Raw genomic sequence first — 57,671 nt, forward strand, 5'->3', positions numbered from 1 at the left:
CTCCCCGACACCGCCGGCTCCGGCCGGCGTCGGGGTCGTCCCCCACTCCCCCGGTGCGGGTACGCCCGGCGGCCGGATCGGCCGCCGCCCACCACCGGCCTCCGACTCGCCCGGTTCCTTCGCCCCCGGCCAGGGCTTGGCCACCCGCGAGGCGAGCACGAACTCCTTGCGCAGCGGATGCCCCTCGAACTCCGGCGGCAGCAGCAACGGTCGCAGGCCGTCATGCCCGGCGAACTCGATGCCGAACATCTCGTGGGTCTCCCGCTCGTGCCAGGCGGCACCCGGGTAGACCGTCACCACGGAATCGACCGTCGGCGTCTCGCGCGGCACCCGGGCACGCAGCAGCACACCGTGCCGCAGCGTGGTGGACCAGAGATGGGCCACCACGTCGAAGCCCTCGGCCAACTCGTCGACCGCGGAGAGCCAGTCGAAGTAGTCGCAGGTCAGCTCGGCGTCGTCCCGGGCGGCCAGCAACGCCGCCTGCCAGGCGTGCGCGGGTACGTCGACGGTGGCGCGGGAGTGCGCCTGACCGCCGGAGACCGTGGCGGTGGCCCCGACGGGTGCGAGCAGCGTGACGAGCCGCTGGCCGACCTCTTCCGGTGTCATGCCGCTGATCCTATGGGCGTCGGCGGCCGAGCGCGCCGGCCCGGTACACGCAGCAGGGTGACGATCAGGACTTCGCCTGCGGTGACCCGCCGATGGTCACCAGGATGGGCTCGTGCGCGCTGTGACTGTCATTCCCGGAGTGCCAGGCTCGTTACGGCTGCTCGACGACTACCCGGACCCGGCCAACGAGGAGGGCCCGATCCTGGTGGAAGCCATCTCGGTGGGTGTCTGCGGGACCGACATCGAGATCATCGAGGGACAGTACGGCGAGGCGCCGCCCGGGTCCGACCACCTGGTGCTCGGGCACGAGTCGCTGGGCCGGGTGCTGGAAGACCCTACCGGCACGCTGCAACCCGGTGACCTGGTCGCCGGGATCGTCCGGCACCCGGATCCGCTGCCCTGCCCGAACTGCGCGGTCGACGAGTGGGACATGTGCCGCAACGGCATGTTCACCGAGCACGGCATCAAGGCCCTGCCGGGCTTCGCCCGCGAGCGGTGGCGGCTGCAGCCCGGCTTCGCGGTCGGGCTCGATCCGGCACTGACCGAGGTGGGCATGCTGCTCGAACCGACCAGCGTGGTGGCCAAGGCGTGGGACCACATCGACCGGATCGGCCGGCGGACGGAGTGGCAGCCGCGCAACGCGCTGATCACCGGCGCCGGGCCGATCGGCCTACTCGCCGCGCTCCTGGCCAGCCAGCGAGGTCTCTCCGTGCACGTGCTCGACCTGGCCACCGAGGGCCCGAAGCCGGCGTTGGCCGGTGCGCTCGGCGCGGCGTACCACAGCGGACCGCTCGACCAGCTCGACTTCGAGCCGGACGTCATCATCGAGTGCACCGGCGCGCCGGTGGTCGTCCTGGAAGCGATGTGCAAGGTCGGTCCCACCGGGATCGTCTGCCTGGCCGGGGTGTCCAGCGGCGGCCGGATCATCGACTTCGACGCGGGAGCGCTCAACCGGACCCTCGTGCTGGAGAACAACGTCGTCTTCGGTTCGGTGAACGCCAACCGGCGGCACTGGAACGGCGCCGCCGAGGCGTTGTCGAAGGCCGACCCCGCCTGGCTCGGCGCGCTGGTCACCCGCCGGGTGCCGCTGTCGGAGTACGCCGCCGCCTACTCCCCCGGACCGCAGGACATCAAGGTCGTCCTCGACTTCACCGCCTGACCTGGCCGGCCGCCACCGGCCGGAACGGGGACCTCAGATGCCGGGCAGCCGGCCGTTGCGGAACAGGTCCACGAAGAGCTGGTGGTCCTGCCGGGCGCGTACCCCGTACGCGTGGGCGAAATCGACCAGATGTGCCACGAACCCTTCGGTGTCGGCGTCGACGGCGGCGACGATGGCGTCCTCGGTGGAGTAGTCGACCAGATCGTGGCTGGACTCGTCGTCGGCCACCGAGTGCATCCGGGCGACCGCGTGGCCCAGGTCCGCCAGCACCCCGGCCAGTTCCTCGGGCTCGTTGACATCCGCCCAGTCCAGGTCGGCCGCGTAGGGCGAGACCTCGGCGACGAGCTGGCCGACCCCGTCCAGCTCGGTGAAGCCCACCCACGGGTCGGCGTGCGCCTGCAGGGCCCGCTGCGACTCGGCGGTGCGGTGCCCCTGGTGCCGGAAGTAGCCACGGACCCGCTCGTCGTCCACGTACCGGGCCACCGCCGGCAGCTGCGCCTGCTTCATGTAGACGACGACGTCGTTCTCCAGCGCCTGGGTGTGCCCCTCCAACAAGAGGGTGTACGACGGCAGCCCGGCCGAGCCGATCCCCACGCCCTTGCGCTGCACCACATCCTTGATCTGTGCCGAAATCTGTGCCGAAACCGGACGAGCCTGGCCCGTTCTCGACGCCGGCAACGTGTCCAGGTACGCCTCGAACGCCGCGCAGACCCGCGCCCGGGTGTCGCCGTCGACCTCGTACACCCCGTCGCCGAGGGAGAAGCGCCGCTCGTAGTTGTCGATCGTGGTCTGGCCACGGAGCAGGTCGATCCGGGTGTTGAGCCGCGCCTGCTGAAGCACCCGGCGCAGCACACCGTCGGCATTGTCCAGGGTGATCGAACCGATCGCGTCGTCGCCACCCGCGACGATGGCCCGCAACTCGGTCAGGTAGGAGTCGGCGAAACCGGTCACCAGGTCGCTGATCACCCGGTCGGAGAGCGCCTTGGTGTAGCCGATCAGCGCCACGCTGGCGACGAACCGGCGCAGGTCCCAGGTGAACGGCCCGACGTACGCCTCGTCGAAGTCGTTGACGTTGAAGACGAGCTGGCCGGTGCCGTTCATGTAGGTGCCGAAGTTCTCGGCGTGCAGGTCGCCGTGGATCCACACCCGGCTGGTCTGCCCGTCGAGGAACCGGTCGTCGGCGAAGTCGCCGCGCTGGTCGGCGTAGAAGAGACTGGCACTGCCCCGGTAGAAGGCGAACGGCGAGGCGGCCATCTTGCGGAACTTGCGCCGGAAGGCGGCCGGGTCGAGCGCCATCAGGGTGCCGAACTCCTCGGTCAGCACCTTGACGATGAAGGCGGAACGCTGCTCCGCGACGTCGGTCATGGACCGTACGCTAGCGAAGCCTCACCACCGCGGCGGCCAACCGAGCGATCGGTTCCGTCCGCCGACCGGACCACCACCGGCAGCTTCCGTCAGGGGTTCGACGGCCGTACCGGCGGTGCGGTGAGGGAGGCGGTGGAGCGCGCCGGTGCGCCGTCGGCCGGCGGGGCGTCCACCGGCGGGGCGAGCAGGTCGGGGCGGGGCACCCCGCCGATGCCGGACTGCTCGGCGGCGATCTTCTCCTGCAGGCGGAGGATGCCGTGCAGCAGCGCCTCCGGTCGGGGCGGGCAGCCGGGCACGTAGACGTCGACCGGAATGAGCTGGTCGACGCCCTTGGTCACCGAGTACGAGTCCCAGTACGGGCCGCCGCAGTTGGAGCACGCACCGAACGAGATGACGTACTTCGGCTCGGGCATCTGGTCGTAGAGCCGCTTGATCGCCGGTGCCATCTTGTCGGTGACCGTGCCGGAGACCACCATCAGGTCGGCCTGCCGGGGCCCGTGGGCGAACGGGATCACACCGAGCCGCATGAAGTCGTGACGGGACATGCTGGTCGCGATGAACTCGATGGCGCAGCAGGCCAGGCCGAAGTTGAAGACCCAGAGCGAGTACCGCCGGCCCCAGTTGAGCACGAACCGGATCGGCTCGCCGAGCACCGCAGGCAGCTGCACCACCGCTCCCCCTCCCGTCTCCGACAGTCAACCACAGCCGCCTGCGGGCGGCGGCACCGGTGAAAGGAGGGGCGCCCTGTTAACGCCTCGGGTAGTAGCGGGGCCCCCTGTTAACACCGCGCCCAACACCGCGCGCCGTCGTGCGCGTCGTCGTGCGCGTCGTCGTGCGCGCTGTCGTGAACCGGCGGCGGGCGGCGGGCGGTTCAGTAGGCCGGGCGTTGCAGCAGGCTGACGAATTCGACCAGCAGCCGCTCCCGCACCGCCGGGGGCGCCGCGTCCAGCAGGGTGTTCACCGGGGCCATCCGATCGGGCAGCCCCCCGCCGGTGCCCAGGCCCAGGCCGGCGGCGACTGCGGCGACGAGGTCGGTGGTGAGCGTCTCCGGGGCGAGCGAACCGGCCAGGGCGAGCAGTTCCGGCGGCAACGCGACCGGACCGGCCGCGCGGGCGGCGGCGACCGCGTCGGTCAGGTCGGGGCCGAACTCGGCCACCCGGGGCGCCACCGCCGCGGTGACCGTCAGGTGCACGCTGCGCGGCAGCCCGGCGTACGTGAGCTGGGGCTGGGTGTGCCAGCCGCGCGCGGCCAGCTCGTCGACCAGCACGAACAGGTCCGGACCGGAGTCCGTGGCGGTGTAGCAGACCACGGTGGACTCCGGTTCGGCGACCAGTCGCAACCCGTCGACCTCGCGTACCGCCTCGGCCAGTTCCCGTACCGCTTCCCGGGTCCGCCGGGTCAGCTCCAGGTACCCGTCGTCGCCGAGGTGCCGCAGCGTCGCGTACGCGGCGGCGGTCGGCCCACCGGAGCGGGTGGAGGAGATCACCGGGTTGATCATCGTGTACCCGGGCCAGTCGGCGTACGCGAAGTACTGCGGGGCGCGCAACGCCGGATCCCGGTGCAGCAGCACCGACACGCCCTTCGGGGCGTATGCGTACTTGTGCAGGTCGACGGAGATCGAGGTGACCCCGGGCACGGCGAGGTCGAACGCCGGCACCGGCACGCCGAGGCGGCGCAGGTACGGCAGGGTCCAGCCGCCGAAGCAGGCGTCCACGTGGCAGCGCACCCCGGCTGCGGCGGCCACCTCGGCGATCTGCTCGACCGGGTCGACGACGCCGTGCGCGTACGAGGGTGCGGAGCAGACCACCAGCACCGTGTCGGGCCCGACGGCGGCGGCCACGTCGGCGACCGCCGGCCGCAGGGTGGCCGGGTCGAGTGGCACCGTGTCGAGCTTCACCCGAAGGTAGTGGGCCGCCTTGGCGAACGCGGCGTGGGCGCTGGCGGGCACCACGATCCGGGGTGTCGCGATGTCCGGGCGGGCGTCCCGGGCGGCCTTCACGGCCAGGATGAGCGACTCGGTGCCGCCGCTGGTGACGCTGCCGACCACGTCCGGCGCGCTCGTGCCGGGCCCGCCGCCGAGCAGCCGCGCGGCCGCGCCGACCAGCGCGTTCTCCATGGCGAGCAGGGACGGAAAGGCGGTCGGGTCGAGCCCGTTGACGTGGGCACTCTCCGCGTACGCGGCGGCGGCGAGTTCGTCCAGGCCCGGCACGGCGGGGTCGTAGACGTAGGCGAACAGTCGCCCGCCGTGGGTGGGCCGGTCCATCGCCCGCAACTGCCTGATCTCCGCCAGCACCTGTTCCGCCGGCACGCCGTGCTGGGACAGCGCCGACCCACTCTCGTCGATCATGGAGTTATGGTGCCCTTTCCGTGATTACCGGCGGCTTTTGTTCCTGCCACAACTCCATGATCGGCGGGAGGTGGAGCGGGGGCGGCCAGCCGGGTGGGGGTTAGGTCGTAGGGGCGCAGGAGGAGGGTGGCCAGGGCGATCAGCAGCGCGGGGAGCACGGTGAAGCCGAGCAGGACGCCGAGGCGGGCCGAGTCGGACTGGGGCGCGGCGGTTCCGGTCGAGGAGGAGACGTAGCCGGAGACGGCGAGCACCAGGCCGTAGATTCCGGGGCCCAGGGCCAGGCCGAAGGTCTCGCCGGCCGTCCAGAGGCCGGTGAAGACGCCGGCCTGCCGACGGCCGGTGCGGGCGGTGTCGTACGCGATGCAGTCCGGAAGCATGGCCAGCGCGAACACCTGCTGCCCGGCGTAGCCGACGCCGATCAATCCGACCAGCAGGTAGATCACGGCGGCGGGCAGGACCGGCGCGGCGACCAGAGTCAGGCCGGCGAGCGACAGGATCAGCGACGCCGCCACCAGCGCGGCGAGCTTGCCCAACCGGGCACCCACCCGGGACCAGAGCGGCATCACCACCAGCGCCGGACCGACGAAGCAGACGAACAGGACGGTCGGGCCGGTGAGTGAGTCACGCAGCACGTGGTCGGCGAAGTACTGCACGCCGGCGAGGATCGTCGCCACCCCGGCGGACTGCACCACGAAGCACAGCAGCAGCGCCCGGAAGGGCCGGTTGCGGCCGGCGACGGCGAGTTGGGCACGCAGGGTGGGCTCGCTCTCCCCCACCGCACCCTGCGGCGCCGACCGGGTGCCGAGGAAGGCGCCCACCGCGCCCAACGCGATCAGCGCGGCCACGAAGACACCCATCCAGCGGTGCCCCGGGACACCCCCACCGGCCGCGTCGCGCACCAGTGGGGCCACCGCGCCGGCCACCAGGATGGCCAGCGCCAGCACCGCGATCCGCCAGGTCATCATCCGGGTACGTTCGGCGTAGTCGCTGGTCAACTCGGCCGGCATCGCCACGTACGGCACCTGGAAGAAGGCGAACGCGGTCGCGGTGGCCAGGAAGGCGACGGCGACGTACGTCCCGGCGGCTGGACCGGCGCCGAACGGCGCGGCGAAGATCGAGCCGAAGAGCACGGCCAGCGCCAGCCCACCGAAGAGCAGGTACGGCCGGCGGGCTCCCCAGCGCGAACGGGTGCGGTCGGAGATGCGCCCGGCCACCGGGTTGACCAGCACGTCCCACGCTTTCGGCAGCAGCACCAGCAGGGCCGCCACCCCGGCGGTCACGCCGAGCGTGTCGGTGAGGTACGGCAGTAGCAACAGGCCCGGCACGGTGCCGAACGCGCCGGTGGCCAGCGAGCCGAGCGCGTAACCGGCATGCACCCCGCGCGGCAGGCCGGCAGGGGGTGGTGGTGGGCCGGAGCCACCAGGCGGCGCGTTCATGGCGCCGAATATTACTCACGTTATGGCACTGGTCACATCCCCTCTCCGGGCCACCAACTGGCCGCCCGCATGTCCACCCGGTCGTGGCGCACCGGGGTGCTCTCGGCGAGCCACCGCGCCCGGGCCTGCGCCGCGATCCGGGGCGGCATGCCGCCGGCGGCGTTGACCACCCGGTGCCAGGGGACGCCACCACCGTGCCGGGCCATGATCGAGCCCACCAGCCGGGCCGACGCCCGGCCGGACCGCTCGGCGAGCGCGTCGGCCACCGCCCCGTACGACATCACCCGGCCGGGCGGTATCCGGTCGACGAGCTCCAGCACCGCCTCGACGTACTCGTCAGGTGTCACAAGCGGCCAGACTATGGGAACGGCGGCCGGCCCCGCGGCGACGACAGCGCAGAATGGGCGGGTGCGCGACGCAGTCACGACGGCCCGGCGGGTCGTTGTCAAGATCGGATCTTCCTCGTTGACCACCGCCACCGGCGGGCTGGACGACGGGCAGGTCGACGCGCTGGTCGACGCCCTCGGCACCCGGACGGCCGACGGACGCGAAGTGGTGCTGGTCTCCTCCGGCGCGATCGCCGCCGGCCTCGCCCCGCTCGGGCTGCCCCGCCGACCGCGTGACCTGGCCACCCAGCAGGCCGCCGCCAGCGTCGGCCAGGGCCTGCTGATCGGGCGGTACGCGGCCGCGTTCGCCCGGCACGGCCGCACCGTCGGCCAGGTGCTGCTCACCGTCGACGACGTCACCCGCCGGGCGCACTACCGCAACGCGTACCGCACCCTGCGCAAGCTGCTCGACCTGCGGGCGGTGCCGATCGTCAACGAGAACGACACGGTCGCCACCGAGGAGATCCGGTTCGGCGACAACGACCGGCTCGCCGCGCTGGTGGCCGCCCTGGTCGACGCCGACCTGCTGGTCCTCCTCTCCGACGTCGACGCGCTCTGGACCGGCCACCCGTCGCGCCCCGGCTCCCGCCGCATCGCCGAGGTACGCGACGAGGCGGACCTGGCCGGCGTCGAGATCGGCGGCACCGGCCGCGCGGGGGTCGGCACCGGCGGCATGGTGACCAAGGTCGAGGCGGCGCGAATCGCCACCGGATTCGGCATCCCGGTGGTGCTCACCTCCGCCGGCCAGGCCGTCGCGGCGCTGGCCGGCCAGCCGGTCGGCACCTTCTTCCACCCCAGCCTCCGGCGACCCGCGGCCCGGCTGTTCTGGCTCGCCCACGCCACCGCGCCCCGAGGACGGCTGCACCTCGACCCCGGGGCGGTCGCCGCGGTGGTGGGCCGGCGCAAGTCACTGCTGCCGGCGGGGATCACGGCCGTGGACGGCGCGTTCACCGCCGGCGACCCGGTCGACCTGGTCGACACCTCCGGCGCGCCGGTGGCCCGAGGTCTGGTCAACTACGACGCGATCGAACTGCCCGGCCTGCTCGGCCGCTCCACCGCCGACCTCGCCGCGGCGCTCGGCCCGGCGTACGAACGAGAGGTCGTCCACCGCGACGACCTGGTGCTGCTGTAAGCAGGGGCCCCTGTTAACGCCTGGTGTATTGAAGGGGCCCCCTCCTAACCCGAACTGAGGAGCATGGGATGAGCGTGAGCGAGCAGGCCCGCCGGGCGCGTACCGCGGCGGAGGCGCTGGCGGTGGCGACGCGTACCACCAAGGACGCCGCGCTGCACGCGATGGCCGACGCGCTGGTGGCGCGTACCCCGGAGATCCTGACCGCGAACGGCGCGGACCTGACGGCCGGGCGCGAGGCCGGGCTGAGCGCGGCCGTGCTGGACCGGCTCGCCCTCGACGAAGGCCGGGTCGCCGCCATCGCCGACGCACTGCGCCAGATGGCCGCGCTGCCCGACCCGGTCGGTGAGGTGGTACGCGGCTCGACTCTGCCCAACGGGCTGGAGTTGCGGCAGATCCGGGTGCCGTTCGGCGTGGTCGGCATCATCTACGAGGGCCGACCCAACGTGACCGTGGACGCCGCCGGGATCTGTCTGAAGGCCGGCAACGCGGCGCTGCTGCGGGGATCCTCCTCGGCCGCGCACTCCAACGCGGCGCTGGTGGCCGTGCTGCGCGACGCGGTCGACGGCGCCGGTCTGCCGGCGGACGCGGTGCAGCTGGTCGACGCCAGCTCCCGCGATTCGGTCAAGGAGTTGATGCGGGCCCGCGGTCTGGTGGACGTACTGATCCCGCGCGGCGGAGCATCGCTGATCCGCACAGTGGTCGAGGAGTCGACCGTGCCGGTGATCGAGACCGGGGTGGGCAACTGCCACGTCTACGTGGACGCCGCCGCCGACCTGTCGATGGCCGTGGCGGTCACGCTGAACGCCAAGACCCAGCGGCTCTCCACCTGCAACACGGCCGAGTCGCTACTGGTGCACGCGTCGGTCGCCGACGACTTCCTGCCGGCGATGCTGACCGCCTTCGCCGAGGCCGGGGTCACCGTGCACGGCGACGCCCGGACGGCCGCGTACTCCGATGCGGTGGTCCCGGCCACCGACGAGGACTTCGCCACCGAGTACCTGTCCGCGGACATCTCGGTCGCCGTCGTCGACTCGCTCGACGCGGCGGTCGGCCACATCCGGCGGTACGGCAGCGGCCACACCGAGGCGATCGTCACCGACTCGCAGTCGGCCGCCCGGGAGTTCGTGGCCCGGGTCGACTCGGCGGCCGTGATGGTCAACGCCTCGACCCGGTTCACCGACGGCGGCGAGTTCGGCTTCGGCGCCGAGATCGGCATCTCCACCCAGAAACTGCACGCCCGCGGCCCGATGGGCCTGCCCGAGCTGACCAGCACCAAGTACGTCGTCACCGGCACCGGCCACCTCCGCTGAGCGCCCACGCGCTCCCGTGGATCCGCAGCGGCGGGCTCAGCGGAAGGCGCTGATCACGGCGAGGGTGGCGTGGACGTCGAACTGGTGGCCGTCGTCGCTGGTCCACCCGCCGTCGCTGCGTTGCGTCTCGGACAGCCGACGGCGGGCCGCCACCAGCGTCCACTCGTGCTCGTCCACGCCGACCCGGCGCAGCGTCGCGGCGAGCCAGGCGGCGTCGGCCGGTGACGCCTGCGGGATCCGCTCGGCGAGCACCGCCTTGATCTGCGCCGACTCGTAGAACATCTGCTGCCGGTGCAGGACCGCCGCGCTCAACCATCCGGCGGCCAGAAACGAGGGCCAACTGCCGTCGCGGCGCAGCTGGGCGGCCAGCGCCTGGCCGGCGGCGTGCACCACGCCGGCGTACGCCCCGCCGACCCGGTGGTCGAGCGGCCCGGCGGCCCGGGCGTCCAGGCCGGCCACCGTGAGCCAGAAGGCGGCGTTGGCGGTCAGGTAGAACCGCGCCTCCGGATCACCCGGGCGGGCCCACTCGGGAGCGGTGTCCGCGAGCGCCGCGTCCTCCTCCCAGCAGCCGTCGCGCTGCTGGGCGGCGGCGAGCCAGTCCAGCGCCCGGCGGGCGGACTGGCGGCCCAGCGCCCCGAGGTCGGCCAGCTCGGACAGGCGAAAGCAGGTCGCGTCGACCGACGCGACCTCGTCACCCCAGGACGCCGGCCAGCCGCCACCAAGCGTCTGGCCGACCTCGGCGCTGTCGAGCACTTCCGGCGGAGGCGACGTGCCGGTACGCAACCAGGACAGGCGGGCACGCTCCACCACATCTCCGTGAGCCACCACGAACCCGATCGCGGCGTCGATATCGACCACGGCGGCCACGGTACCGGCGGAAAGGTGATCCCGCCTCAGTAGTACGGGCAGGTGGGACCGGCCGACGGCCGGGTGTTGACCCGGGTGTTAACAGGGGGCCCCTTCTCTACCGGAGGCGTTAAGAAGGGGCCCTTCCTTGCATCTCAGTACGCGGGGAGGGAGGGGTCGATCTGCTTGATCCAGGAGAGCACCCCGCCCTGCACGTGCACTGCGTCGCGGAAGCCGGCGGCCTTCAGCGAGGCGAGCGCCTCGGCGGACCGGACACCGGACTTGCAGTGCAGCACGATCTGCTTGTCCTGCGGGAGCTTCGACAGCGCCTCGCCGGAGAGGATCTCGCCCTTGGGGATCAGGGTGGCGCCGGGGATGCGCACGATCTCGTACTCGGCCGGCTCCCGCACGTCGACGAGGAAGATGTCCTTGCCGGCGTCCTGCCACTCCTTCAACTCCGCGGCGGTGATGGTCGCGTCGACCACCGCCTCCTGGGCCTCCACCGACACCGCGCCGCAGAAGTCCTCGTAGTCCTCCAGCAGATCGGTGAGGGTGGCGTTCTCACCGCAGAGCACGCAGTTCGGGTCCTTGCGCACCTTGATCTTGCGGTAGCTCATCTCCAGGGCGTCGTAGACCATCAGCCGGCCGACCAGCGGCTCACCGATACCGGCGAGCAGCTTGATCGCCTCGTTGACCTGGATCGAGCCGATCGAGGCGCAGAGCACGCCGAGCACGCCGCCCTCCGCGCAGGAGGGAACCATGCCGGGCGGCGGGGGCTCCGGGTAGAGGCAGCGGTAGCAGGGACCGTGCTCGGCCCAGAACACCGACGCCTGGCCGTCGAACCGGTAGATCGAACCCCAGACGTACGGCTTGCCGAGCAGCACCGCCGCGTCGTTGACCATGTACCGGGTGGCGAAGTTGTCCGTGCCGTCGACGATCAGGTCATACCCGGCGAAGATCTCGCGGACGTTCTCCCGGTCCAGTGCGGTGTTGTGGATCTCCACGTTGACCAGCGGGTTGATCTCACGGATCGTCGCTGCGGCCGACTCGGCCTTGGACCGGCCCACGTCCGAGACGCCGTGGATGATCTGGCGCTGGAGGTTGGACTCGTCGACGGTGTCGAAGTCGATGATGCCGAGCGTGCCGACCCCGGCAGCCGCCAGGTACATCAGCGCGGGGGAACCGAGCCCACCGGCGCCGACACAGAGCACCCGGGCGTTCTTCAGCCGCTTCTGCCCGGTCACCCCGACATCGGGGATGATCAGGTGCCGCGAGTAGCGGCGGATCTCGTCAACGGTGAGCTCGGCGGCGGGTTCGACGAGCGGGGGCAACGACACGGAGGACTCCCCGGGATCGATGTGGCGGACGACCCGGCCATTGTCGCTCGCCGGAGCGTCCATCGACCATGAGCAGGGACACGTCGCCCGCCATGCGGGAGCGGGAATAGCCGGCCGTCGGGTCAGTCGATGAGGTCGCCGGCGTAGCGGTGACCGTCGAGGACGGGCCAGGCGTTCGGTACGCAGCCGTCCAGCCCGTACGTCTGCTGCTGCATGACCGGTGCCGGGCGGCCCGGCGCCGGGCACGCCTCGTGACCCTCGCCGAACTCGTGACCGACCTCATGGTTGATCACGTATGCCCGGTAGACCTCGATCGGCGCTCCGTAGTCCGGCACCGCCTCCAGCCAGCGCGCCAGGTTGATGATCACTTTGCCGGGCAGCCGGCACGAGGTGTAGCCCTCCGTGCTCAGCCCACCGTCGGCGCACATCGTCTCCGAGGTGAGCGGGGTGGCCAGGTAGATGGTGAAGTCCGCGTCCACCGCCTCGGCGACCCGCTGCACGCGCAGCCCGCCGGAGCCGATCCAACTGCGTGGATCGCCCAGCACCGCGTCGACGTCGGCGGCGAAGGCCGCCGGATCCTGACCGATGTCCTGCTCGACGGCCACCCGGTAGCGGGCCACCGGCCCGTCCTCGCCCCGCACTCCAGTGCCGCCGACCGCCACCGCGAAGCTGCCGGCGCCCGCCCTCGGGTACCGGCTCGGCCCGGTCTGCTCGTCGGCACCGGCGCCGTACGCGATCCGGTGGCGACCGCCCGGCTCCGGACCGGCCGCCCGGTCGCCGGCGCGAACCAGCAGCACCGAGGCGGTGATCGCGAGCGCCAGCACCATCCCGAGGGTCGTGCCGAGCCGACGCTGCCGCCGCCGGGCGACGGGCCGGGGATCCGGCGGACCTCCGGGCGGGTGACCCGAACGTCCAGGGCCGCGATCGAGGGGTGGAAACGGCATACAGGTATCGTCGCACCCAATTCCGGCGTATCACCGCATTACGCGCAAGCGTGACCCGTGCCCGATCATGCCCCCGTCGTACCGGTCCGCCGCGGAGGCGGGCACCCGCCCTGTGCCTCGCTCAGAGCGGCGGACCGGCGTAACGCCGGCCGTCCAGATACGGCCAGGGATTCGCGACGCAGCCCTTCAGGAACAGCGTCTGCTGCATCATCACCGGCGCTGGTTCACCCCGACGCGGGCAGCGCTCGTGCCGGTTGCCCAACTGGTGCCCGACCTCGTGATTGATCACGTACGTGCGGTAGACCGAGAGTGGCACCTCGGCCTCGACGAAGTGCGGCACCGACAGTCGCCACCGGTCCAGGTTGATGATCACCTTTCCCGGCGCCCGGCAGGAGGTGTAGGGCTGGCCACCGATCCGGATGTCGACGTTCCCGGCGGCGCACATCCGGGCCGCCGTCCCGGCGGTGACCAGGTAGACGGTGAAGTCGAACCGGGAGTCGGCGGTCACCTGCCGCAACCGCAGCCGACCGCTGTCCACCCAGCTTCCCGGGCCGGCCAACGCAGCCCGTACCGCCAGGCCGAACTCGCCCACCTTCACCCCGGAGCCGGACTCCACCGCGACCCGGTAGCGCTGGACGGCACCAGCCGTGCCCAACACCGGTCCAACCTGATCGTCATAGCGGAAGCGGCCCGGCCCGGTCGACGGGAGCGGCCCCGGCTCCTGCAGCACCGGCGGCTCGGGTGACGGGGGCACCTCCGACGGCGACGGCGACGCCGGGATCGTTGGCGGTGCCACCGCCAACGGGGACGTCACCGGAATCACCTTGCCGGCGGGCCCATCGGTGCTTCCGGCCACCATGGCCACGGCAGCACCGACCGCGGCCAGCAGCACGACCACCCGGGCGAGAGCGCCCGGTCGGCGCGGCCAGGACCGCTTCCCACCCTCGGCGGTCGCCGTCGAGGCCACCGGTCGGGTGCGACGATTCGGCCTCCGCCCGGCGGCATGCCGGCCATCGGATCGAGTCGACCGATGACGGCTACCCGGGCTGTGCACCCCGGTTATCCTGCCAGGTCTGCCCGGCGGGCGGAGTCCCCCATCTCGGTGAGCAGCCCCAGCACGGCCCGAGCCACCAGCCGTGGCACCTCCAGTTGCGCCACATGACCGACGTCGTCGAGCATCAACAACCTGCTGTCCGGAATCACCCGGGCGGTCTGCGGCGCCACCCGCACGTCGATCAGCCGATCCTGCCGGCCCCCGATGACCAGTGTCGGTGCACTCACCGTGCGGGCCAGCCGCCACAGGGATCCGGACCCGGGCAGGTAGGACCGCAGGAAGGTGGAGACCAGTCCGCGGAAGGTCCGGACATATGCCGCGGCGTAGTGCTCTGCCTGGTACCGGATCCGGATCTCCTCCAGTGCCTCCTGGCGGCGCTGGTCACAGATCCGGCTGAGGTCGGCCACGCACGCCTCCATCACCTGCTGGGCCATCACCTCCGGTGCCACCTGGGCGAGCCGCCAGGCGGCCAGCCGCTCGCCTCGGGGAATCGCCAGCAACGGCAGCATCCGGCCCTGCAACGACCGACGGAAGTCGAGGAACGGCAGGGCCGGCGACACCAGTGTCAGGGTCCGGACCAGGTCCGGACGGACGGCGGCCACCCGCACCGAGATCGCCCCACCCAACGAGTTGCCGAACAGGTGCACCGGGCCACGGTCCGAGTACTCGATCCAGCGGATCACCCGCTCGGCGAAGACCGGCACGGTGTAGCGCCGACCCGGCTCACTGCGGCCGAACCCGGGCAGGTCGATCGCCTGGCCGTCCAACCGGTCGGTGAGCAGACCGGCCAGGTCGGTCCAGTTCTGCGACGAGCCGCCCAGGCCGTGCACGTACAGTGCCGGCTCGGCGTCCGGTCCGGTGGCCGGCGTGTCCCGGACGTAGGTGGTCGCGCCGTCGAGGCGTACCGTCCGGCCCGGCCAGGGCGGCGGGACCGAGTGGGCGGGCAACAGGTGGTCTGGCCGCAGGATGGCAGGCTTCACCGTTCCAGTTTGCCTTGGACCGGCTCACGCCAGCAGTGCCTCCAGCCGGCGATTGACCGCGGCCAGGGTGGCCCGCACCACTGCCTGCCGGGGGTCGCCGGCCACCAGGGCGGAACCGGCCAACTGTTCGACCCACCCCTCGCAGACCAGCAGCACCACGACGGTCGCCACCTCACAGTTGCCGAAGGGCACCACGGCGGCGTGCTCCACGAAACACCGTCCGCGATCCGGCGTGGTGCCGCCGGCACGCAGCAGTTCGTCGATCGCCGCCGCGGCCGCCACCCCGCAGAGCCGCAGCACGTAGCCATCGACGGCGGGCCCGGTGGCGTACCCGGCCGCGCTCTGGTCGCCGGCCATAAGTCGAACCTCGACGGTGGCGTCGAGCCCGAACGTGCTCACCTGGACGTGGTCGAGCACCACTCGGGGACCCGGCACACCACCGGTGTCCAGTGGTCGGGACGGCGCGGACTCGGTCGTGGTGAGCTGTCCGCCGGAGTAGGAGGCACCGAGCGTCGCCGGGCTGCCCGGCGTTCCCGCTTCCTCCACGATGGCCCGGCCACGGTGCGGGGCGGGTGTCTGCCGTCGCCGTCGTGAGGTCTCCGGTGCGCCCTCCGTCCGGTGCGGCGGAGCCTCGGTCCGAGCGCCGGCGGGCCGGGCGGACGGTCGGCGCGGTTCGGCGGCCGGGCGGGACTCACCGCCCTCGGCAGCGCGGGTCTCGGCGGCCCGACGGCGCACCGGTGCGGCGGGCAGGCCGTGCGGCGCGGTGGGCAGGCCGTGCGGCGCGGCGGCCAACCCCATCCGGTCCTGCAGCAGGCGGGCGACCTGCCGGCTCACCTCCGCCGGGTCGGCGCCGTCGGCGAGGTCGAGGCGCAGGCTGTGAGCACCGGCGGGGGTACGGCGCAGGGCAGCATCGCGTACGCCGTCGACCCCCCGGACGGCAGCGAGGATCGCGTTCACGTCGAAGCCCTCGGGCCGTTCCCGCAACGGCGCTGGCTCGTCCTCGCGACGCAGATGGGTGGCGATTCGGGCGAGTTCCGGGGTTTCGGCGGGTGGCTCCACGGCTGGCGGCTCCGGCACGACGGGCACGTCCGGTTCGGCGGGGACGCGCTGCGGCAACACTGCCGAGGTGCTGTCCGGCGACCGGTCGCCGGCCGGCTCCGTCAGCGGGACCGGATCGGGCGCTGACCGGCGTGCCGCGTAGGGGGCTGCGCTCGTCGGGGCGGGCGCGGAGGGGGTGCGTTCACGACGGTCGGACCCGCTGGGAAGCGGACCGGCCAGCGGATCGGTCGCCGCCGGCACTGAGCTCGGACCGGGCATGGCAGACGCCGGGGAGGGTGCGTCGGGTGCCGGCTCGTCGGGGACCGGCCGGAGCCGGAACGGCCGGTATCCGGGTACGGAGGCGGGTTCGGCCCCGGTGCCCGGCGACGCCACGCCGGGCTCCGATGGGCTCCACGAACCTGCCGGTGCGCTCGTCAGCGAATCGCCGGCCGACCGGGCGCCCGCTGCCGGAGCACTCACCGGCGGCAGAGCACCCAGCGGCGGCGGGGCACCCACCGGCGGCGGGGCACTCACCGGCGGAGCGCTGACCGGCGGCGGAGCACTGACCCGAGGCGGGGCACTCACCGGTGGGGCACTGACCGGCGGCGGAGCGCTCACCGGTCGGAGCGCCCAGGGCAGGCGTTCATCGGTGGGCTGCCCGCCGGAGCGGGTACCCCAGGGCAGGCTCTCGTTGGCTGGTGCGCCACTGACCGGCGGCGCGACCCACGAGGGACGCTCCTCGGCCGGCGGACCGACGGCCGAACGCGCCCACGACGGGCGTTCCCCGGCCGGCGGCGCGCTGGTCGGCGTGGACGCCGGCCACGCCGGCCGGTCGGCCGGGTCGGACTCGGCCGGCGGCTGCGACGGGCCGGGCTCCGGCGCCGACCGGGACGGCTCGTACGGGCGAGGCCGCTCGACGCGTACCGCCTCGTACGGACGGGTCGGCTCGACGGGCACCGGCTCGTACGGCCGGCTGGGCTCGCTGGCCCAGTTCTGGGCCGGCACCTCCCGCGACCGTCGGGCAGGCTCACCCTCATCGCGGGCCCACGACGGGGCCCAGTCGCTGGCCGGGCCGGGCTGGGCCCAGCTCGGCCGGTCCGCCTCGGCCGACGGTCGCTCGACGGCCGACGGTCGGTCGGCGGTCCGGTAGGCGCCGGACCCCACCGACCAGCCAGCCGGTGGCTCCGCACCGGACGCCGGTGGCCAGTCAGCCTGCTCCGTGACCGGGGGGTCGGGGTGGAGCCCGAAGTTCGACGCTGGTGGGGACACGTCATCCCACCCACGCGGCTGGCCGCTGATCGGCGGCTCCTGCCCGGCCCGCTCGGCGGTGGGCGCGTGCAGACCGGGCGGCATCTCGAAGCCGGAGGCGGTGGTGCCGACGGGCGGCACCTGTACCGCGGGCGGCGCGGAGGTCGGCAGCCCGGTGGGCGGTGCGCCCGCCCGCTCACCGGCGGGGACGGGGCGGGGCGCCGGCACGACGAGCCGATCGCCACCCGGATCGCGCCCGGGCCCGCGCAGGCCGGGTGGAGCGCTCACCGGGGCGTACCGGCCACCTGACGAGTCCTCCGGGTGCGCCCCGTTTACCTGGCTGCCGTTGACCTGGCTGCCGTTGACCTGGGCCGGCGGCCCGGGCGACATTTGGTCACCGTCCGGAGCGGGCAGGTCGGCGTATCGTGAGGAGGCGGTGGCCCAACCGACTGGCTGCTCGGGCCGGGTCCAGGTCACGCCGCTGCCCCGGGTGCCTTCCGCGTCCCAGGACCAGTCGGCCGGTGGCGGGGCCCACCCGTTGCCGGAACGGGCCAGGTCATCGTGCTGACCCGTCCCGTCGCCGTGCTCTCCCGGGGTGGCGGCACCGGGTTGCCCTGTTTCACTCACCGCGCGCTCCTTGGTCGCCCCCGCTGAGGCTACCGTGTGGCGACAGTGGCGATAAGTTACAGCGGCGGGCCAATTCCGCAAGGGGCCGAGAGGCCTCGACCGGTTCGGGTGAAATGCCGGCCCGTACGACAACCTCGGAGGTACCCATGACGGCTGTGGGGAACGGCGCCCAAACCGCCGGCAGACCCACGCGCCTACCCCGTTCGGCGCGCCGCAAGCAGCTACTCGCCGCTGCTCAGGAGGTGTTCGTCGCGCAGGGTTACCACGCTGCGGCCATGGACGACATCGCCGAGCGGGCCGGGGTCTCCAAGCCGGTGCTGTACCAGCACTTCCCCGGCAAGATGGAGCTGTATCTCGCCCTGCTCGACACGCACTGTGACGCGATCGTCGCCAAGGTGCGCGACGCGATGGCGAGCACCACCGACAACAAGGAGCGGGTGAGCGCGTCGGTCCGCGCGTACTTCGACTTCGTCGACCACGAGAGCGAGGCGTTCCGGCTGGTCTTCGAGTCCGATCTGCGCAACGAGCCGGCCGTGCGGCAGCGCGTGGAGCGGGTCGCACAGGGCTGCATCGCCGCCATCACCGACACGATCATCTCCGACACCGGGGTCAGCCGCCCGCATGCCGAGCTGCTCGCCTCCGGCCTGGTGGGTGCGGCCGAGACCGCCGCGCAGTTCTGGCTGGCCGGTGGCCGCCAGGTGCCCATGGCGGAGGCGGAGGCACTGGTCGCAGCGCTGTCCTGGCGGGGCATCGCCAGCTTTCCGCTGCAAGGTGAGTCAGCCTGAACTTCGACGTTGTGATCGGATAGCCTTCGCACGGCGGCTATTTCGCCCGACGGAGGAGGCACAGTGGAGGTCAAGATCGGCGTGCAGTACGCGCCGCGCGAGCTGGTCCTGGAGAGCGCGCAGTCGCCGGCCGAGATCGAGCGGATCGTGACCGACGCCCTCGCCAGGAGCGAGGGCACCCTCTCGCTGACCGACGAAAAGGGCCGGCGGATCATCGTGCCGGTCGGCAAGGTCGCCTACGTCGAGATCGCCGAGGCGTCTCCCCGGGCGGTCGGTTTCACCGTCCGCTGACGTTTCAGTTGTTGAGTCCGGCGGCGGTCATCCGCGCGGTGTGCGCGGCGGTCAGCCGCCGGAACAAACCCGCTACATCCAGCTGTCCACCGGCGGCGATCAGGGCGGTGAGCCTTCCGTTGTCGGCGGCGGCGACCCGCCCCGCCTGGGACAGCGCCTCGCCGACCAGCCGCCGCGCCCACATCGACAGCCGGCCGGCCAGTTTCGGGTCCGCCTCGATGGCGAGCCGGATCTCGGCGGCCGCGAACTCCGCGTATCGCGACTCGTGCAGCACGTCGAGGACCAGCTGCCGGTCCGGTTCCCGCAGCGCACCGGCGATCTCTCGGAGGAAGTCGTCGGTGATCGCGTCGCCGACGTACGCCTTGGTGACCGCCTCGGCCCAGTCGCGCGGCTCGGTCGAGTCGTGGAAGCCCTGCAGCGGCGCGACGTACGCGGACATCGCGTCGTCGGGCAGCACACCGAGCGCGGCGAGCCGATCGGCCACCCGCCGGTAGTTGGCGATCTCGGCGGCGGCCATTTCGCTCAACGCGGCGCGGCGGCGCAGATCCGGAGCGAGCCGTGCGTCGGCCGCCATGCGTTCGAAGGCGAGCAGCTCACCGAGGGCCACCAGGCCGAGCAGATCGGTGACGGCGTGGCCGGGCGGGGTGGGGGCGGACACCTGCGCAGGCTACCGCCCGGGGTACCCGCCCGGGGCCCCTGCCGGCCGACACCGGCCTCCGAGCCGACACGCTAAGTGATACGGGTCACATGGAAACCTTTCCAGTGGCGCTGGGCCGCCCGGAATCGGGACGGGGTTTGGCCCGTTCAGGTAGCATGGACGAGTTGCCGTAGGTGCCGATCCCGGCCGGAGTCAACTCCGATCCGGTCGAAGGCCGAACCACGGCGCGCGTGCGGCCCGGTCCGCTCGGCTTCCTGCCGCCGACCGTGTGGCCCGCGCCAAACCGAACGCGCCCTGAGGACATGGCGGGGCGCACCCACGAGAGGGCACCCCCAAATCCACATGAGTGAGCCGATTCAAGACCTCACAGATGGCCAGGAACTGGCCCCGACCGCCCCGGTCCGACCGGAGGCGCCGACCTTCGCCGATCTCGGCGCCCGCGCGGAGACCGTCGAGGCGCTGGCCGCGGCCGGCATCACCCGCGCCTTCGCCATTCAGGAGTACGCGCTGCCGATCGCGCTGCGCGGCGCCGACCTGATCGGGCAGGCCCCGACCGGTACCGGCAAGACCCTCGGCTTCGGCGTACCGCTGCTGGAGCGGGTCTTCGCGCCGCAGGAGGGCGGCGACGGGCTGCCTCAGGCGTTGGTCGTCGTACCGACCCGCGAGTTGGGCATCCAGGTCGCCAAGGACATCGCCGCCGCCAGCCGCACCCGTGGCATACGGGTGTTGCCGATCTACGGTGGCGTCGCGTACGAGCCGCAGGTCGACGCGCTCCGCAAGGGCGTGGAGATCCTGGTCGGCACCCCGGGCCGTCTACTGGACCTCGCCAAGCAGAAGCACCTGCGCCTGCACGCGGTGCGCGCGCTGGTGCTCGACGAGGCCGACCGCATGCTCGACCTGGGCTTCCTCGACGATGTCGAGCGGATCCTGGCGATGCTGCCGGACGACCGACAGACGATGCTGTTCTCCGCGACCATGCCGGACCCGATCGTGACGCTGTCCCGGCGGTTCCTGCGCCACCCGATCACGATCCACGCCGGGCACACCGCCGAGACCGGCCCGTCTCCCCAGACGGAGCAGTTGGTCTACCGCACCCACTCGATGAACAAGGTCGAGATCGTGGCCCGGATCCTCCAGGCCGAGAGCCGCGGTCTGACGATGATCTTCACGCGTACCAAGCGGGCCGCCGACCGGGTCGCCGAGGACCTAGACTTCCGTGGCTTCGCCGTCGCGGCGGTGCATGGTGACCTCGGCCAGGGAGCCCGCGAGCGGGCCCTGCGCGCGTTCCGGGCCGGGAAGATCGACACTCTGGTCGCCACCGATGTGGCCGCCCGTGGCATCGACGTCAGCGGCGTCACCCACGTGATCAACTACGACTGTCCGGAAGACCAGGACACGTACACCCACCGGATCGGCCGTACCGGCCGGGCCGGAGCGACCGGCGTCGCGGTGACCTTCGTCGACTGGGACGACATGCCCCGCTGGCGGATCATCGACAAGACCCTCGGGCTGGACATGCCCGAGCCGCGGGAGACGTACCACACCTCCCCGCACCTCTACACCGACCTGCACATCTCCACCGAGGTCACCAGCACTCTGCCGACCGCCGAGCGCACCCGCGCCGGGCTCTCCGCCGAGGTCGAGGAGGACCTGGGCGGGGGCCGATCACGGCGGGGCGAGCCGCGCGGCACGCGCCGCGGCGGTCGCGGTGAAGGCAGCGGTCGTGGTCAGGGCAGCGGCCGGAGCGAGGGCAGCGGTCGTGGTGAGGGCAGCGGCCGGAGCGAGGGTGGCCGTGGGCGTGGCGGCGGTGGTCGCGGACAGAGCGGCGACGCCGTCGTGGCGGATGGCGCCGAGCCGGTCGCCGACGAGGCCGGACGTACCGCCCGTCCGCGTCGGCGACGTCGAGCCGGCGAGGTGGTGACGGGCGCTGAGGCCGCCACCCCGACGACCGCCGACGGAGCCTCCGCCGAGGCCATCACCGCCGACGGCGGGAACGCCGCTGGCGAAGCGACGCGCCCGCGTCGCCGCCGACGCCGCCGTGGTACCGGCTCCGCCAGCGATACGCCGGCCGAGGCGACCACCGACTGACCACCCGCCGCCCGGCCAGCGGTCGACGGGCTGCCCTGCTGGGCTGACCCGCGCCGCCCCGGGCGGCTCTCTGTCCGGCCCCTTGCTCTGCTTCAGTCCACGTACGGCCCCGAGCCGGAACCGTTGCCTGGACTGAAGCAGCTGGCGCTCCTGGAAGATTGACCGATGCCACAACCGTTGGACGCCGCTCTGGCCGAAGTCCGCTCGATGCTGCTAGGTCCCGCACTGACCCGGGCCGTGGCGGCCGGACGTCGGCGTGGTCAGCGGCCCTCCGTGGTCCGGGCCGAACTGCGGCCGGTCGCCCTCAAGGCCGGCCGGCGGCTGCAGATCTCCACCTCCGACGGCGCGCGTCCATACACCCGGAACGTGTCGCCGGGGCCGGAGGCCGAGGCTGCGGTGCGGGAGCTGCTGGCCGAGCCGTTCGGCAACTGGCACGTGGAGACCGCCGAGGGCACCCTGCAACTGCGGGTCACCAAGTCGGGTGAGGCACAGGTGCACCGCACCGCGGTGGCCAGCCCGGTCACCACGGCGGCGACGCACGACCGCGCCAAGGAGTACCTGCTCGATCCCGGCGACCCGATCTTCGCCGAGATCGGCGGCTCGGCGGCCAAGCGGCGGCAGGTGGACGCGTTCCTGCGGGCCCTGGCGGCCACGCTGCCCAGCGGGCTGGCCGAGGAGTTGGGCGGCCCGCTGCGCGTGGTGGACCTGGGCTGCGGGAATGCGTACCTGACCTTCGCCGCGTACCGCTATCTCTCGCAGCTCGGCCTCGACGTCGAGCTGGTCGGGGTGGATGTCCGGGACGACCAGCGGCGGCGCAACTCCGAGCTGGCGCAGCGGCTCGGCTGGGCCGACCGGGTGCGCTTCGTCGCCGGCACCATCGCCGATGCGACCGTCGAGCCGGCTCCCGATCTGGTGCTCGCGCTGCACGCCTGCGACACCGCCACCGACGAGGCGCTGGCTCGGGCGGTGCGCTGGGGTGCCCGTTGGGTGCTCGCCGCGCCATGCTGTCACCACGACATCGCGGCACAGCTGCGTAGCCGGCCCACGCCGACGCCGTACGAACTGCTGACCCGGCAGGGCATCCTGCGGGAGCGCTTCGCGGACGCCCTCACCGACGCGCTGCGCGCCGGGCTGCTGCGTCTGCACGGCTACCGGGCCGAGGTGGTCGAGTTCGTCGACTCCGCGCACACTCCACGCAACCTGCTGATCCGGGCCCGGCGTACGGCTGCCCACCCGACCGCCGCCCAGCGCACGGAGTACCGGGAGCTGGTGGCGCAGTGGCAGATCACACCCCGGCTGGAGACGCTGCTCGCAGAGCCGTCACCAGCCGCGTAGCGGATTCGGGTCCCGCCACCGGAATCGTCTGGTCGATCAGTCAATTGTTTACTCCCCTTCCCGTACTACTCTCGAAGAACGCACCGTCGGGTGCCGGTCGGGAGGGAAGACCCACCGGATGGGTTCGGCAGAGGTTTCGCCGCAGATGGCCTTCGCGCGCTTCGTGCGTCGGGCCATCGACGATGCCCGCGAAGAGCGCGGCTGGACGGTCACCGACCTCGCCGCGCACACCGGCGTCGGCCGCTCGACCGTCTTCCGCTGGCTCGCCGGCGACTGGCAGGACTACCCCGAGCTGGCCAAGGTCCGTGGCTTCTGTGCCGCGCTGGATCTGCCGGTGGCGGCGGCTTTCCGGGCGCTCGGCCTACCCGACGCCGGCCCGGTGTCGTGGCGGCGGGGAGACGACGGCCCGGTGGAGGCCGACGTGCGGGTGATTCTGCAACGGCTTGCGGACCCGGCCGTGCCGGCCGAGGAGAAGCACCATATTCGTGACCTGCTGCGCTACCTGGCCCGCCGGCCGATCCGCCGGGCTGCCGACCCCACCGCCGCGCCGATCCGCCGGACGGGCTGACCCCCGGCAGCCGGGCCGAACCGGCCGCGGCATCGGCTAGGACACGAGGACCGTGAACTCGGCCGTGCGTACCTCACCCGCGACGGCGAAGTCCAGGTAGAGGCGGTACCGCCCGGGACCCGGCGTGGTCAACCAGAACCGGATCGCGCCGTCGACCAGCTCCGCCTCCGGGTGCACGTGCAGGTAGCCGAGGTCACCCTCGCGCAACGCGACGAGGTGACCGTACGCGCCGAGGTAGCGCTCCAGCACCGGGCCGGTGCCGTCCGGCCCGGTGATCCGGAAACTCACCGGCACGGTCAAACCGGGCTGCGGGCCGCCCTGAAAGCCGACCGTGAACCCGTCGACCGTGGTCCTGGTCGCCGGTTCGGGCAGCGCCCGGGGCGTGTAGTCGCCGGGCGCGACCAGGTCCACCCCGAGCGTCGTCGCCGTCTGCCGGCCGTCGTCAGCGAGGGCCGTGAAGTCGGCGTACGCCCGCCAGACGCCGGGCTGCGGCAGCGTCAGCGGCACCGACCAGGTGCCGTCCGCCGCCATGGTCGGGTGCAGATGCTGGTAGCCGGTCAGATCCCGGCGCACCACGATCAGGTGCATCGGCTTGTCGTGCACGACCGCGAACCGGGTGACCGTCCGACGCTGCCCGTCGCGGATCTGGAAGCGCAGCTCTCCGGCCTGCCCGGCGATGAACCCGGCGGAGCGCGGGGTGAGGGTGAGACCGTCGCGGCTGACCGCGAGGCCGCCGGCCTCGGCCGCCGCCGCCTGGTCGGCTCCGTGCGAGTGCGCGCCCACGCCGGGGGCGTGGACGTGGTCGGCCAGCGCGCTGTCCGCCCCGCCCGCCGTCGCGGTGCCGCCACCGTTGATCCGGCCGAGCCCGAACCCGAGCAGCACCGACAGCACGAGCCCGCCGACCACCAGGGCCAGCCGCAGCGTGGCCCGATCCGGTGCCGCCGACACCGCGGCGGGTTCCTCACCCGCCCGCGTCGACGGGCGCTCGGCGAGCCGCACCGACCCGAGCGCGGGCGCGTCGAGTTCCTGGTCAGCCATGCGCCCACCGTACCGCCGCAGGTGCGGAGGTCAGGCGGCGAGGGCGAGGGCCAGGGGCAGGACGGCTTGCGCGCCGGCCCGGCGGAGTTCGCGGGCGGCCATCGTCATGGTCCAGCCCGAATCGACCAGGTCGTCGACGAGCAGCACCGGGCCGGCCAGGCCGGCGAGGGCACCGGCCAGCGACTCGGGCACGGTCAGGGTGCCGTGCAGGGTGCGTACCCGCTGGGCGCTGTTGCCGCGCGGACCGTCGGCGCCCGCCGAACCGGCCGAGCTCACCCGACCCAGCAGTGGCAGCCGCCCGACGGTGGCGATCCGCTCGGCCAGCGAGCCGACCAGCATCGGGTGGCTACGGGAGTCGACCGCGACCACGCCGGCCGGGCGACTGGGCCACCGGTCGTCGCCGTGCGCCCACGCCTTGAGCACCTCGATGACGGCGGCGGCCACCTCGTCGGGGACCTCGCCGTCCGGCGTGCCCTCCCCGACCAGGCCGCGTAGCCGGCCGCCCCAGCCGAGGTCCGACAGCCGGCCGACAGCCCGGCCCGGCAGCGCCTGCTCCGTCGGGGCGATGCGCCCCTTCAGGGGTACGCCGACCGACTCCAACCCGGTCGGCCAGAGCTTCTTCGGCGCGATCTGGACTCCGGGGCGGCCGAGGAAGGTCTGCGCGACGGTCAGCGCGGTCGGTGACACCTCAGGGGTGAACAGCGCCTCGGCGCACCGGTCACACCGGCCGCAGTCCACCGCCTCGGCGTCGTCCAGGCACTCACGTAGGTAGCGCATCCGGCAGCCGGCCGTCGCCGCGTACTCGATCATGGCCTGCTGCTCGGTGGCGCGGGCGGCGGCGACGCGGCGCAACCGCGCCCCGTCATAGAGCCAGGGCTCGCCGGTGGCGAGCCAGCCGCCCCGGACCCGGCGGACCGCACCGTCGACGTCGAGCACCTTGAGCATCAACTCCAGGCGGGCGCGCCGCAGGTCGACCAGCGGCTCCAGGGCCTGGGTCGACAACGGCCGGTCGGTCCGCAGGACGGCGAGCACCGCGCGGACCTGCTCCTCCGGCGGGAAGGCCAGCGAGGCGAAGTACCGCCAGATGGCGGCGTCCTCGGCACCCGGCAGCAGCAGCACCTCGGCGTGCTCGACGGCTCGCCCGGCCCGGCCGACCTGCTGGTAGTAGGCGATCGGCGAGGGCGGCGCGCCGAGGTGCACCACGAAGCCGAGATCAGGCTTGTCGAAGCCCATCCCGAGCGCGCTGGTGGCGACCAGTGCCTTGATCTTGTTGTCGAGCAGGTCCTGCTCGGCGGCGCGGCGGTCGGCGTCCTCGGCCTGCCCGGTGTACGCGGCAACCGCCCAGCCGCGTGAGCGGAGGAACTCGGCCGTCTCGGTCGCCGCGGCCACGGTCAGCGTGTAGATGATCCCCGAGCCGGGCAGCCGGTCCAGGTGGTCGGCGAGCCAGCCGAGCCGGTGCGCCGGGCTCGGCAGGTCGAGCACGCCCAGCCGCAGCGATTCGCGGTCCAGGCTGCCCCGCAGCACCAGGACGTCCGGTCGCGGCGCGGCCGGCGCGGCCGGTTCGGTGCCCAGCTGCTCGGCGACGTCCTGGGTCACCCGGGCGTTGGCGGTGGCGGTCGTGGCGAGCACCGGCGTGCGCTCGGGCAGCTTGCCGAGGAAGGTACGCAGCCGGCGGTAGTCCGGCCGGAAGTCGTGCCCCCAGTCCGAAACGCAGTGTGCCTCGTCGACCACCAGCAGACCGGTGGTGGCGGCCAGCTTCGGCAGCACGCCGTCGCGGAAGTCCGGGTTGTTCAGCCGTTCCGGGCTGATCAGCAGCACATCCACCGTGCCGGCGTGGATCTCGGCGGTGATCTCGTCCCACTCGTCGAGGTTGGCCGAGTTGATGGTGCGGGCCCGGATTCCGGCGCGCGCCGCCGCGTCGACCTGGTTACGCATCAACGCCAGCAGCGGCGAAACGATCACCGTCGGACCGGCCGGCCCGGCGGCGTCGCGCTGCGCAGCGGCGTCGCGCTGCGCAGCGGCGTCGCGCTCGCGCAGCAACGCGGTGGCCACGAAGTAGACCGCCGACTTGCCCCACCCGGTGCGCTGCACACAGAGCACCCGCCGCCGGTCGATCACCAACGCCTCGATGGCCCGCCACTGGTCCTCGCGGAGCCGGGCCTGGTCACCGGCCAGCCGCCGCAGCACCGCCTCGGCGCGCTGCCGTACCGCCGTCCGTTCCAGGCTCATCCGCCTTTTCTACCAGCGTCCGGTGCTGCATTGCCGGACGGTGGGCCGTCGACCGTTGCCGGACGGTGGGCCGTCGTGGCCCGGCCGCGACCGAGTCGTACCCCGACGGCGACGAGTTTGTTCTACGATTCCCGTTCGATCCGCAAAGAGAGAGACGAGATGACTCAGCGATCCGGCACCACCGCCACGACCCGGCGTCTCGCGGCCACAGCCGTCGCCCTGCTGGCCGCGACCCTGGGGGCCGGATGTGACGACAAGGCCACTCCGGAGGCGGCCCCACCACCGCCCGACCCGAAGCAGGAACTGCTGGCCGCCGTGCCGGACGAGCAGGACCCGGCCTTCCGGTTCACCATCAGCGACACCTCGGGCGACGTCTCCGGCGTGATCGACCCGGCGAACCAGGGCATGGACATCGACACCGTCACCAAGGACAAGGACTTCACCCTGGAGATGTCCTTCCGGATGGTCGAGTCCCGCACCTGGATGAAGGTGAACTTCAAGGGTGCCCAGGACATCCAGAAGCTGATGAAGCTGCCCACCAAGTGGATGGCGCTGGACCCGACGAAGGTCGAGGGCCCGGACTCCCTGCCCAGCTACGAGGGCACCGACCCGGGCAACGTCGAGGCGATCATCCGTGCGGCCACCGATGTCCAGGCCGGCGAGCCCGGGACGTACACCGGTGTGGTCGACCTGTCCGCCGAGCCGGAGCTGGCCGACAACCTGGACGGCCTGGTCACCCTGGGCGACGCTACCGCGCAGCTCCCGCTCACCGCGATCGTCGGCGCGGACGGCAACCTCTCCTCGCTGACGCTGGACATCCCGGCGGCCGGCAAGCGAAAGGCGTCCGAGTACGTGGTCGAGTACGTCGACTTCGGCGATGCCCCCCAGGTCGTCGCCTTCACCGACGACGCCGCGCAGCAGGCCCCCGCCGCAGCCTACGACCTGCTCAACGGCTGACGCCGCGCCCCAACCCTGTTGATCAAGAGGTTTGCGTCGGGATCAGTCCGCTGGTCGACGCAAACCTCTTGATCAACAAAGGTGGGGCCAGGTCTCGGTCAGCGCTCGCGGCGGGTGGGCAGGCGCAGCGAGTTGCGGAGCAGGGACAGTCGGGGGGCGAGGCTGGCCAGGCCGCCGGGGAAGAAGTAGACGGCCAGGATGAAGACCGTGCCGAGGACGAACAGCGGCTGCGACAGTGGCCGGCTGAGGAACGCCGGCAGCGCGTCCACCGCGTCGGAGCTGCCGAAGGAGACCAGGCGGTGGTCCAGGTACATGTAGAGGATGCCGCCGAGGACCGGGCCCCAGCGCGTACCGGGCCCGCCGAGCACCACCATCACCAGCAACGACAGGGTCAGCTCGCTGCTGGTGATGTGCGGCGAGGCGCCACCGACGATCAGGCAGTAGACCGCCCCGCCGGCCGCCGCCAGCCCACCGGCCAGGGTGAAGGCGACCAGCTTGAAACGGTACGGGTCCAGCCCGAGGACTCCGATGCGCCGCTCGTCGTCGCGCAACCCGGCCAACACCCGCCCGGTCGGCGAGCCGCTGACCCGGTGCACCACGAACACCACCACCACGAGGTACGCCAACGCCAGCCAGTACAGGTTGACCGTGTTGGTGACCCCGACCAGCGCGTCCGGCAGCCCGGTGACGTCCAGCGGCAGTCCCTCCTCACCGCCGGTGAGCCCACCGAAGTCACGGGCCACCAGGATCGCCCCGACCTGGGCGAAGGCCAGCGTCACCATGGCGAAGGCGATGCCGACCGTACGCAGCGCCACCGCGCCGAGCAGACCGGCGAGGATCGCCCCGCCGACGATGGCCAGCGGCGCGGCCTGCCACAGCGGCAACCCGGCCCGGGTGATCAGGATGTCGGTGCCGTACACCCCGGCGGCGAAGTAGAGGGCGTGCCCGAAGGAGAGCATCCCGGTCCGCCCGAACAGCAGGTCGTAGCCGGCCGCCAGGCCACCGAAGACCAGGCAGACGGCGAGCAGTTGCAGGGTGCCGGGCGAGTTCAGCGCGCCCTCGAAGATGCCGGGCAGGTGCAGTGTCGAGTACGGCAGGATCAGCGCCACCGCCAGCACGGCCAGCGGCAGGAACGGGCGAATCCGGTGCAGCCGCCCGTCACCCGGCGTCAGTTCGTCGGGTACCGCCGCAGGGGGCGCGGGAACCTCGGGGGACTTGACCTCGGTCATGCCGTTGCCACCTTTCCGGCGATGCCCTGCGGGCGCAGCAGCAGCACCACGGCCAGCAGCGCGACCACACAGATGTCGCCCAGCCCGGAGGTGCCGTAGTAGTTCACGAACTGTTGCAGCAGCCCGACCGCGACCGCCGCGTACGCGGACCCGACGACCGAACCCATGCCGCCGATGACCACCACGATGAACGCGAAGATCAGCAGCGAGCCGCCCTGCTGGGGCGAGACGGTGCCGAAGTAGACGCTGCCCAGCGCGCCGGCCAACGCCGCCGCCGCCCCGCCGATGGCGAAGACCAGGGTGAACGCCTTGCGCACGTCGATGCCGAGCGCGGTGACCATCTCCCGGTTCTCCACTCCGGCCCGGATGATCAGGCCGTAGCGGGTCCAGCGCAGGAAGGCGAGGATCGCGCCGAGCACCAGCGACGCGGCGACGATGAGCAGCAGCCCCCCGTTGGGCACCTGCGCACCGAGGATCGACGTCACCTGGCGGGTCCACTCCGGGCGGGGGAAGGGCCGGGCGTCCGCGCCCCAGGTGGCCTGCAACAGCGCCACGCCGGCCAGCGAGAGTCCGACGGTGACCAGCACCTGCTCGATGGTGCGGGAGTAGAGCGGGCGGATCAGCACCAGCTCGACCAGCACCGCCACCAGGGTGCCGGCGGCCACCCCGAAGGCGACCGCGACCACGAACCCGAAGCCGTCCGACCCGGCGCCGGGCAGGTTCCCCGCCGCCCACCAGGTGCCGTACGCGCCGACGCCGAGGAAGAGGCCGTGCGCGAAGTTGAGCACGTCGGCCAGGCCGAAGACCAGCGACAGCCCGGAGGCCACCAGGAAGTAGAGCGCCGCCAGACCGAGCCCGGTCAACGTCAGCAGAATGACCGTGTCCATCAGTGCTGCACCTCCGCCGAGCCGACGCCGAGCAGCGACCGGGTCAGCGCGGTCTCCCGCAGCAACTCCTGGGCGTCCCCGGTCCACGCCACCTTGCCGGCGGCGAGCACCACCGCGTCGCGGGCCAACCGCCGCACCACGGCCAGGTTCTGCTCCACCAGCAGCACCGGCACGGATTCCGCGACCCGCTCCAGCACCTCGGCCACCTCGGTCACCACCTTCGGCGCCAACCCCTTGGTCGGCTCGTCGACCAGCAGCAGCCGGTTGTCGTTGAGCAGCACCCGGCCGATGGAGAGCATCTGCTGCTGCCCACCCGACAGCGAGCCGGCCCGCTGCCGAGCCCGCCGGTCCAGCTCCGGAAAGAGCGCGAAAACCCGGTCGTACGCCGGGGTGGTGCCGCGCCGCTCGGCGAGCCGCAGGTTCTCCGCGACGGTGAGCCCGGCGAAGACGCAGCGGTCCTCGGGCACGTAGCCGAGCCCGCCGCGGACCAGGCGGTGGGTCTGCTGGGAGAGCAGGGTCTGCTCCCCCATCTGGACCGTGCCGCGCGCCTCGCCGTTGCGTGGGGTCAACCCGACGACGGCGCGCAGCGTGGTGGTCTTGCCGACGCCGTTGCGGCCGAGCAGCACGGTGACACCGGTCGGGGCCACGCTGAACGACACCCCCTGGAGGATGTGCAGCCCGGCGATCCGGACCGACAGGTCCGCCACCCTCAAGATCGGCTCCATCAGAGCGACTCCCCGAGATAGGCCTCTTGCACGGTCGGGTTGGCCATCACCGTCTCCGGGGTGTCGCAGGCCAACAGCGCGCCGTGGTGCATCACGGCGATCCGGTCGGCGAGTTCCAGGATCACGTCCATGTGGTGCTCGACCATCAGCACCGCCCGGCCACTGTCGCCGGTCAGCGACCGGATCACCTGGACCAGCTCCGGCACGTCCTCCGCGCTGACCCCGGCCATCGGCTCGTCGAGCAGCATCACCCGCGGCTCGCCGGCGAGCAGCAGGGCGATCTCCAGCTTGCGCTTCTCGCCGTGCGCGAGCGTGCCGGCCAGCGCGTCGCCCCGGTGGGCCAGGCCCACCCGGTGCAGCGCCGCGTCGGCGGCGGCGGCCACCTCCCGATCGGCCGCCGCCCGCCGCCACAGTTTCATCGAACCCCCGCGGTGTGCCTGCACGGCGAGCCGGACGTTCTCCCGCACGCTCAGCGAGCCGAAGACCGAGGACGCCTGGAAGGTACGGCCCAACCCGAGGCGGGCCCGCTGGTACGGCGGCAGGGCGGAGATGTCCCGCCCGTCCAGCGTGACCCGACCTTCGGTGGGCCGGCGCAGGCCGGTGATCAGGTTGAACAGTGAGGTCTTGCCGGCACCGTTGGGCCCGATCACGCCGAGGAACTCCCCGGGTGCCAGGTCCAGGTCGACGGAGTCGACGATGGCGACCTCACCGATCCGCCAGGTCAGACCGCGGGTGGCGAGCACGTGCCTCAGCCCTTCATCGCCTGGACCGGCGGCGCGGTCTCGTCACCGGTGAGCGCCTTCTGGGCAGCGGCGGTGAAGGTGTCGCCACTGCCGGTCAGGCTCGCCTGGTACATCGGCTGGAGCAGGGCGTGGTCCTCGGCGCGGATCGTCATCGTGCCCTTGACGCCTTCGAAGCTCCAGCCCTCCAGCGCGGTGACCATCTTGTCCACGTCGTCGCCACCCTCCTGCGCGGCGCGGACCACCATCTGGGCGGCGGCGAAGCCGTCCGGGTGGAACAGGTCGAGGGTGCCGCCAGGGATCTTCGCCTTCGCGGCCTTGGCCGCCTCGGTGTCGCTCGCCCCGTCGAAGTAGTGCGACAGGAAGGAGATCTTGCTGCCGGCCGCGCCGAAGGTGGGCCAGGAGGCGCGGATGTCCAGGCCGGTGACGACCGTGGTGGAGGTGAGCACACCCTGCTGGTCCAGGGTCTGCCACATGGCCGGGGCGGTGGTGCCGGCCCAGGCGACGAAGAGCAGGTCCGGCTTGGCGGACTTGATCTGACTGGCGAACGGGGTGAACTCGGTCGCGCTGGCCGGGGCCCGGACGGCGCTGACCTCCGCGCCGGCCCCACCGATGACGGCCTTGACGGCCGCCTCGTTGGCGTCACCGAACGCGCCGTCCTGGGCGAAGACCACGACCTTCTTGCCGGCCGGGTCGCCGATGAACGACCTGGCGGTCACCACGTCCTGGTACGACTGCCGACCGGAACGGAAGGTGTACTTGTTCGCCCCGGTCACCGCGTCGGTGGCGGCCGGGCCGGAGATGAACAGGACCTTGTTCTGGGCGGCGATCGGGGCCACCTGGAGCGCCACGCCGGACGCCGTCGAACCGGCAATTATCTTGTTGCCCTTGCCGATCAGGTCCTTTGCCGCGGAGACCGCCTTCGCCGGGTCGCCGGCGTCGTCGACCTCGGTGATCTCGATCGCCCGGTCGCCCACCTTATTGGTGCCACCGGTGGCGAAGTCCAGGCCGGCCCTGAACCCTTCGATGTACTGCTTTCCGTAACTGGCCAGCGCTCCCGACTGGGAGTAGACCAGACCAACCTTCACCGGCGCGGCGCTGTCGCCGCCGCCGCTGGCGGTGTCCTGGGGGCTGCCACAGGCCGTGGCGGCGATCGCCGCGGCCATCATCGTGGCGGCGGAGAGGAACACCCGCCGTGTCGTCCGGACCGTCATTGCGACTCCACGTGAGGACTCAGAGGAAGGAAACCTTATGTGTCGGCTCACGCTAGAAGTGACGTCACCCACGGGCTATGTGGCGGAAACACACAAGTAACAGGGGTGAGGTGGCCGGCCGTTACAACGGCCGGCTGCGGTGACCGCGCCCCTGCGCTCCGGCGGCGACCACCGCCGGCCACGCGCCCACCCCATGTGTCGGCCCCGGACACGTTGTTTGATCGACTCCGTTCCGGCGGAACGGGGGCAACCACGTCCGCCGGATACCACCATTCCGCCGACATGGTGTCGATCACCGCCTGCCGGGCCGGGGCACCCACGTCGCCGACCGCTCCGTCGACCAGACGAGTTGCTCCATGTGCTGGTCGATGGCCTTGGGCGTCGCCGCGATCCGTTCAGGCCATCAGCTCGACAGCGCCTACTCCCGCGCTGCCGCATGCCGACGCCCAGCGCCTCGATCCTGGATCGAGTGGCCTCGCCGGCGCGTGATGCCACTCTTTCCAGGATCGAGCGCGATCTTGCGTTGTGACTCAGCGCGAGGTCAGCGGCGGGGTAGACCGGCGCGGGCGGCGACGGCGGTGTCCGGGTGGTCGGTGAAGACGCCGTCGAGGCCGAGCCGGAAGAACAGCTCGTACTCGGCCTGGATGTCGCCGCGGGCGTTCGGGTCGGCGCCGATCCGGAAGTCCACCGGCAGGAACTGGTTCTCCGCCCGGAAGGTCCAGGCGTGCACGATCAGCTTTTCCCGGTGCGCGTCGCGGACCAGGGTCGTCGGGGTGAGCAGCTCGCCGGCCGCGTCGCGGGGCACGATCAGGTTCTTGTTCGCGCCGACTCCGTCGGCGTACCGGGCGATCCACTTGAGGCCGGCAGGGGTAGCCAGGTCGCGGTAGGTGCGGGCGTCGCCGGAGAGGGTGAAATCGTAGGGGCGACCGGCGGCGTCGAGCAGTTGGACCAGCTTGACGTCGATCATCCGATCCAGCCGCCGCAGGTTGGCGGTCTCGAAGGACTGGACGACCACGGGGGCGGACGGCTTCGTCCACCCCGCCCGGCGCAGCACCTCGACCAGCGGCTCCTCCAGCGGCAGCCCGATCGAGGCGAAGTAGGTCGGGTGCTTGGTCTCCGGGTACACGCCGATCACCCGGCCGCGGGCCTTACCCTCGGCCCGGGCCAGGTCGATCACCTCCTGGAAGGTGGGCACCTGGAACTGCCCGTCGAATGCGGTGTTCGCCACCCGCACCTGCGGCAGGCGCTCCTTGGCCCGCAGCGTCCGGAGTTCGGCCAGCGTGAAGTCCTCGGTGAACCATCCGGTGACCTGGACGGCGTCGATGGTCTTCGTCGCCTTGCGGTCGGCGAACTCGGGCCGGGTCGCCACGTCAGTCGTACCGCTGATCTCGTTCTCGTGCCGGGCGACCAGCACGCCGTCGGCGGTCGCTACCAGGTCCGGCTCGATGTAGTCGGCACCCTGCCGAATCGCCAGGCGGTACGCCTCCAGGGTGTGCTCCGGCCGGTAGCCGCTGGCGCCGCGGTGGCCGATCACGACAGGCGGGCCGTCGATCCGGGCCTTGTCCGCGTCGCCGGCCGGCTTGGCCGCGGCGACCATCGAGGGCGCGACCACCGCGGCGGCCAGCAGGGCCGCCGAGACACCGAGGGCGCAAAGGGTACGTCGCAACGCGGTCTCCTTCTCGTCGAGGGGGGGGGGAACGGGGTCCAGCAGACCGTGTCGCGCTGACCGCCAGTTGGTCCGTACCTGACCAGCCGGTGAATCCTCGGGATCCCGATTTCCACGACGATGAATCGGGTGAAACCGGAAGATTGTCTGGTGCGTCGGCTACTTCGTCACCCGGTACGGCTGGTACCGCTCGTCTTCCTGGTGGCGATCCTGCTCGGCACCGGCCTGCTGATGCTGCGTCCGATGACCATCGAGTACCAGCACACCTCGTTCCTCACCGCGCTGTTCACCGCCACCTCGGCGATCTCGGTCACCGGTCTCAGCGTCACCGACACCCCGAACTACTGGTCCGGCCTCGGCCTGACGCTGATCACCGTGCTGACCCAGGTGGGCGGGCTCGGCATCCTGACCGGTGCCGCGTTGGTCATCCTGACCGTGTCCCGGCGACTGGGCCTGCACAACCGATTGCTGGTACAGGCCGAGACCACGGAGTACGGGCTCGGTGACGTACGCCGGCTGCTGCTGCACATCGCCGCGACGGTCTTCGCCTGCGAGCTGGTGATGACGATCATCATCACCGGACGACTCTGGCTTGCCTACGACCATTCGTTCTGGGAGGCCCTCTGGCTGGCGGCCTTCCACTCGATACAGGCGTTCAACAACTCCGGATTCTCGCTCTACACGGAGGGCCTGCTGGCCTTCTCGCGGGACCCCTGGGTCAGCCTGCCGCTGGCCCTCGGGGCCATCATCGGCGGGCTCGGCTTCCCGGCCCTGTTCGAGGCGGTTCGCGAGTGGCGACGGTCGGCGCGCTGGGCGGTCGCCACCAAGTTGACCATCTGGGGCAGCGCCACCCTGGTCGGCATCGGAACCGTCGGGTTCCTGGCCACCGAGTGGGGCAACCCGTGGACGGTCGGCCAGTACGACATCCCGGGCAAGGTGCTCGCCTCGTTCACCCAGATCGCACTGGCCCGGACCGGCGGCTACGAGGTGGTGCCGACCGACGCCCTCCGGGAGGAGAGCTACCCACTCCTGATCGGGTTGATGTTCATCGGCGGTGGCAGCGCCAGCACTGCCGGCGGGATCAAGGTCTCCACGTTCTTCCTGCTCGCCTTCGTCATCTGGGCGGAGGTCCGAGGCGAACCGGACGTCACCGTGGGGCGGCGTCGGATCGCCACCGCCAGCCAACGGCAGGCCCTCACCGTCGCGCTGCTCAGCATCGCGATCGTGGCAGTGGGCACCGCCGCGCTGATCGCGATGACCGACCGGCTGCCGTTCTACGCGGCACTCTTCGAGATCACCTCGGCGTTCAGCACCACCGGACTCTCCGTCGGCGTCGTCTCGTCCCTGTCCGACGGCGGTCAGTTCCTGCTGATCGTCCTGATGTACCTCGGCCGGGTCGGCCCGCTCACCTTCGGCTCGGCGATCGCCCTGAACACCCGGCACCGGCTCTACCGCTACCCAGAGGAGCAACCCATTGTCGGATAGGAATCCGGACGAAGGCGGCATCGGCGTGATCGGTCTCGGCCGGTTCGGCTGCCAGCTGGCCGAATCGCTCGCCGCGCTCGGCCGCGAGGTACTGGCCATCGACCGCGACGCCAGGAAGGTCCAGCGGTGGTCGACCAAGCTCGACCAGGTGGCGCAGGCCGACTCCACCGACGAGGACGCACTGCGCCAGCTCGACGTCGGTGACCTGCGGCGCGTGGTGGTCGCCATCGGCGCCTCGGTGCAGGCCAGCGTGCTGACCGTGCTCGCGCTGGTGGAGCTCGGCGTACCGCAGATCTGGGCCCGGGCCACGTCGGCGCAGCACGCCAAGATTCTCTCCTCGGTCGGCGCGCATCGCGTGATCTTCCCCGAGGCGGAGACCGGCGAGCGGCTGGCGCACCTGATCGTCAGCCGGATGCTCGACTTCGCCGAGTTCGGTGACGCCTTCGCCGTGGCGAAGATCCACGTGCCCGAGGCGCTGGTCGGCCAAGCCACGAGCGAGGTACGGCTGTTGGAGCGCTACGGCATCCGGGTGATCGGGATCAGGTCCCCCGGCGAGCAGCAGTTCCGCTACGTCTCCGACGGCCTGCGACTCGACAAGGACAGCACGCTCATCGTCGAGGGAACGATCGACGATCTGCAGCGGTTCTCGACGCTCTCCTGACCCTGCGGTGGAGGAGACCCGCGCTACCTCCCGCCCTTGCCGGGCTTTGCCGGCTTCGGCTGCTCCTTGGCCGGCTTCTCCTTACCCGGCTTGGGCTTCGTCTCCTCCGACTTCTTGCGGTCACCACCCGGCTTCGGTTTGACCTCGCCGGAGCCGCCGGAGCCGGCCTTGCCCGCAGTGGCCTTCACCGTCTTCTTGGCAGTCGGCTTGGTGGTCGGCGCGGTGCCGGCCACGCCGGAGACCTGCACCCCGCACATCGCGTCACCGACCCGGAACTCCACCGGCAGCGGGTTCGCCCCGGTGTAGGTCCCGGTCAGGCTCAGCTTCTCGGTGGCGCCCGGCGCCAGCGCGGTGCGCTGCGGATCCGGTTGCACGGCCACAGCCCGGCCCTGCTGGCGTACCGGTGCCGGCGTCGCGCCGGTCACCTCCTGCTCACCGGGGAAGGCGAAGCTCATCGTCCAGTCGCGCAGCTCGCGCTCGCCGGTGTTGGTCAGGCTCAGCTCGGCGGTGAAGTCCTTGCCGGAATCCTTGCGCAACGCGTACGTGACCTGGCAGGGAATCTGCTGCTCACCGCCGCCGACGCGGGCCTCGGTCCGCTGGTCGATGCCGCCGCTGGCCGGGCTGTGCGAGGTCACCCCCCAGACCGCAGCCGTCACGGCCATCAACGCCGCGGCGGCCACCATCGCCTCGACCCGTCGCCGGCGGTCCAGCGTACGGCGGGTGCGCAGGCCGGCCAGCGGCAACGAGTCGGTCGCGGCCGACCACGGCAGGATCGTGGTGCCGGCGCTGGCCAACGAGTTCGGGTCGGCCGCTGCGGCGGCGTTGGCCGTCGATGCCGCCGGCACCTTTCCGGCCGCCTCGGCGAGCGTCCGGGCCAGCTCGGCAGTGGCCGGCCGGTCCGCCGGCCGCTTCGCCAGGCAGCGGTGCACCAGGTCGGCGATCCCGGCAGGCAGCTCCGGCATCGGCGGCATCGGCTCGGGTTCGCGGTACATGTGGGCCCGCAACATCTGCGTGGTGGTGTCGGCCTGCCAGGGCAGCCGCCCGGTGAGCATCCGGTACAGCAGCAGCCCGACGGCGTACACGTCGGTCGCCGGGCTGACCTGGCCGTTGTCGAGCCGCTCCGGGGCGAGGTACGCCGGGGTGCCGAGCAGGGTGCCGTCCGGTCCCTTCTCACTCTCACCGACCAGCGCGGAGATGCCGAAGTCGACCACCTTCACCCCGGTCGGGGTGAGCATCACGTTGCCCGGGGTGACGTCGCGGTGCACCACGCCCCGCGCATGCGCGGTGGCCAACGCGGAGGCGATGTCGGCGGCCACCGCCACCGCCTCCCGCCAGGGCAGCTGTCCGTCGCGGGCCAGCCGCGCGGTCAGCGGGCCACCGTCGATCAACTCCATCACCACGTACGGCACCGTCAACCCGACCTGCTCGGACTCGCCGTAGTCGTACACGTTGGTGATGTTGGGGTGGCAGAGCCGGGCGGCGGCCTGGGCCTCGATCCGGATCCGGTGCCGGAACGCCCGGTCGCTGGCCAGCCGGGAGGCGAGGACCTTCACCGCGACCTGCCGGCCCAGCACCTCGTCGTAGCCGCGCCAGACCACCGACATCCCGCCCGCGCCGACCTGCTCGATCAGCCGGTACCGCTCACCGAGCAGCTGCGCGCCCTTGCGTACCCCACCACCCATGGTCGGCGTTGTTGCCCGACGCGAACCCTCCTACACCTTTCTGGTCAGATTCAGTCAGGATGTCACCCGATCAGGCGGTGGCGAGCAGTTGGTCCACCGGGGCGTAGTCGTCGGTCAGCACCAGTGCCTCGCCGGCGAAATCCGTCAGGTCTCCGCCGCTGAGCAGGCTGGCCGGCTCGTTGCCGTCGTCCAGCCGGGCCCGTATCGCGGCCAGCGGCAGCGGCGCGTCGGAGGCGACGATGAGGAAGTTGGCGCCCCGCTCACCGGCCAGCGCCTCGGGTGGGGCGATCAACGCGACGTGCCCGAACTCGGCGGCGACGGTGGCCACCTCGCTGCGGATGAATCGCAGCGGCGGGTAGTCGATCACGTTCTGCACGTAGACCCCGCCCGGCCGGGTGACCCGCCGGATCTCGGCGGCCATCTCCCGGGTGGCCAGGTGCCAGGGCACCACCAGGTGCCCGAAGGCGTCGCCCACCACGTAGTCCCGGCTGTCGGTGGCCTCCCCGGCCACCAGCATCCGGGCGTCGCCCACCACGGCCCGCAGGTCCGGTCCCTGGCGTACGCCGAGCCGCTGCTCGCTCAACTCGACCAGCCCGCCGTCGATCTCGAAGACGAGGTTGTCGGTGCCGGGACGGGTGGCGGTCAGGTAACGCGGCACGGTGAACCCGCCACCGCCCAGGTGCAGCGCGTCGAGCCGCTGCCCTTCCGGGGCGACCACGTCGGCCACCGCGCCGATCCACCGGGTGTACGCGTACTCCAGGTGGGTCGGGTCGGCCAGATCCACGTACGAGTGCTGGGCCGAGTTGAGCAGCAGCGTCCGCCCGCTGGCCCGGCCGGGGTCGACCTCGACCCGGGCGCAGTGGTACGCCGTCTCGACGTCGCACGGGTCCGGCGCGACCGTGATCAGCCCGGCCCCGACCAGGCCCAGCACCGCGAGGGCGGCCCTGACCCGGGGCGCACCGGGAACGGTGGCGCGGTCCTGCCGGTGCAGATACACCCCGAGCGCGATCCCGGTGATGCCGAGCGTGGCGGCCAGCCCGAACAGGATGACCGTGCTGGGCAGCGCGGCGACCAGCACGAAGCCGGTGACCAGGGTGGCCGTGACGGCGCCCAGGGTGCCGATGCCGGAGAGGCGGCCGACCACCTGACCGGTGCGCCGCAGGTCGGCGAGTTGGAGCTTGATCACCATGGGGCTGACCGCGGAGAGCAGCATCGCGGGCACGAAGACGGCGACCACGACCAGCAGCAGCACGCCGCTGACCGCACCGCCCCGCAGCACCTCGCCGGCGTAACGCACCATGGGCAGGGTGATCGCCGTGGCGATGCCGGAGAGCACCAGCGCGGGTGCCAGCAGGGTACGCGGGTTACGTCGATCGGAGAGCCAGCCGCCCGCCCAGGACCCGTACGCGATGGCTGCCAGCGCGATGCCGATGACCGAGCTGGTCACCTGGAGGGTCACCCCCACGTACGGCCCGACCAGGCGCAGCGCGGCGGTCTCCAGGACCAGCACGGCACCGCTGGAGTAGAAGACCAGGAACGCGGCGAGCCCGTTGGGCAGCGCCCGGGCCGCCGCCGGCTGAGACGGCGCGGGTGGGACCGCCACGTCAGACGATGGAGAGTTCATCGTGGCGATGGTACGCAGCGGCCCCGGGCCCGCGGGTCAGTACATCGAGAGATGAACGTGGTTCGTGTGGTCGGCGGCCGGACTGCCGCTTCCGCCATACGATTGCCAGCCGGTGCCCGGATGCCAGATCTGCCGGTACCAGATCACGTAGAGCACACCGAGCCGGTCGGCGTTGCGAACGTGCCAGGCGGCCAGGCTGTCCCCGTACGACTTGTCGCCGCCGGTCGCCGTGCGGTCCTCGAATCCGTTGGTGGCCGCGGCGAAGTCGCAGGCCCGGCCCTTCGGGTGCTCACCCGAGCCGCCGCTGCGGTAGCAGGAGACGTGCCGCTTGTAGCCGGCGGCCTGGGTCTGCTTCAGCGCGTGCAGGGTGCGCGGCGTGATGCAGCCCGAGGTGGTCGGGTCGTCCACCGAACAGGACTCGCCCGGCCAGGAACCGTCTGAGTTGCGTGGCGCCGGCTTGGCCGAGGTGGAGCTGCCACCGGCGAATCCGCCGCTGCTGCCCGAGCTGACCGCCGCCAGGGCCGCCTCGGCCTCCTTCTTCTTCTTAGCCATCACGGCGAGCTGCTTGGTCTGCTCGCGCACCTCGGCGTTGATCGCGAGCTTGGCCTGCCGGGCCTCCTCGCGCGCGTCGGCCAGCTCACGCACCCGCCGACCGTCCCGCTGGGCCATCATGTCGAGGTTGGCGGCCCGCTGCACGAACGCCTCCGGGGTCGCGCTGTCCAGCAGCACGGCGGCGGGGCTGAGTCGACCGACCCGGTAGGACTGCGCCGCCACCTCGCCGACCAGGGCGGTCAACTCGGCCAGCTGGCCCTCCACCGCGGCCAACTCGGTCGCCAACTTCTTCTGCCGCTTCTCGGAGCCGTCGAGCTTGCGCTTGGCTTCGATGTGCGCCTTGGCGGTGGCCTCCAGGGCGTCCCGCAGCTTCTTGCTACCGCCCTCGTTGGGCTCGGCGTACGCCGGCACCGCACCGACGCCGAGCAGCAGCGCCACCGCGGCGAGCAGGGCGATCAGCGGACGGTGAAGCTGCCGCCGGATGGGCATGGTCCTGCGCACGAAAGCATCCTTTCGTCGGCCGCCGGCCCCCGGTGAGTCAACTGCGCGGCGGCGACCCCCGCCGGCGCCGGTCGGCGGCCTGCTGGCGGGAGGCCGCCGGTCAGAATACCGGAACCAGCCCCGATGCCCAGGCCCCCAACCCCCAACCCCGTCCACCATCGACCCACCGCAACCCCCGACTCACCCTCCGCATTCAGGATCGGGTTGATCATGAGATTGACCGGGGTTTTCGATCTTCAACCCAGCGAGACGAGCGGGTGGGTGGGGTAGAGGTCAGCTGGACAGGAGGGTGGTGTGGACGTCGGTCCAGACCGCGTCGCTGACGGCGACCAGGAGACCGTGTTGGGTGTCGGCCGGGTGATAGTCCGTGCCGTCGAGTTGGCGGGCCACCCCACCCGCCGCCCGCACCAGCAAGGTGCCGGGGCCGTGGTCCCACGGCAGGGTGCGCCAGAAGAGCACGAACTGCTGCTGGCCGGTGAGCACGTCGAGATACTCGCGGCCGGCGCAGTGCTTGCCCGGCAGCAACTCGCCGAGCTGCGCGCCGCCCGCCTCGACCGTGCTCCGCAACGGCCCCGGCAGGAACTTCGTCATCGCGGTCCCCCGCAGCTCACCCACCGGTGGGACCACAGCGGGCAGCCGAACCGGCTTCCCGTCCAGGTACGTGCCCTCACCACTGCGGGCGACCGCCAGCGCGTCGGCCAGCGGGTCGAGCACCCAGGCCGCCACCGGCTCACCGTCGGTGAGCAGGGAGACCATCAGCGCGAACGGGCGCTTGCCGGCGGCGAAGTTCGCAGTGCCGTCGACCGGATCGACCAACCACACGTCACCCGCGGAACGCAGGTGGCGCAGCAGAGCCGGATCGTCCGCGACCGCCTCCTCACCGACCACGACCGAACCGGGCCGCAGCCGGAGCAAGCCGGCCGTGATCATCTCCTCGGCTCGCCGGTCGGCGACGGTGACCAGCTCGCCCGGGGCCTTCTCGGTCACGTCGCCGTCGCCGAGGTGGCGGAACAACGGCAGTACGACGCCGTCGGCGGTCTCCCGCAGCAGCCCGGCGACGTCGTCGAGCAGGGTGTCAATCACGTGGCGGCAGCTTCACCACGCTGACGAAGAACTCGTCGATCTGCCGGACCACCGAGATGAACTGCTCGAAGTCCACCGGCTTGGTCACGTACGCGTTGGCGTGCAGCTGGTAGCTGCGCAGGATGTCCTCGTCGGCCTGGGACGTGGTCAGCACCACCACCGGAATACGGCAGAGCTGCTCGTCCTTCTTGATCTCCTCGAGCACCTCCCGCCCGTCGCGCCGGGGCAGGTTCAGGTCGAGCAGGATCAGGTCCGGCAGCACCGCGTCCGCGTACTGACCCTCGCGGCGCAGGTAGGCCAGCGCCTCGGTGCCGTCGGAGACGACGTTCAGCCGGTTGCGCAGCTTGTGTTCCTCGAACGCCTCCTGGGTCATCAGCACGTCACCCGGGTCGTCCTCGACCAACAGCACCTCGATCGGGCACTTGCCGTCCGCTGGCGCGGTCATCCCACCGCCTCCTTCATGCCACCTGCGCCACCGCCGCCCGGTGCCGGGCCAGCCGGGGCCGAGGGGCGCTTCGCCGATTCGCCGTCGGTCTCCGTGCCGACCGTACCGGCAGCGACCGGGGCCCCGGCACCGGCCCGGCCCGGCCCAGTGTCCGCGCCCACCGTGTCAGCCGCGGGTTCCGCGCCTGCCGCGTCCGGGCCGGAGCCGTCCGCCGACGCCGGGTCGCCGACCGGCCCGTCCGAACCGGCGGCACCCGGCCCGTCCGTACCGGTGGCGCTGCTCGCGGTCTCGCTCTCGGTGGACAGTGCGGGCAGGGTGAACCGGATCGCCGTGCCCTCGGGCACATCGGTGTCCACCCAGACTCGACCACCGTGGTACTCGACGATCTTCTTCACGATCGCCAGCCCGATCCCGGTCCCCGGGTACGCGTCCTTGGCGTGCAGCCGCTGGAAGATCACGAAGATCTTGTCGGCGAACTCCGGCTCGATCCCGATGCCGTTGTCCTGACAGGTGATCTCCCACTCCTCGCCGACCAGCCGGGCCGAGACGTGCACCTTCGGCGCGACGTCGGGCCGGCGGAACTTCACCGAGTTGCTGACCAGGTTGACCAGCAGGTTGGTGAGCAGCGGCTCCTCACCTCGGATCACCGGCAGCTCGCCCCAGGTCAGCTCGGCGTCGGCGTACTGGCGGGCCGGCTCGGTCTGTGCCGCCACCTCCGCCATCAGCTCGTTGAGGTCGACCTCGGTGAAGCCGGCGGTGAGCCGGCCGATCCGGGAGAACGCCAGCAGGTCGTTGATCAGCCGCTGCATCCGCTGCGCGCCGTCCACCGCGAAGGCGATGTACTGGTCGGCCCGCTCGTCGAGCTGGCCGGCGTACCGGCGCTGGAGCAGCTGGCAGAAGCTGGCCACCTTGCGCAGCGGCTCCTGCAGGTCGTGCGAGGCGACGTAGGCGAACTGCTCCAGGTCTCGGTTGGACCGGGTCAGCTCCTCGGCCTGCTTCTGCAACTGGGCGTTGACCCACTCGATCCGCTCCCGCGCCTCGCGGACCTCGGCCAGGTCCGCCGCGATCTTCTGGCGCATGACGTCGACGTCCTCGCCCAGGCGCCGGAACTCGGGCGGCCCGCTGCCGTCGATGCCGTGGCCGTAGTCACCGGTGGCCACCTCCCGGACCTGCCCGGCCAGGCTGGTCAGCGGGCGGATCACCATCCGCTCCAGCGAGGTGAGCAGCACCACCCCGGCCACCACCACCACGATCGCCGCAATGATCAGCAGCAGCACCAGCAGGTTGCTGGTCTGCCGTACGTCGGTGGCGGCCTCGTCGCGCACCTCCAGGATGCCGTTCTGCAGCACGTCGACGGCGACCCGGATCTGGTCGAACTGCTGCCGCGACTGGTCGGTGAGCAGCTGCTGGCCGGCGCTGGTGCCGCCGACCTCGATGGCCTGGATGACCGGCAGGGCGATCGTCTGCCGCCACTGCTCCGCCTGCCGCTGCACCGACTGGAACTCGTCGCGTAGCTCCGGATAGCTGGTCAGCAGCCGATCCATCGACGCCGCCAGCTCCTGCTCCCGCTGCCGGCCGGTGTCGAACGGGACCAGATCCTCCCGCTCGCCGGTCAACGCGTACCCCCGGATCGCGGTCTCCTGGTCGACCAGCACCGCGAGTAGCTCCTGGGACTGGGCGCGCAGCGGACCGGTCTGGTTGAGCACCGCGTCGATGTGCGCCCGGTTGCGGGCGGCGACCACCGCCTCCGCGGCGGCCACCCCGATCAGCAGCAGCCCGACGACCGCGACCAGCACCGCGAGCCGGCCCCGCAGGCTCCACCCTGCCCCCGTGGTCGTCACCGGCCACCACCCCGGGTGACCAGCAGCATGGCCACGTCGTCGGCGAACGGGCCGCCGTTGAGCTGCTCGGCCCGGCCGACCAGCCAGGCCGGCAGCTCGGGCAGCGGGACCTTGCGGCTGGCCGGCTCGACGAGCAGGCGGGTCAGGCCGGGCACGTCGAGGCGTTCGTCACCTTCGCCCACCCGACCCTCGATCAGGCCGTCGGTGTACATCAGCAGAGACCAGTCATCGGTGTCGAACTCCAGGTCGAAGGCGACCGGCCGGCGGGGCCGTACGCCGAGTAGTAGGCCGCCCGGTGCCGGCACCGGAGCCACCCGCCCTCCGGCGAGCAGCACCGGTGGCGGATGGCCGGCCAGCCGTACGGTTGCCCGGTTGGACCCGAGGTCCAGCCGGACCGTCGCGACGGTCGCGAAGATCTCCTGAAGCCGGCGCTCACTCATCAGCACCTGCTCCAGCGCGGGCAGCACCTCGTCGTCCGGGACCCCGGCAAGGATCAACGCCCGCCAGGCCACCCGCAGTTCGACGCCGAGCGCCGCCTCGTCCACCCCGTGCCCGCACACGTCGCCGACGATCAGGTCCACTCGGGCGGGATGGGTCTGCACCACGTCGTAGAAGTCCCCACCGATCAGGGCAGCGTGCCGGCCGGGCCGGTAGAAGGTGTGCACCGCGATCTGGTCGGTCGTCATCAGCGGCTGGGGCAGCAGGCCGCGCTCCAACCGGGCCGACTCGGCCTGCCGCAGCTCCACCTCACGCAGCCGGCGGGCGTTCTCGTCGGCCCGCTTGCGCTCCACCGCGTAGCGCAGCGCCCGGGTCAGCAGCACCCCGTCGACCTGGCCCTTGACCAGGTAGTCCTGCGCGCCCTCGGCGACCGCCACGATGCCCAGGTGCTCGTCGGAACGGCCGGTCAGCACGCAGACCGCCGCGCTGCCGGACATCTCCAGCACCTGCCGCAGCCCGTCCAGGCCCTGAGCGTCGGGCAGGCCCAGGTCGAGCAGGACGCAGTCGACCCCGGCGATCCGTCGGCGGGCCTCGCTCAGACTGCTCGCCACCAGCAGATCGATTCCCGAGTTCGTTTCGGCCAGCAGCTCACCGACGAGGAAGGCGTCGCCCTCGTCGTCCTCGACCAACAGCACCCGCAGCCGCTCACCGGGCGGCAGGTTGGGATTGCTGCCCAGGCCCCCCTGCGGGTACGGCCACGACACCACGGAGGGACCGGTCAAACCGGTCCCCCGGTGCGGCCGGGTCACCGCCGTGACAGGCGGGAGATCGCTGGTGATGTCGGGCTCCTTCCGAGTGCCCTGCTGATCCTGTATTAGACAACGTTCGCACACAACACGGCGGGGCACCCTCAGGTGGCATGGAGGATGATGTGCACCCCCAGGTCCCACCCCCCGAGGAGCCATCCGTGGGCGCATCCCCCAGCCCCGCCGCCGACCATGCCCTCAGCCGACCGCGCCGACGCACCCTGGCCGCGCTGGCGGCACTCGTCGCGCTCGTCGCCGTCGGCGCGAGCGCGCTGCTCGACCTGCGCCCGCCGGCGCTCCGCCCGGCCGACGCACCGGCGACGGAGTTCAGCGCCGAGCGGGCGTACACCCATGTCCCGCTCGTCGCCGGTCGGCCGCACGTCGCGGGCAGCCCGGCGAACGACGCCGTCCGCGCCCACCTGGAGGCCATGCTGCGCGACCTCGGCCTCGAGCCTCAGGTGCAGGACACCGTCGCCGAGGAGGCCGGCCAGCTCAGCGGTGCGGCGGGCGGAGCAACCCTGGCCCGGGTCCGCAACGTGGCGGCCCGGCTGCCCGGTACCGACCCCACCGGGACGGTCTTCCTGGTCGCCCACTACGACGCGGTGCAGACCGGGCCGGGCGGCAACGACGACGCCGCCGGGGTCTCGGCCATCCTGGAGACGGCCCGCGCCCTGACCAGCGGCCCCCGGCCGCGTAACGACATCGTCTTCGTCTTCACCGACGCCGAGGAAGCGTGCCTGTGCGGGGCGTCGGCGTTCGCCGACGACCACCCGTTGGCCGCCGAGAAGGGGGTGGTGCTCAACCTGGAGGCACGCGGCCGCACCGGGCCGGTGATCATGTTCGAGACGTCGCCGGAGAACGCCGCGCTGGTCGGGGTCTTCGGCCGGGGCGCGCCGCACCCGGTGGGCACCTCGTTCGCGGTGGAGGTGTACCGCGCCCTGCCCAACGACACCGACTTCACCGCCTTCCTCGACGCAGGGTTCGTCGGGTTGAACTCGGCGTACCTCGACGGCGGAGCGATCTACCACACCCCGCTGGACACCCCGGCCTCGATGGACCGGGCCAGCCTCCAGCACCACGGGGACAACACGCTGGGCCTGGCCCGTGAGTTCGGCCGGATCGACCTGGCCGACCTGACGGCCGGCCACGACGCCACCTACTTCCCGGTCCCCGGCGGCCTGGCTCGCTACCCCGGCTGGCTGGTACTGCCGTTGGCGCTGCTGGCGCTGGCCGGAGTGGTCGTACTCGGCTGGCTGGCCCGACGCCGAGGCCGGGTCACCGGTCGCCGGCTGGCCGCCGGGTTCGGGCTGGCCCTGGTGCCGACCGTGGTCGCGCCGCTGGGCGCGCAGCTGCTCTGGGCGGCGATCACCGCGATCCGACCCGGCTACGCCGAACTGCTCGACCCGTACCGGCCGATCTGGTACCGGCTGGCCGTACTGGCGCTCGCCGCCGCCGTCCTGTTCACCTGGTACGCGCTGACCCGTCGGACGGTCGGTCCGGCCGCGCTGGCCATCGGCGGGCTGGGCTGGCTGGCGCTGCTCGGCGTGGTGCTGGCGGTCCTGGTGCCCGGCGGGGCGTACCTGACGACCCTGCCGGCCCTGGCTGGTGCGCTCGCCGGGCTGGTGGCGCTGACCAGCCGCCCCGACGGACCGGTGCCGGTGATCGCGGTGACCGTCACCGCGGCGGTGGCGGTGGTCGTGCTGCTGCCGACCGTGGTGCTGCTGTTCCCGGCGCTGGGAATGGGGATGGGCGGCGTCGCCGCGCTCTTCGCGGTGCTGCTCGGACTGGCCGCGCTCCCCGTGGTCGACCTGCTGCACCCGGAGGCCGGCGGCCAGCGGGGCATGGCGGCGCTGCGGGCCCGGCGGCTCGGTGCCCTGCCGGCCGGGGCCGCCGCGCTGGTGGCGGTGGTGCTCGCCGGGGTCGGGCTCGCCGTCGACCGGTTCGACGCCGCGCATCCAGCGCCCACCCACCTGATGTACGCGTTGGACGCCGGCACCGGCCAGGCCCGTTGGCTCAGCCACGAATCCGACCCGCAGCCCTGGACCGGCGAGTACGTGGACGGGCGGGTGTCCGTCGCCGACGACTTCCCCGGCATCGGCGACGACGAGCTGCTCGGCGGGCCGGCCGAGGCCGCCGACCTGCCCGCGCCCCGGCTGGACGTGCTGGCCGACACCACCACCGCCGGCGAACGCACCCTGCGGCTAAGACTCACCCCGCAACGCCAGGCACGCCTGGTCACCCTGCACGTGGACACGAGCACCGCGACGGTACGCAGTGCGCAGGTGGCCGGGCGACCGGTGCCGGTCGAGGAACGCGAGGGCCGATGGGGGTTCGGGGTCGTCTTCCACGCCCCGCCGCCTGAGGGCATCGAGATCACGTTGACCGTCGAGCCGAGGGCCGACCAGATCGCGCTGCGCGCCATGGATGCCAGCGACGGCCTCGACTCGTTGCCCGGCTTCCGTCCCCGCCCACCGGAGGTGGGGGTCGCCGGCTCCCACAGCTCGGAGATGCTCGCCGTAGCCCGCACCTACCCGCTGTGACCGGACTACCTCCACCCCGAACCGGGCTATTTCCAACGGAAGTGGACGAAGAGGCGGCCGAAGTTCTTGGAGTCCTTCTCGACCCGGTGGTAGAGCTGCTTGACGTCCTTCTGGTCGAGGAAGCGCAGCACCCGCTTTTTGAGCTGGCCGGAGCCCTTGCCCGGGATGATCTCGACCAGGGTTGCCTTCTTCGCCACCGCCTCGTCCATGATCCCGCGCAACGCCCGGTCGATGTCCTGGCCCTTGTTGAAGATCTCGTGCAGGTCCAGCTTCAGCTTCATGCCGCGTCCACCGTCCGGTCGGCTCCCATGCGGCCATCGTAGGCACGCCGGACGCCACGTCATCGCCGAGAGCACCGGCCCTCGGCCGGCTCGAAGCCGTGATCGGCGGCTCCGCAGTCGACGAGAGGGGCAAGCCCGGTCGGGCTTGCCCCTCTCGTGACGCATCCTGTCTCAGCGGCTACCGCCGCCTACCCGGGTCTCGACCCGGCGCAGGGCGGTCGTGTAGTCGTCGTTCGAGGAGTGCATGGCCGCCGCGATACGCAGGTGGCGCAGCGCGTCCAGGTGTCGGTTCAGCCGCTCCAGCGTGCGGCCCAGCACGTGGTGGGCGTAGTGGTCACTGGGGTTGCGGTCGACCAGCTCCCGCAGCTGCTCCTCGGCCCTGCCCAGCTGGGCCGACTGGAAGTAGGCCCGGGCCAGCAGCTGGCGCACGGCGGCGTTGTCGGGCTCGGCCTCGATGATCGGTTCGAGCAGCCGGGCCGCGCTGGTGGGGTCGCCCGCCTCGAAGAACAGGGTCGCCCGCCGGTACTCAGCCAGAAGATCCATTCTGCCCACCCCCTAGTTCGCACCACTGCCCTGACGCTGGCACAACACCGGCCACAGCGCGACTGTTCCCCGCGTCAGACCGCGGCGAGGTCCCAGGCGCGGACGCCGCCGACGATGCCGGCGCTGTTGGGCACCACCACCACGTCGTCGCCCATCCGGGCGAGCTGCTCGGGGCGGATCAGCCGCGAGTTGCCACCGCCCAGGTAGAGCCGGTCCCAGCGGAACACCGGCCGCAGCCCCTCCACCACCTGCCGGATCCGCCGGGACCAGAAGGCGTCGCCCAACCGCCGACGCTCCGGCTCGCCGACGTACGTGTCGTACGTGGTGCCCCAGCGCACCGGGGCGTGTGACAGCTCCAGGTGCGGGGCGAGCTGCCCGCCGTCGAAGAGCGCGCTGCCCAGCCCGGTGCCGAGGGTCAGCACCAGTTCACAGCCGGTGCCGGCGACCACCCCGGCACCGTGCACCTCGGCGTCGTTGAGCACTAGTGCGGGCAGGCCGAACGCGGCGGAGAGGGCGCTACGGGCGTCGTACCCGGACCACTGGGCCAGCAGGGTCGGATCTATTCGGCTGCGCGGACCCGAACGGGTCACGTAGTGCGGGGTGGCCACCACGACGCCGTGCCGGATCATGCCTGGCATCCCCACTGTCACCCGGTGCGCCGCCGGCAGCCGGCCGCCGAGGTCAACCAGGGTCTGGACGAACAGGTCCGGCGGCAGGGGGTACGGCGTGGGCACCCGCACCGGCTGGGCCCGCATGGTGCCCGCGCCGTCGAGCACGGACGCCTTGATCCCGCCGCCACCGCAGTCGATCGCCAGAGTGGTCTGCACGACCGTGAGTCTGCCTCGTATCTCCGACCCGGGCATGGCGGGCCACGCCAACCACGCCGACGGGTAGGCTCGACCCCTTGTGAGCGCCACATTGATCGCCAAGGACCTCGCTGCCGGGCACGGGGAGCGGGTTCTGTTCACCGGGCTGGATCTGGTCGTCGCCCCCGGGGACGTGGTCGGCCTGGTCGGTGCGAACGGTGCGGGCAAGTCGACTTTGCTGCGTACCCTCGCCGGGCTGCTCCCGGTGGAGGCCGGCAGCGTCCTGGTGAGCCCGCCCGGTGCGAGCGTCGGACACCTACCGCAGGAGCCGGATCGGCGCCCCGGCGAGACGATCCGGGCGTTCCTGGCCCGCCGGACGGGCGTGACCGGGGCGCAGGCCGCCCTGGACGCGGCGACTGCGGCGCTGACCGCCGGCTCGCCGGGCGCCGACGACGCCTACGCCGACGCGCTGGAGAGCTGGCTCGGGCTGGGCGGCGCGGACCTGGACGAGCGGGCCGAGGCGGTGGCCGCCGAACTGGGTCTCGCGGTCGACCTCGACCAGCAGATGACCAGCCTCTCCGGCGGGCAGGCGGCCCGCGCCGGACTGGCGTCGCTGCTGCTCAGCCGGTACGACGTCTTCCTGCTCGACGAGCCCACCAACGACCTGGACCTGGCCGGCCTGGACCGGCTGGAAAGTTTCGTCACCGGGCTGCGGGCCGGCACGGTGCTGGTCAGTCACGACCGGGAGTTCCTGGCCCGCACGGTGACGACGGTGCTGGAGTTGGATCTGCATCAGCAGCAGGTCAACGTCTTCGGCGGTGGCTACTCGGCGTACCTGGAGGAGCGGGAGGTGGCCCGCCGCCAGGCGCGCGCCGAGTTCGAGGAGTACGCCGACACGAAGGCCGGGCTGGAGGCACGTGCCCGCACGCAGCGGGGCTGGATGGAGAAGGGCGTCCGCAACGCCCGGCGCAAGGCCACCGACAACGACAAGATCGGTCGCAAGTTCCGGTCCGAGGCGAGCGAGAAGCAGGCGGCGAAGGCCCGGCAGACCGAGCGGCTGATCGAGCGGCTGGAGGTGGTCGAGGAGCCGCGCAAGGAGTGGGAACTGCGGATGGAGATCGCCGCCGCGCCCCGCGCCGGCGCCGTCGTGGCCACCCTCCGCGAGGCGGTGGTACGCCGCGGTGACTTCACCCTCGGTCCGGTTGATCTGCAGATCGCGCTCGCCGACCGGGTGGCGGTGACCGGGGCGAACGGGTCCGGCAAGTCGACCCTGCTGGCCGCCCTGCTCGGCCGGCTACCGCTGGACGCCGGTCATGCCACGCTCGGCCCCGGGGTGGTGGTCGGCGAGGTGGATCAGGCCCGTGGACTCTTCCTCGGCGACGTGCCGCTGCTGGACGCCTTCCGGGCCGCCGTACCGGACCTGTCGCCGGCGGACGCGCGTACGTTGCTGGCCAAGTTCGGCCTGCGTGCGCAGCACGTGCTGCGACCGGCCGCGACGCTCTCCCCGGGCGAGCGGACCCGGGCCGCGTTGGCGCTGTTGCAGGGACGCGGGGTCAACCTGCTGGTGCTGGACGAGCCGACCAACCATCTCGACCTGCCGGCGATCGAGCAGTTGGAGTCCGCGCTGGACAGCTACCGGGGCACGCTGCTGCTGGTGACCCACGACCGGCGGATGCTCGACTCGGTACGCGTCAACCGGCGCCTGCGGGTGACCGCCGGGCGGATCACCGAGTCCTGACCGGCCCATCTTTCTGGGATAAGCGACGCATACCGGGCAGCGATCCGGGTAACGGGCCGGCCGGAGGTGGCCCGCATGGTCGCATTGGCACACACTCCGCCCTCCGGCGAGCGGCTGCGGGCGGTAGACGGTTTCCTCGCCGGGGCGTGGCTGGATCAGGTCCGCCACGACGAGCGGCTGCGCCCGCTGCGGGTCGAGGTCCGCTTCGACCGGGGCGTCGCCCACCTGACCGGTGAGGTCGACGAGCCGGCACAGCTACGGCTGGTACGCGAACGGGTGGGCCAGCTGGCCGGGGTCTTCGGCGTCTGGGCCAGGGTCCGGGTCGGTGGACGCGAGCCGGTGGTGGTGGACCTCGGCTGCGGCGGCACCAAGCAGTGGCCGGGCAATCTCGGGCTCGACATCTTCCCCGCTCCGGGGGTGGACGCGGTCGCCGACCTCTCCGGCTCCCTGCCGCTGGCCGACGACTCGGTCGACGTGCTGTTCACGGTGCACATCCTGGAGCATCTGATCGACTTCCTTCCGCTGGTCGACGAGTGCCACCGGGTGCTCCGACCGGGCGGTGTGCTGCACGTGATGAGCCCCTGGTGGGGGCATGTGAACGCGGTGGCCGACCCGACCCACGTCCGGCTGCTCGACGTGCAGACCATCAAGGGCGTCTGCGTGATGCGCCCACCGGGCACACCGCGCTGGTACCCGCTGCACGCCGGCACCGACGGCGCGTCGATCTTCGCCGACCTCACCCCGTTGGGGCCGAACGACGACGGCCCATCCGCCACCCACCTGGCGCGCTTCTTCGACTAGCCCTCAGCGCCCTGGGCGCGCCCGCGAGCGGCGCGGCGGCGGCAGGTCTTGCGCCAAGCCCGCCCGGTGTGAAAATTTCCTTCTGACGGCAGAGTGATGACGGCGAATGTTGCCGCACTGCCGCGCCCCCTGCCACGGGAGCCCCGACGAAGGGACACACCGCATGAAGGCATCTCGACTCGGCGCCGCCGCGCTGGCCACGGCGCTGCTCGGCGCGTTCGTCGCCGCCACCCCTGCCGGCGCCACACCGACCAGCGCCACCTCCGGCGTCGCGGACACCACCACCTGCGTCACCGATCCGGCCACCCCGAAGCGCCAGTTCCGGGCGATGTGGATCGCCTCCGTCACCAACATCGACTGGCCCAGCAAGGGCTCACAGAGCAGCCCCGACCGGATCGCCGTCCAGCAGGCCGAATACCGCCGACTGCTCGACCTCGCCGAAGGGCTGAACCACAACGCGGTGGTCGTGCAGGTCCGCCCGACCGCCGACGCCTTCTGGCCGTCGCCGCACGAGCCCTGGTCGGAGTACCTGACCGGGATCCGCGGCGCGGATCCCGGTTGGGACCCGCTCGCCTTCCTGGTCGACGAGGCGCACCAGCGCAACCTGGAGTTCCACGCCTGGTTCAACCCGTACCGGGTCTCGATGCCGGCACCGGGCGGCGCCGGGGCGGATCTCGACCAGTTGGCCCCTGGCCACCCGGCGCGGGAGAACCCGGAGTGGAGCTTCGCCTACCCGCCGGCCGGCGTCGCCGGCAGCCGGCTCTACTACAACCCCGGCATTCCGGAGGTACGCGAATTCGTCCAGACCGCGATGCTCGACGCGGTGCGGCGGTACGACATCGACGCGGTCCACTTCGACGACTACTTCTACCCATACCCCAGTGGCACCCATCAGGTGCCCGACGACGACGCCTTCGCCGAGCACCACCGCGGCTTCACCGACCGCGCGGACTGGCGGCGGGACAACATCAACCTGCTGGTCAAGGAGATGGGCGCCCGGATCAAGGCGGTCAAGCCGTGGGTGAAGTTCGGGGTCAGCCCCTTCGGCATCTGGCGCAACGCCGCCGCCGATCCGCTCGGCTCGAACACCACGGGAAGCCAGTCGTACGACATCGTCTTCGCCGACACCCGTAAGTGGGTCAAGCAGGAGTGGATCGACTACGTGGTGCCGCAGCTCTACTGGTACATCGGCCAGTACCCGGCCGCCGACTATGCCCGGCTGGTGCCGTGGTGGGCGGAGCAGGTCCGGGGCACCCGGGTGCAGCTCTACATCGGCCAGGCCGACTACAAGAGCGGGGATCCGGCGTACGGGTCGTACTGGATGAACCCGGACGAACTCTCCGACCACCTGACGTTGAACCGCGCGTACCCGCAGGTGCTGGGCAACGTCCACTTCTCGGCGGTGCAGGTGCGGGCGAACCGGCTCGGCGCGACCGATCGTTACGCCGCGGAGCACTACTCGCGCCCGGCGCTGGTGCCGGCGATGCCGCAGCTGCCGGCGGGGTGGCTGCTGCCGCCGGTGATCACCACCGCCGAGCGGGATGCCGAGGGCGTACGCCTGCGCTGGCGACAGCCGGCCAACGGCGTCGGGCCGCTCGGCACCGCCACGTCGTACGCGATCCACCGGCTCGACGGCATCCGGGCGATCATCGGGTGCGCTCTCGCCGACGCCACCCACCTGGTCGAGACCGTGCGGGCGCGGCCGGGGGCCGAGCAGTCCTGGGTGGACCCGACGGCCGAGCAGGGTCGCCGGTACACCTACGTCGTCACCGCCCTCGATCGCACCGGCAACGAGAGCCCGGCCGGTCCGCCGCGCTTCGTCCGCTGACCGATCGTCGCCCCGAGGAACAGGTGAATGCCCTGGACACCTCCGATGTCCAGGGCATTCGTCTGTTTCAGCACAGGTCACGAATATTTCTCGTTGGTTACACCACATCGTCAGGGCATTGATCGACACTGATCCGCGTCCGGTGACTCACCGGTAACTACTGGCCAACCGCACACCCCGCGGAGGTATTACCATGCCCAAACGTCTCGCCACCCTGCTCACCTCGGGCGTACTCGCGCTGCTCACCGCGCTCGCCGTGGCCTCCCCCGCCACGGCGGCCGTCACTCCCGCCCAGAAGCTGTCCGTGCTCTCCAGCTGGACCCAGACCAGCGCCAGCAGCTACAACGCCTGGAACTCGGCCCGGCAGAACCGGGCCCCGTGGGCCGAGTACAACTTCGACTGGTCCACCGACTACTGCTCGTCCAGCCCCGACAACCCGCTCGGGTTCAAGTTCTCCAACTCCTGCGCCCGGCACGACTTCGGCTACCGCAACTACAAGGCGGTCGGCCAGTTCAGCGCCAACAAGTCCCGCCTGGACAGCGCCTTCTACGAGGACCTCAAGCGGGTCTGCGCCACATACAACTCCGTCGTCCGGCCCGCCTGCACCAGCCTGGCCTGGACCTACTACCAGGCGGTCGCCATCTTCGGATCGGTCGCCGCCGTACAGCAGTCCGACATCGACCGGGCCGCGAGGATGAAGGCCGACGCCGAGCGCCGCGCCTGAGCACCACATCCCCGACGGACGCCCGGCCGGCACCCCGGCCGGGCGTCCGGTGCTCGTCAGGCGTGCTCGGTGTGACGGTCGACGGTGGCCGGCTGGCGGGGCGCGGACCGGCCCGCTCGGGCCGCGAAGCGCGCGGAATCAGCAGCCAGGTCGGGATGTTCGACGCCGAGCGCCAGCGCGACCGCCTCGTCCAGCCCCAGCTCGGCACCCTCCCCGTACGCCTCGTCGAAGGTGGCGTCGCCCAGCACCAGCCGCAGCGCCGTCTGCTGCTCGGTCCAGTAGGCGTCATAGATGCCGGGAGTGGATCGCAGGCCCGCCCGGGTGGCCTGCGCCGCACCGAAGAGCCGGGCGGCGGTCAGCGGCTGGGTGCCGGCAGCGCACCGCACCGCGATCGCGTTCAACGTGTCGCAGGCGCGCCCATGGAAGCCGTGGTTCATCCGGGACCGCAACGCCACCAGCAGGTGCTCGTGCGCGGCCACCAGGTCGCCCCGGGCCAGCGCCACCATGCCCAGCAGCATGTCCACCGACCGCCGCCCCCGATCGACCGGGCGGGACGCCTCCACGGGCCGGGCCGCGCCGAGCAGTTCGGCCGCCTCGTCCAGCGCACCCCGCCGCCACAACAACTCGGCCAGCCGGAACACCGCGAACAGCGCCTCGGAGTCGACTCCCTGGTCGTGCGACCAGTCGATGACCTCCCGGCTGACCCGCTCCGCCTCGGCGAACTGCCCCATGTCGACCAGGGGCGCGGCGCGCCCGGCGAGGACCCGGGCCAGCAGGCCGGCATCCCCGGCCTGCCGGGCAGCAGCCTCGGCCCGCTGCGAGTAACGCAGCTCCTCGGCGAACTCTCCGTCACCCCCGGCGTGCAGTGAGTGCATGTGGTACGCCGCCGCCAGCTCACCGTCCGGAACCGCCTCGCCCGTCTCGGCGAGGCGGCCGTACAACCGGAACAGCCAGAGCCGCCCCTCCCTGGCCAACCCACGCTCCCGCCACCACTGGTCCAGTCCACCGGCCAGTCGCAGGCCCGCACGGGCGCTGCCGCCCGTCGCGCACCAGCGCAGCGCAGCGCGCAGCTCACCGGCGAGCGGGTCGAGCGCGTACAGCGACAGGGTCGCCGGTTGGCCGTCCGGGCCGAGGTGCGCCCGGCTCAAGGCGTGCTCCGACCAGGCCACGTGCCGGTCACGGGCGGCCTGTTCCTCGCCGGCCGACGCCAACCGGCGGGCCGCGTACGCCCGGATCGGGTCGAGCATCCGGTACGTGCAGCCGGCGGCATGCGGCTCCGCCAGCACCATGGACTTGTCCACCAGCACCGAGAGCGGGTCGAGCGGATCGTCGCCGAGCAGCCACTCCACCGTCGGCAGGTCCACCGGGCCGGCGAAGACCGCCAGCCAGCGCAGCAACCGCGCGGCACCCGGCCCGAGGGTGCGGTACGACCACGTCACCGTGGCCTGCATGGTCAGGTGGCGCTCGACCGCCGAGCGCAGCACCGCCCGCGTCGCCGGAGTCGGCGGGCTGGCACCGGTGGCCGCCGCGACCAGGTCCACGGTGTCCCGCTGGTTGCCGGTGTGACCCCGGTCGACCGGCGGCAGTTGTGGATCGTCCCGGCCGGCGTCGAGCGTGCCGAGCATGTCGTCGAGGCGTTCGGCGAGCTGCCCGACCGAGAGCACCCGCAGCCGGGCCGCGGCCAGTTCGATGGCGAGCGGCAACCCGTCCAACCGCCGTACCACCCGACGCAGGTCGGCCGACTCGGCCGGATCGGGTTGCCGCCCGCCGCGGGCCGCCGCGGTGCGGTCCGCCAGCAGGGCGACCGCGTCGCTCTCGGTCCCGTCGGGCCGCGGATCGACCGACAGCGGCGGAATCCGCCACACCACCTCGCCGGGCAGCGCCAGCGGTTGCCGGCTGGTCGCCAGCACCCGCACCCCGCCACCGCCGGCGAGCAGCCGGGACACCGCCTCGGCACAGGCTGCCGGCTGCGCGTCACAGGTGTCGAGCACGATCAGCATCCGGCGGGCGGCGGCGTACTCCACCAGCGTGTCGACCATCGGGCGGCCCGGCTCCGGACGCAGCCCGAGCACGGCGGCGATCGCGAAGGCGACCAGCCCCGGATCGGTGACCACGGCGACGTCGACGAACCAGACGCCGTCCGGATACTCCTCGACCAGATCGGTGGCGAGCTCCACTGCCAACCGGGTCTTGCCGCCCCCACCGGCGCCGAGCACGGTCACCAGCCGGTGCCGGGCCACGAGCTGCCTCAGCTCGGCGCGCTCGGCCTGCCGGCCGACGAACGAGGTGACCTGGATCGGCAGGTTGTGCGCCACCGCGTCCGCGGTGCGCGGCCGTGGGAACTGCAGCTCCAGCCCGGGGGCGACCAGCTGGAAGAGCCGTTCCCGGTCGTCGAAGCCCCGCAACCGGTGCAGTCCCAGGTCGAGCAGGGAGGCGCCGGCCGGCAACGGCTCGGCGCGGTGGGCGGTGGCGGCGGAGCAGAGCACCTGCCCGCCGTGCGCGGCGGCGGCCACCCGGGCCGCCCGATGCACCTCGGGGCTGGCGTACTCGCCGTCACGCGGCTCCGCCCACCCGGTGTGCAGCCCCATCCGCACCCGGGGCACCGCCTCCGGCGCCGGCCAGTCGTGCTCGCCCAGCGCCCGCTGAGCGGTCAGGCAGGCGGTCAGCGCCGCGCCGGCGTCACCGAAGGCCAGGAAGAACGAGTCACCCTCGGTGAGCAGCTCCGCCCCCTCGGTCGCCACGATCGTCCGACGCAGCAGGCGCCGGTGCTCCGCCAGCACCGGCCGGTAGCCGGGACCGAGCAGTTGGGCCAACCGGGTGGAGCCCTCGATGTCGGTGAAGACGAACGTCACCCAGCCGGTCGGGAGGTGGATCCGTGGCGACATGCGTGGAACCTCCCCCCTAGCCTCGGCTTCATACTTCCCGAAACCAGATCATCACGCATCGTGAGAACGGCCGGCCGAGACTCCGACCCAAGGTGCCACCGGACCCTGCGTCCGGACAGGGTCGGCATCATCCGTCCCACCACCCGCGACGGTGTCGGACCAGCCTCAACAGCCGCAGCCAC

The 57,671-nt window shown here is 72.4% G+C and carries 48 protein-coding genes and 1 pseudogene (2 of these 49 cut by a window edge); 16 read left to right on the top strand and 33 right to left on the bottom strand.

Going from position 1 to position 57,671, the window contains the following annotated elements:
• A protein-coding gene (locus BMY89_RS10805; protein ID WP_232521173.1) for an NADH-quinone oxidoreductase subunit C crosses the window boundary here: on the bottom strand, window positions 1-606 show its 5' portion. The gene continues 117 nt to the left of window position 1, outside the view; only the first 606 of its 723 coding nucleotides appear in the window; the start codon lies at window positions 604-606; the stop codon falls past the left edge of the window.
• A 112-nt stretch (window positions 607-718) separates the two neighbouring features.
• On the opposite strand from BMY89_RS10805, the gene BMY89_RS10810 reads away from it, so the two are divergent.
• Window positions 719-1,765, top strand: a complete 1,047-nt coding sequence (locus BMY89_RS10810) for a glucose 1-dehydrogenase (RefSeq protein ID WP_092378754.1) — start codon at window positions 719-721, stop codon at window positions 1,763-1,765.
• A 33-nt stretch (window positions 1,766-1,798) separates the two neighbouring features.
• Here the strand turns inward: BMY89_RS10810 and BMY89_RS10815 are convergent, their stop codons facing one another.
• From BMY89_RS10815 to BMY89_RS10835, 5 genes are all read right to left on the bottom strand, one after another.
• Window positions 1,799-3,130, bottom strand: coding sequence for a DUF2252 domain-containing protein (locus BMY89_RS10815; RefSeq protein WP_092378767.1), 1,332 nt, complete (start codon window positions 3,128-3,130; stop codon window positions 1,799-1,801).
• An 89-nt stretch (window positions 3,131-3,219) separates the two neighbouring features.
• Window positions 3,220-3,798 (bottom strand): NADH-quinone oxidoreductase subunit B, encoded by a 579-nt coding sequence (locus BMY89_RS10820; protein WP_092379299.1) that lies wholly within the window; start codon window positions 3,796-3,798, stop codon window positions 3,220-3,222.
• A 203-nt stretch (window positions 3,799-4,001) separates the two neighbouring features.
• On the bottom strand, window positions 4,002-5,477 hold the full coding sequence (locus BMY89_RS10825; RefSeq protein WP_092378772.1) for a pyridoxal phosphate-dependent decarboxylase family protein: 1,476 nt from the start codon (window positions 5,475-5,477) through the stop codon (window positions 4,002-4,004).
• Window positions 5,474-6,913: an MFS transporter gene (locus BMY89_RS10830; protein ID WP_092378775.1), complete on the bottom strand. Its 1,440-nt coding sequence runs from the start codon at window positions 6,911-6,913 to the stop codon at window positions 5,474-5,476. The genes BMY89_RS10825 and BMY89_RS10830 overlap by 4 nt, the downstream gene beginning before the upstream one ends.
• A 32-nt stretch (window positions 6,914-6,945) precedes the next feature.
• Window positions 6,946-7,260, bottom strand: coding sequence for an MGMT family protein (locus BMY89_RS10835; protein WP_092378779.1), 315 nt, complete (start codon window positions 7,258-7,260; stop codon window positions 6,946-6,948).
• A 13-nt stretch (window positions 7,261-7,273) separates the two neighbouring features.
• Here BMY89_RS10835 and proB point away from each other — a divergent pair, with 13 nt between their 5' ends.
• Both proB and BMY89_RS10845 read left to right on the top strand, forming a co-directional pair.
• Window positions 7,274-8,431, top strand: coding sequence for a glutamate 5-kinase (gene proB / locus BMY89_RS10840; RefSeq protein ID WP_092378783.1), 1,158 nt, complete (start codon window positions 7,274-7,276; stop codon window positions 8,429-8,431).
• A gap of 68 nt (window positions 8,432-8,499) precedes the next feature.
• Complete coding sequence (locus BMY89_RS10845) at window positions 8,500-9,741, top strand: glutamate-5-semialdehyde dehydrogenase (RefSeq protein ID WP_092378787.1); 1,242 nt, start codon at window positions 8,500-8,502, stop codon at window positions 9,739-9,741.
• Between the two features lie 36 nt (window positions 9,742-9,777).
• Here the strand turns inward: BMY89_RS10845 and BMY89_RS10850 are convergent, their stop codons facing one another.
• The 6 genes and pseudogenes from BMY89_RS10850 to BMY89_RS31530 form a co-directional block, all read right to left on the bottom strand.
• On the bottom strand, window positions 9,778-10,650 hold the full coding sequence (locus BMY89_RS10850; protein WP_092378790.1) for a prenyltransferase/squalene oxidase repeat-containing protein: 873 nt from the start codon (window positions 10,648-10,650) through the stop codon (window positions 9,778-9,780).
• Window positions 10,651-10,742: 92 nt separating this feature from the next.
• A complete protein-coding gene (gene moeZ, locus BMY89_RS10855) occupies window positions 10,743-11,924 on the bottom strand; it encodes an adenylyltransferase/sulfurtransferase MoeZ (RefSeq protein WP_092379302.1) in 1,182 nt (393 codons plus the stop codon).
• A 122-nt stretch (window positions 11,925-12,046) separates the two neighbouring features.
• The gene (locus tag BMY89_RS10860; RefSeq protein ID WP_232521174.1) at window positions 12,047-12,868 is read right to left on the bottom strand and encodes a DUF3152 domain-containing protein; all 822 of its coding nucleotides are present in this window, start codon (window positions 12,866-12,868) and stop codon (window positions 12,047-12,049) included.
• 121 nt (window positions 12,869-12,989) lie between these two features.
• Entirely contained in the window at window positions 12,990-13,835 is an 846-nt protein-coding gene (locus tag BMY89_RS10865) for a DUF3152 domain-containing protein (protein ID WP_232521176.1), read from the bottom strand.
• Window positions 13,836-13,927: 92 nt separating this feature from the next.
• Window positions 13,928-14,902 (bottom strand): alpha/beta fold hydrolase, encoded by a 975-nt coding sequence (locus tag BMY89_RS10870; RefSeq protein ID WP_092378796.1) that lies wholly within the window; start codon window positions 14,900-14,902, stop codon window positions 13,928-13,930.
• Window positions 14,903-14,926: 24 nt separating this feature from the next.
• Window positions 14,927-16,555 (bottom strand): annotated as a pseudogene (locus BMY89_RS31530) (hypothetical protein); the annotation flags it as partial.
• A gap of 1,406 nt (window positions 16,556-17,961) precedes the next feature.
• Between BMY89_RS31530 and BMY89_RS10880 the strand changes: the two are divergent.
• Entirely contained in the window at window positions 17,962-18,600 is a 639-nt protein-coding gene (locus BMY89_RS10880; RefSeq protein ID WP_092378802.1) for a TetR/AcrR family transcriptional regulator, read from the top strand.
• Window positions 18,601-18,663: 63 nt separating this feature from the next.
• Window positions 18,664-18,891 (top strand): DUF3107 domain-containing protein, encoded by a 228-nt coding sequence (locus tag BMY89_RS10885; RefSeq protein ID WP_092378805.1) that lies wholly within the window; start codon window positions 18,664-18,666, stop codon window positions 18,889-18,891.
• Window positions 18,892-18,895: 4 nt separating this feature from the next.
• Here BMY89_RS10885 and BMY89_RS10890 read toward each other — a convergent pair whose 3' ends face one another.
• On the bottom strand, window positions 18,896-19,549 hold the full coding sequence (locus BMY89_RS10890; protein WP_092378808.1) for a ferritin-like fold-containing protein: 654 nt from the start codon (window positions 19,547-19,549) through the stop codon (window positions 18,896-18,898).
• 342 nt (window positions 19,550-19,891) lie between these two features.
• Here BMY89_RS10890 and BMY89_RS10895 point away from each other — a divergent pair, with 342 nt between their 5' ends.
• The 3 genes from BMY89_RS10895 to BMY89_RS10905 all read left to right on the top strand — a co-directional run bounded on the left by BMY89_RS10895 (window position 19,892) and on the right by BMY89_RS10905 (window position 23,540).
• Window positions 19,892-21,637 (top strand): DEAD/DEAH box helicase, encoded by a 1,746-nt coding sequence (locus BMY89_RS10895; protein WP_092378811.1) that lies wholly within the window; start codon window positions 19,892-19,894, stop codon window positions 21,635-21,637.
• 165 nt (window positions 21,638-21,802) lie between these two features.
• Entirely contained in the window at window positions 21,803-22,972 is a 1,170-nt protein-coding gene (locus BMY89_RS10900) for a class I SAM-dependent methyltransferase (protein WP_092378814.1), read from the top strand.
• A gap of 118 nt (window positions 22,973-23,090) precedes the next feature.
• Window positions 23,091-23,540, top strand: a complete 450-nt coding sequence (locus BMY89_RS10905) for a helix-turn-helix domain-containing protein (protein ID WP_092378818.1) — start codon at window positions 23,091-23,093, stop codon at window positions 23,538-23,540.
• Between the two features lie 36 nt (window positions 23,541-23,576).
• Here the strand turns inward: BMY89_RS10905 and BMY89_RS10910 are convergent, their stop codons facing one another.
• Entirely contained in the window at window positions 23,577-24,578 is a 1,002-nt protein-coding gene (locus BMY89_RS10910; protein WP_232521177.1) for a hypothetical protein, read from the bottom strand.
• Window positions 24,579-24,608: 30 nt separating this feature from the next.
• A complete protein-coding gene (locus BMY89_RS10915) occupies window positions 24,609-26,807 on the bottom strand; it encodes a RecQ family ATP-dependent DNA helicase (protein WP_092378821.1) in 2,199 nt (732 codons plus the stop codon).
• Window positions 26,808-26,966: 159 nt separating this feature from the next.
• Here BMY89_RS10915 and BMY89_RS10920 point away from each other — a divergent pair, with 159 nt between their 5' ends.
• Window positions 26,967-27,764 carry a hypothetical protein gene (locus BMY89_RS10920; protein WP_092378825.1) on the top strand — a complete coding sequence of 266 codons (798 nt, stop codon included), beginning with the start codon at window positions 26,967-26,969 and terminating at the stop codon, window positions 27,762-27,764.
• Between the two features lie 98 nt (window positions 27,765-27,862).
• Here BMY89_RS10920 and BMY89_RS10925 read toward each other — a convergent pair whose 3' ends face one another.
• The 6 genes from BMY89_RS10925 to BMY89_RS10950 all read right to left on the bottom strand — a co-directional run bounded on the left by BMY89_RS10925 (window position 27,863) and on the right by BMY89_RS10950 (window position 34,225).
• Complete coding sequence (locus BMY89_RS10925; protein ID WP_092378828.1) at window positions 27,863-28,993, bottom strand: branched-chain amino acid ABC transporter permease; 1,131 nt, start codon at window positions 28,991-28,993, stop codon at window positions 27,863-27,865.
• Window positions 28,990-29,880, bottom strand: a complete 891-nt coding sequence (locus tag BMY89_RS10930) for a branched-chain amino acid ABC transporter permease (RefSeq protein WP_092378831.1) — start codon at window positions 29,878-29,880, stop codon at window positions 28,990-28,992. The genes BMY89_RS10925 and BMY89_RS10930 overlap by 4 nt, the downstream gene beginning before the upstream one ends.
• Window positions 29,880-30,605 (bottom strand): ABC transporter ATP-binding protein, encoded by a 726-nt coding sequence (locus BMY89_RS10935; protein ID WP_175510341.1) that lies wholly within the window; start codon window positions 30,603-30,605, stop codon window positions 29,880-29,882. Before BMY89_RS10935 ends, BMY89_RS10930 begins: the two co-directional genes overlap by 1 nt.
• Window positions 30,605-31,348 carry an ABC transporter ATP-binding protein gene (locus BMY89_RS10940; RefSeq protein WP_092378834.1) on the bottom strand — a complete coding sequence of 248 codons (744 nt, stop codon included), beginning with the start codon at window positions 31,346-31,348 and terminating at the stop codon, window positions 30,605-30,607. The genes BMY89_RS10935 and BMY89_RS10940 overlap by 1 nt, the downstream gene beginning before the upstream one ends.
• 5 nt (window positions 31,349-31,353) lie before the next feature.
• Complete coding sequence (locus BMY89_RS10945) at window positions 31,354-32,559, bottom strand: substrate-binding domain-containing protein (protein WP_092378837.1); 1,206 nt, start codon at window positions 32,557-32,559, stop codon at window positions 31,354-31,356.
• Between the two features lie 541 nt (window positions 32,560-33,100).
• The gene (locus BMY89_RS10950) at window positions 33,101-34,225 is read right to left on the bottom strand and encodes a glycerophosphodiester phosphodiesterase (RefSeq protein ID WP_092378840.1); all 1,125 of its coding nucleotides are present in this window, start codon (window positions 34,223-34,225) and stop codon (window positions 33,101-33,103) included.
• A 150-nt stretch (window positions 34,226-34,375) separates the two neighbouring features.
• Between BMY89_RS10950 and BMY89_RS10955 the strand changes: the two genes are divergently transcribed.
• Both BMY89_RS10955 and BMY89_RS10960 read left to right on the top strand, forming a co-directional pair.
• Window positions 34,376-35,710 carry a TrkH family potassium uptake protein gene (locus BMY89_RS10955; RefSeq protein WP_092378843.1) on the top strand — a complete coding sequence of 445 codons (1,335 nt, stop codon included), beginning with the start codon at window positions 34,376-34,378 and terminating at the stop codon, window positions 35,708-35,710.
• Window positions 35,700-36,371, top strand: coding sequence for a potassium channel family protein (locus tag BMY89_RS10960; protein WP_092378846.1), 672 nt, complete (start codon window positions 35,700-35,702; stop codon window positions 36,369-36,371). The genes BMY89_RS10955 and BMY89_RS10960 overlap by 11 nt, the downstream gene beginning before the upstream one ends.
• Window positions 36,372-36,394: 23 nt before the next feature.
• On the opposite strand, the gene BMY89_RS10965 is transcribed toward BMY89_RS10960, so the two are convergent.
• From BMY89_RS10965 to BMY89_RS10995, 7 genes are all read right to left on the bottom strand, one after another.
• Window positions 36,395-38,053 (bottom strand): serine/threonine-protein kinase, encoded by a 1,659-nt coding sequence (locus BMY89_RS10965; protein WP_092378848.1) that lies wholly within the window; start codon window positions 38,051-38,053, stop codon window positions 36,395-36,397.
• A gap of 70 nt (window positions 38,054-38,123) precedes the next feature.
• The gene (locus tag BMY89_RS10970) at window positions 38,124-39,677 is read right to left on the bottom strand and encodes a fused MFS/spermidine synthase (protein ID WP_092378851.1); all 1,554 of its coding nucleotides are present in this window, start codon (window positions 39,675-39,677) and stop codon (window positions 38,124-38,126) included.
• A 36-nt stretch (window positions 39,678-39,713) separates the two neighbouring features.
• Window positions 39,714-40,718 (bottom strand): coiled-coil domain-containing protein, encoded by a 1,005-nt coding sequence (locus BMY89_RS10975; RefSeq protein ID WP_092378854.1) that lies wholly within the window; start codon window positions 40,716-40,718, stop codon window positions 39,714-39,716.
• Between the two features lie 285 nt (window positions 40,719-41,003).
• Complete coding sequence (locus tag BMY89_RS10980) at window positions 41,004-41,813, bottom strand: inositol monophosphatase family protein (RefSeq protein WP_092378856.1); 810 nt, start codon at window positions 41,811-41,813, stop codon at window positions 41,004-41,006.
• Entirely contained in the window at window positions 41,806-42,258 is a 453-nt protein-coding gene (locus BMY89_RS10985) for a response regulator (protein WP_092378859.1), read from the bottom strand. Before BMY89_RS10985 ends, BMY89_RS10980 begins: the two co-directional genes overlap by 8 nt.
• Entirely contained in the window at window positions 42,255-44,099 is a 1,845-nt protein-coding gene (locus BMY89_RS10990; RefSeq protein ID WP_232521179.1) for a sensor histidine kinase, read from the bottom strand. Before BMY89_RS10990 ends, BMY89_RS10985 begins: the two co-directional genes overlap by 4 nt.
• Window positions 44,096-45,301, bottom strand: a complete 1,206-nt coding sequence (locus BMY89_RS10995; RefSeq protein ID WP_175510352.1) for a PP2C family protein-serine/threonine phosphatase — start codon at window positions 45,299-45,301, stop codon at window positions 44,096-44,098. The genes BMY89_RS10990 and BMY89_RS10995 overlap by 4 nt, the downstream gene beginning before the upstream one ends.
• 203 nt (window positions 45,302-45,504) lie before the next feature.
• Here BMY89_RS10995 and BMY89_RS11000 point away from each other — a divergent pair, with 203 nt between their 5' ends.
• Complete coding sequence (locus tag BMY89_RS11000) at window positions 45,505-47,883, top strand: M28 family peptidase (RefSeq protein WP_092379317.1); 2,379 nt, start codon at window positions 45,505-45,507, stop codon at window positions 47,881-47,883.
• Window positions 47,884-47,909: 26 nt separating this feature from the next.
• Here the strand turns inward: BMY89_RS11000 and BMY89_RS11005 are convergent, their stop codons facing one another.
• The 3 genes from BMY89_RS11005 to BMY89_RS11015 form a co-directional block, all read right to left on the bottom strand.
• Window positions 47,910-48,164, bottom strand: a complete 255-nt coding sequence (locus BMY89_RS11005; protein WP_007465523.1) for a Smr/MutS family protein — start codon at window positions 48,162-48,164, stop codon at window positions 47,910-47,912.
• Window positions 48,165-48,335: 171 nt separating this feature from the next.
• Window positions 48,336-48,707, bottom strand: coding sequence for a tetratricopeptide repeat protein (locus BMY89_RS11010; protein WP_092378864.1), 372 nt, complete (start codon window positions 48,705-48,707; stop codon window positions 48,336-48,338).
• Between the two features lie 74 nt (window positions 48,708-48,781).
• Window positions 48,782-49,534 carry an ROK family protein gene (locus BMY89_RS11015; RefSeq protein ID WP_092378866.1) on the bottom strand — a complete coding sequence of 251 codons (753 nt, stop codon included), beginning with the start codon at window positions 49,532-49,534 and terminating at the stop codon, window positions 48,782-48,784.
• Window positions 49,535-49,613: 79 nt separating this feature from the next.
• On the opposite strand from BMY89_RS11015, the gene BMY89_RS11020 reads away from it, so the two are divergent.
• From BMY89_RS11020 to BMY89_RS11035, 4 genes are all read left to right on the top strand, one after another.
• Complete coding sequence (locus tag BMY89_RS11020; RefSeq protein ID WP_092378869.1) at window positions 49,614-51,251, top strand: ABC-F family ATP-binding cassette domain-containing protein; 1,638 nt, start codon at window positions 49,614-49,616, stop codon at window positions 51,249-51,251.
• Window positions 51,252-51,326: 75 nt separating this feature from the next.
• Window positions 51,327-52,052 carry a methyltransferase domain-containing protein gene (locus tag BMY89_RS11025; RefSeq protein ID WP_092378872.1) on the top strand — a complete coding sequence of 242 codons (726 nt, stop codon included), beginning with the start codon at window positions 51,327-51,329 and terminating at the stop codon, window positions 52,050-52,052.
• 163 nt (window positions 52,053-52,215) lie between these two features.
• A complete protein-coding gene (locus BMY89_RS11030; protein ID WP_092378875.1) occupies window positions 52,216-53,880 on the top strand; it encodes a glycoside hydrolase family 10-like protein in 1,665 nt (554 codons plus the stop codon).
• Between the two features lie 193 nt (window positions 53,881-54,073).
• The gene (locus BMY89_RS11035) at window positions 54,074-54,604 is read left to right on the top strand and encodes a phospholipase (RefSeq protein ID WP_092378878.1); all 531 of its coding nucleotides are present in this window, start codon (window positions 54,074-54,076) and stop codon (window positions 54,602-54,604) included.
• A 56-nt stretch (window positions 54,605-54,660) separates the two neighbouring features.
• On the opposite strand, the gene BMY89_RS11040 is transcribed toward BMY89_RS11035, so the two are convergent.
• On the bottom strand, window positions 54,661-57,489 hold the full coding sequence (locus BMY89_RS11040) for an ATP-binding protein (RefSeq protein WP_092378879.1): 2,829 nt from the start codon (window positions 57,487-57,489) through the stop codon (window positions 54,661-54,663).
• 165 nt (window positions 57,490-57,654) lie between these two features.
• Window positions 57,655-57,671: the final stretch of an FmdB family zinc ribbon protein gene (locus BMY89_RS11045; RefSeq protein ID WP_092378882.1), read on the bottom strand. 202 nt of this gene lie beyond the right edge of the window; the window shows 17 of its 219 coding nt (coding positions 203-219); the start codon falls outside the window, past its right edge; its stop codon occupies window positions 57,655-57,657.

The sequence above is a fragment of the Micromonospora phaseoli genome, from assembly GCF_900109115.1.
Classification (GTDB): Bacteria; Actinomycetota; Actinomycetes; order Mycobacteriales; family Micromonosporaceae; genus Micromonospora; species Micromonospora phaseoli.

Bases quoted from the DNA above. Each gene is read 5' to 3' on its own strand.
- BMY89_RS10815 (WP_092378767.1), bottom strand. From the start codon at position 3,130: ATGACCGACGTCGCGGAGCAGCGTTCCGCCTTCATCGTCAAGGTGCTG.
- BMY89_RS10825 (WP_092378772.1), bottom strand. From the start codon at position 5,477: ATGATCGACGAGAGTGGGTCGGCGCTGTCCCAGCACGGCGTGCCGGCG.
- BMY89_RS10830 (WP_092378775.1), bottom strand. From the start codon at position 6,913: ATGAACGCGCCGCCTGGTGGCTCCGGCCCACCACCACCCCCTGCCGGC.
- proB (WP_092378783.1), top strand. From the start codon at position 7,274: ATGGGAACGGCGGCCGGCCCCGCGGCGACGACAGCGCAGAATGGGCGG.
- BMY89_RS10845 (WP_092378787.1), top strand. From the start codon at position 8,500: ATGAGCGTGAGCGAGCAGGCCCGCCGGGCGCGTACCGCGGCGGAGGCG.
- BMY89_RS10860 (WP_232521174.1), bottom strand. From the start codon at position 12,868: ATGCCGTTTCCACCCCTCGATCGCGGCCCTGGACGTTCGGGTCACCCG.
- BMY89_RS10880 (WP_092378802.1), top strand. From the start codon at position 17,962: ATGACGGCTGTGGGGAACGGCGCCCAAACCGCCGGCAGACCCACGCGC.
- BMY89_RS10895 (WP_092378811.1), top strand. From the start codon at position 19,892: ATGAGTGAGCCGATTCAAGACCTCACAGATGGCCAGGAACTGGCCCCG.
- BMY89_RS10900 (WP_092378814.1), top strand. From the start codon at position 21,803: ATGCCACAACCGTTGGACGCCGCTCTGGCCGAAGTCCGCTCGATGCTG.
- BMY89_RS10905 (WP_092378818.1), top strand. From the start codon at position 23,091: ATGGGTTCGGCAGAGGTTTCGCCGCAGATGGCCTTCGCGCGCTTCGTG.
- BMY89_RS10910 (WP_232521177.1), bottom strand. From the start codon at position 24,578: ATGGCTGACCAGGAACTCGACGCGCCCGCGCTCGGGTCGGTGCGGCTC.
- BMY89_RS10915 (WP_092378821.1), bottom strand. From the start codon at position 26,807: ATGAGCCTGGAACGGACGGCGGTACGGCAGCGCGCCGAGGCGGTGCTG.
- BMY89_RS10920 (WP_092378825.1), top strand. From the start codon at position 26,967: ATGACTCAGCGATCCGGCACCACCGCCACGACCCGGCGTCTCGCGGCC.
- BMY89_RS10925 (WP_092378828.1), bottom strand. From the start codon at position 28,993: ATGACCGAGGTCAAGTCCCCCGAGGTTCCCGCGCCCCCTGCGGCGGTA.
- BMY89_RS10930 (WP_092378831.1), bottom strand. From the start codon at position 29,880: ATGGACACGGTCATTCTGCTGACGTTGACCGGGCTCGGTCTGGCGGCG.
- BMY89_RS10935 (WP_175510341.1), bottom strand. From the start codon at position 30,605: ATGGAGCCGATCTTGAGGGTGGCGGACCTGTCGGTCCGGATCGCCGGG.
- BMY89_RS10945 (WP_092378837.1), bottom strand. From the start codon at position 32,559: ATGACGGTCCGGACGACACGGCGGGTGTTCCTCTCCGCCGCCACGATG.
- BMY89_RS10965 (WP_092378848.1), bottom strand. From the start codon at position 38,053: ATGGGTGGTGGGGTACGCAAGGGCGCGCAGCTGCTCGGTGAGCGGTAC.
- BMY89_RS10970 (WP_092378851.1), bottom strand. From the start codon at position 39,677: ATGAACTCTCCATCGTCTGACGTGGCGGTCCCACCCGCGCCGTCTCAG.
- BMY89_RS10975 (WP_092378854.1), bottom strand. From the start codon at position 40,718: ATGCCCATCCGGCGGCAGCTTCACCGTCCGCTGATCGCCCTGCTCGCC.
- BMY89_RS10985 (WP_092378859.1), bottom strand. From the start codon at position 42,258: ATGACCGCGCCAGCGGACGGCAAGTGCCCGATCGAGGTGCTGTTGGTC.
- BMY89_RS11005 (WP_007465523.1), bottom strand. From the start codon at position 48,164: ATGAAGCTGAAGCTGGACCTGCACGAGATCTTCAACAAGGGCCAGGAC.
- BMY89_RS11010 (WP_092378864.1), bottom strand. From the start codon at position 48,707: ATGGATCTTCTGGCTGAGTACCGGCGGGCGACCCTGTTCTTCGAGGCG.
- BMY89_RS11025 (WP_092378872.1), top strand. From the start codon at position 51,327: ATGGTCGCATTGGCACACACTCCGCCCTCCGGCGAGCGGCTGCGGGCG.
- BMY89_RS11030 (WP_092378875.1), top strand. From the start codon at position 52,216: ATGAAGGCATCTCGACTCGGCGCCGCCGCGCTGGCCACGGCGCTGCTC.
- BMY89_RS11035 (WP_092378878.1), top strand. From the start codon at position 54,074: ATGCCCAAACGTCTCGCCACCCTGCTCACCTCGGGCGTACTCGCGCTG.
- BMY89_RS11040 (WP_092378879.1), bottom strand. From the start codon at position 57,489: ATGTCGCCACGGATCCACCTCCCGACCGGCTGGGTGACGTTCGTCTTC.